Origin of the sequence: Arboricoccus pini, assembly GCF_900187945.1 — a bacterium.
In the GTDB taxonomy this organism is placed as follows: Bacteria; Pseudomonadota; Alphaproteobacteria; order Geminicoccales; family Geminicoccaceae; genus Arboricoccus; species Arboricoccus pini.
Window position 1 is genome coordinate 1 of the sequence record NZ_FYEH01000006.1, and the last position, 56,174, is coordinate 56,174.

A 56,174-nucleotide genomic window follows, 5' to 3' on the forward strand; every position below is an offset into this window, starting at 1 on the left:
AGGCGCGACCGCAGGCGCACGGCCCAGGCCATGGCGGCTGGACGTACCGCCCAGGAGATGGCGCTCGTCAATCGCGTCCCCGTCATGGAAGTCGAGAAGCTGCTGCGGGACGAGGAGTTCCAGGAGCTGCTTCGGCATTACAGCGCGGTGGCATCGCTCCCTTATGAGGAGCGCATCGCCCGGCTGGCGCCCCTGGCGCTCTCCATCCTGGAGATGGGGCTGGAGACGGGCGACATGCGGGTCGCCATGTTCGTCCTCCATGAGCAGCACCGGGGCCGCGATCCGGCCCGGAGCATGGCCGAGCGCTTCGTCGCCCGGGCCGAGGCCGCCGCGCGGGAGACGCAGCCCAGGCCCGAGCGTCGCGAGGCCGCACCGCCGGCCGAGCCGCGCCAGCCGCCGGGCGACTGGAGCCATTGCGCGGCGATACCCGAGCACCAGGAGGAAGCGGAAGCGCTGGCCCTGGCCGATCTGCGCCGGGTGGCGCGGGACAATCGGGCTGAGCTGAACCGGCTGGCGGACAAGCTGGCGTCCGAGGCCGAGCGGATGGGTACGGGCCTTGGGCCCAGCGCGCTGCCGGCGTTGCGCCTTGAGGCGGTGGCGCGAGGTGTGGCGCGGTACTGGCACGAACGGCCGGCCGAGAGCATGCAGGCGGCGATACGCTTGCAGGGTGCGAGGAAGATCGGCCGCTACGGGACCGGCCCGCCCTCGTGATGGTGGCCGGGTAAGACTCGATCCTGACCCGCGACCGACAATCCCGCCCCAACCCGGGTCCAGGGGGCGGTGCCCCCTGGCCGCCGGAGGCCCTAACAATCTCCCTTCTGATACGTCCGCGTCTCAGGGTCGTAGGTGCCGGTACTGCATGTGCCGCCTTCGGCGATGACGGAACGATCGATGGGGACGAGCCAGTCGGGGTTGATGGGGTGGCGTTTGCCTCGGGCGCGGATGGGGTTGGCCTTCTGGAAGGCGGCCCAGTCCTTGGCGACCTGGCTGCAATCCAGCGCGGGGCCGGTGCTGGATTCGCCGGGAGCGTAACTGGTCATGAAGACGTGGCCGCCGATGGCGGCGGTACGTTTAAGCTTGGCGAACCATGAGCATTTGGCGGGATCCATCAGGTGCGGATTGACGAAGAAGAGGGCGCCGTCGGTGGAATCCGGGGATGTGGGGCCCGCGCTGGCGACACCATTGGGGCCGAGGGCGACCAGACGGGCGATTTCGTCAAGCGCGGTGCGGTCGACGCCGAAATCGGCCAATGCCGAGGCCATGTCGGCCTTGGCCGGGTTCGCCAGCGCGTCGCGAAGGCGTTTGCTCATGGTGACGGGCTGAAATTCGCCGGGCGCCCTGACGACGTCGCAAGCGCTCTTGGCGAAGCGGGGATCGTCCATACGGTTGCGGATGACCTGGATAACGGCGCGTCGGCCGAGTTCACCCTCGCCGCCGGCTTCGGCGTATGTGACCATGGCGATGCATTTCTGATCGGCTGTCAGCGTTGTGCTAGGGCTGGGTTCGCCTGCCCGGCCTGGATGCGGCATCAGGAGGGAGGCGAGCAGGATCAGTGCCGCCAGTTTCAGGTATCTTGCTGATGCGGCGGGCCGGGTCGATGCCATGTGGACGGCGGGCGAAACGGGAGGGATCAACGCGCCGCGATCAGGCTGTTGCTCACGCGGGTATCGATGCGACCGCCAAGGACGACCGTCACGCGCCGGCGATCCTCGGGTTGGCGGCTGCGACCGATCCACCGGCCATCGCCGTCACGCAAGACCATGCCCACGCTCCGGGGCAGAGGCTGGCCGATGCCGTTGGCAGCCATTTTGCCGGTACCGGCGACGCTGCAATCGATGGCTGGATCGGCGTGTTTCTCATTGCTGGCATATTCGGTCATGAAGACGTGACCGCCGATCTCGGCCGTCTTCTTCAGGCCGGCGAACCAGGGGCATTTGTCGGCGTCCATGAAGAAGGGATTGACGAAGAAGAGGGCGCCGACGGTCGGATCCTTGACCTTGACGCCGGCCAGGGCGGCGCTGGCGGTCGTGACGGCGGCGCTCATACGGTCAGGATCGATGCTGCCGAAGGCGGCCGAGTAGGGATAAGCCTCGGGATCGGCCAGGACCTCGCGCAGGCTGGCGTTCTGGCTCACGGGCTGGAACTGGTTCGGCTGCAGGACGACCTTGCAGGCATCGGAAGGGAAGGAGGCGCTTTTCATCCGATTACGTATGACGCGCACGACGGCGTCCATGCCTTTGGTGCCGTCGATCGCCGCCTCGGCGTAGGCGACCAGCGCCATGCAGCGTACCTGTCGGCCGAGATCCGAACGCTCCGCGGCCGGCCCGTCGACAAAGGTGGCTGTGCGCGCCGTGACGCCCGCCAGGGCTGGCGGTGCCGCGATCTGCAGGGCGACCAGGGCCAGCGCCGTCCAGCAGGCATGCACCGCTCGGACCCATCCCCCAGTCCCGCTTTTGCTCCCGCTCTCGAGCCCCCTCAAGCCGTACCTCCATCCAAGCGACGATCTCGGCCTCGCCTCATCGGAAGTCCGCCTCGATCGGGTAATCTGAGCCAAAAATGGCGCGTCAAAATCTCTTTCTTTCTTTTTTTTGGCAAGCGCCTTTGCCCGCCCGGCTGACCGAGGACATCCTCTGCTATGCCACTTGGCGCCGAGGGCGGCACGCAAGGCTAGCTCTGAGCAACGCAGTTCTTGAACGCGACGCCGTCTTTGAGCGTGAGGTGCGCCTTGCTGCCATCGGCCTCCAGGTGGATCTCGGAGTCGGCGTGGCCATCTTGCAGATAGGTATCCTCGCCTGGTCCGGTGGCGCGCAGGCTGTAGCGATCATAGCCGGTATCGACGACGGCGCGATCGCCCACGAAGGTGATCCGCAGGGTCTTGTCCTCCTCGCAGCGATAATCGACCGCGTGGCCGGTAACACCGGCGGTCGGTGTGCCGGCATGGACGATTTGCGGCCCGGCACTGTCCTGGCCTCGGTGGCAGGCGGCCAGCAACAGAAGACCCAAGGGGGCGATACGGCGAAGCCAGCGGGTCATTTTTGGGTCTCCTCCGGTATGTCTCGTGGCTGCGTCAGGCGATCCCTCAAGCCGCGGTCGGCTCGAGGGGACGACAACATAGCGCATAATCGGCTGGGAAGAAGTCCGGAGGCCGCCTTGGGCATCGGGACCCCCTCGCTGCTCGGATGTTTCGGGGCGGACAAAACCGCTCTAGGGTTGCAGGGATGAGGGCGGCAGCAGGAACCAACGAATGAGCGATCGGGTAAGCGCGCAGGAGATGGACGAGACCGCCGCCCCCCCGGCGATGGCGCATGATCTGGAGCGGCACGAATGGCCGATACTCGAGAAGCTGAGCGACCGGCTCTACGCGCAGATCTATGACGAGATCGCGACCGGGGCCTTCCTGCCCGACACGCGCCTGCCCAGCGAGACCGCGCTGGCGCAGCGCTTTGCCGTCTCCCGGCCGGTGGTGCGCGAGGCTCTGGCGCGGCTGCGCGACCATGGCCTGATTAGTTCGCGCCAGGGCTCGGGATCCTGGGTGCGACGGCGCCCGAGCCAGGCCCTGCCGTGCTTCGCGCCCTTGAGCAATGTCGCGGACATCCAGCGCTCGTTCGAGTTCCGCATCGCCATTGAGGGCCAGGCGGCGGCCCTGGCGGCCGAGCGCCACGACGTGCGGACGCTCGCGCGCATCCGGGCGACGCACAACGCCATTCAGCCTCTGACCGAGGCGCAGACGGCCGGTGCGCCGGCGGATTTCGCCTTTCACATGGCGGTGGCGGAGGCGGCCCGCAATCGTTTCTTCGCCGCGGCCCTGGCCATGCTGGAATCGCATGTGCAGACTGGCATGGAGGTTTCGCACAATCTGAGCCTGGGGCAGCCAGGCTACCGGCCCTCGATCGTGCAGCAGGAGCACGAAGCCGTCCTCGCGGCCATCGAGCGGGGAGATGCCAAGGCCGCGCGGCGGTTGATGGAATCGCATATCGACAATGCCCGCCGGCGCATGTTCGACGGGTGACCCGGCTCGATGAGCGATCGCACATCGAGCCGGACTTCCAGGAAGGATCACATGGCAAAGGTCGAAATAGAGTGTGTGCTCGACATCAAGGCGAAGACGGGCGAAGGGGCCGTCTGGGACGTGCGCGATGCCGCCCTTTGGTGGTGCGACATCCCCAATGGCTGGCTCTATCGCTACGATCCGTCGTCCGGCCAGAATCGGCGCTTTGAGATCGGCGAGCCTTTGGGCTGTCTGGCGTTGCGCGAACAGGGCGGTCTCCTCCTGGCCCTACAGTCCGGCTTCTGGTTCTTTGACCCTCAGACGGGCGCGAAGACGAAGATCACGGATCCCGAGGCCGACAAGCCGCAAAATCGGTTCAATGACGGCACCACCGATCCAAAGGGTCGGTTTTGGGCGGGTACGATGAAGAACGCGGGCGCGCCGGAACCCAGCGGCTCGTTCTATCGCCTCGATCCGGACCTCGACGTGACCTTATGGAAGTCAGGCTTCTTCACGACCAACGGCCAGACATTCAGCCCCGATGGCCGCGTCTACTATTATTCCGACACCAACCGCGACGTGCGCACGATCTTTGCGGCCGATTACGACCTTGACACGGGCACGCCTTCGAACGAGCGAGTCTTCTTCGACACACGCGCGGTGGCCGGTCGCCCGGACGGCGCCACCGTCGATGCCGACGGCTGCTACTGGATGGCCGGTGTCGGCGGCTGGCAGGTCGTGCGGCTGACGCCAGGGGGCGAGGTCGACCGGATCGTCGAGCTGCCCGTCGAGCGGCCGAGCAAGCCGATGTTCGGCGGGGCAGGGCTGGACGAGCTCTACGTCACCACGATCGCCACGGCCGAGCCCGATCCGGCCCAGCCGCAGGCGGGCGGGCTATTCAAGATCTCGGGCCTGGGCGTCAAGGGGTTGCCACAGCGTCGCTTTGCCGGCTGAGCTCAGTCGAGCTTTTCGAGGGCGACGCCCAGATCGGCCAATGCCTGCCAGAAACCTGGATACGTCTTGCCCACGCAGGTGGGATCGAGGATGGCGATGCCCCCGACCAGCAGGCCGACCAGCGCCATGCTCATGGCGATCCGATGGTCGGCATAGGTCTCGATGCGGGCGGGATGCCTGCTGCCCGCCAGGGCGGGATCGCCCATGACGATCAGGTCGTCGCCCTCCTCACGGGCAAGGCCGGGCCGGACGCGCTGCAACTCGCTGGCCATGGCATGGACGCGGTCGCATTCCTTGACCCGCAGATTGGCGATGCCGGTGAAGCGGACCGGACCCTCGTTGAAGGCGGCCAGGGCCGCCAGGGTTGGGACAGCGTCCTGCATCTGCGAGCCCTCGATGACGGAGGGCAGGCGGGGAAAGGCCCGGATCAGGGCGTAGGCCCTGGCGTCGGGCTGGGTGAAAGTCTCGGGCGGCAGACCCAGATCGACGTCGCCGCCGGTAAGGGCGGCCGCTGCCCAGAGATAGGTCGCGGCCGAGGCATCGGGCTCGATCATGAGGTCGGCCGCATGGTAGCGCGTGGGCGCCACGCGCCAGGCGCCCGGACCGAGCGGCGTCACCTCGGCCCCGAACGCCGCCATCGCCGCCTGCGTCAGATCGACATAACCACGCGCGCCGATGGCCTGGCCCTTGAGCACAATCTCGACCGGCGCCTCGCCGAAGGCCGCCAGCATCAGGAGGGCCGAGACATATTGGCTGGAGAGGCCGGCGTCGATCTCCACCCGCCGGCCGGAAAAGCCGCCTTTGCCCTTGATGGTCACGGGCGGGCAGCCCGTCGGCGCGCTGGCCTCGATGCCGAGGCGCGCGAGCGCCTCGATCAGGGGAGCGATCGGTCGCTTGCGCATATGCGGGTCGCCATCGACGACGACCTCGCCCTCGACCAGGGAAGCGGCTGCGGTGAGAAAGCGCGTCGCCGTGCCTGCATTTCCCAGAAAAAGAGGCGCTGGCGGCGGCAGGAGCCGGCCCGTTCCGGCCACCACGAAGCTCGTGGCATCCGGCTCCTCGATCCGCACCCCCATGGCGACCAGCGCCTCGGCCATGCGCGCCGTGTCGTCGCTCTTGAGCGCTCCCTTGAGGTGGCTCCGGCCCTTCGCCAGGCCAGCCAGCAGCAGGGCACGGTTGGTGATCGACTTCGAGCCCGGCAGCACGACGCGCCCCCGGAGCGGCCGGGCCGGCGGCACGAGCAGCAAGGCGCGGGTGTCGAGATCGGCGAGTGCGAAAGACTGGTCCATGGGCGGACTACTCGGGTACCGATGAGGGGGGCTCTCCTCCTAGCCTGCCTCGCCGCCTTCTTCAAACCCACAGGCGGCCGCGCATGCTGTATCGATATCGTCGCAGCGGGCATATAAGGCTGGATATGGTGCATGCGGCACAAGCGATTGACCCTGACCGAACAGAGCGACGCACAAGCCCCGCCCCAGGCGGCCGTCGCGATGTGTCTGCGGCGTGCCACGGCAACGCGCCGTGCAAGGTCCGGGAGCCGGCCTTGGCCGCGACGCTTCCGATGATGTTCGCCGGCCGCGCACGAGTTTGCAGCCTTGAGCCCTGGGCATGACGCGAGACGAGATCCGCTCTCTTCCCACCTGCGGGGAGGCTGCAATGCTCGCAGCCGACCCCGCCACCGCCCTCGGTTCGCTCTATGTGCCCGAAGACTCGAGGCTAAACGGCCGTCTCATCGATCGGCATCTTCGCGCGACGGCGGCCGGGCTTCGCAAGGGACGCCTTGCCTATCTCACGAGAGCAGGCAAGGCGGGTCGCCGGGGGAATTTTTGCGCTGACCCCGACGATTTGATCGACACCGCAGCAAAAGCTGCGGTTTTGCAGGGAGCAGGCCGCACCTTCGACCTTTTACATGCCTGGCTGCGACCTGCCCTTGGGATCACCCCATGACACCTGAGGCCCCTCTGGATATCGAAGCGTGCGTCCGCGAACCGATCTACAATCCGGGCACCATTCAGCCCCACGGCACACTTCTTGTCCTGGACCCGTCTACCTTTCGTGTGGTTCAGCGCGCGCGCAACCAGGTCGAATTCCTCGGATGCGACGATCTCCTCGACCAGGAGCTCGACGGTTCGCCGGGACTGGGCAGCCTCCTGGTCGAGCGGCTCCGCGCCTGGCGAACCGCCGACGAGCCCGTCCTCCTCACCTCGATCCTGCACCAGCACCGCCGACTGCAGGTCGCCGCAAACCGGACGGCACAGGGCATTCTCGTTGAGATCGAAGCCTCCGAGGAGGGCCACCCGACAGAGGCGTTCTATTCAAGAATGGGCCACGTTCTCGACATCCTTGGGAGCGCATCCGATATCCCTGGCGCAGGCGCCATCGCGACCCGCGAGTTGCGTCACCTCACAGGATTCGATCGCGCCCTCCTCTACCGATTCGACAGAGCCTGGAACGGCACCGTCATCGCCGAAGACGGCAATGGCCGCCTGCCCTCCTACATGGGCTTGCGCTTCCCGGCCGGCGATTTCCCTCCTCAGGCACGCGCTCTCTATAAGAAGAGCAGGTTGAGGCTCATATCCGACAAGGACCACATTCCCGTCCCGATAGAACCCTTGCTCAGTCCCCTCGATGGCAAGCCGCTCGATCTTGGCGCCACCACGCTTCGCAGCGTCTCCCCTATCGATCTCGAATACATGCGCAACATGGGAACGGCGGCTTCCATGTCGACCGCCATCCTGCTCGATGGCGAACTCTGGGGCTTTCTTGTCTGCCACCATACCGAGCCGCGCCATCTTGGCACCTCGTTGCGCGCCGCCTGCGACTTACTCGGCCAGCTGATCGCGCAACGGATAGGCGCCATCGAACGCATGGCGCAGCGTGGCGATCGCCTGGCCCGCCAGAGGCTCAAAGGCGCGTTGCTGAAGGGCATCTCGCGCGAGGGCGGCTTCGAGACCGGGCTCGTGCGCCACGGCGATATCTGGCTGCGCCTGGCCAGGGCCGAGGGAGCCTCCCTGGTCACCCAGGAGAACGTCTATTCCGTCGGCCGCACGCCGCCTTCGAGCGTGACGCAACGGCTGGCCATCCTTTTGCAGCAGCGGGGGGTGAAAGACCTCCTGGCGACCGAGCAGCTTTCCAGCTTCGCGCCCGAGTTCGAGCCGCATGCCGACACCGCAGCCGGTATGCTAGCGCTGCCTATCTCGCAACTCCACGCGAGCTACCTCATCTGGTATCGACCCGAGGTGATCCAAACAGTTCGCTGGGCGCGCGCCGCCGCCAAACCCCGGACGGCTGGCGAGCGCCTGACGTCCCGCGCCTCATTCGCCCAATGGACAGAACTGGTCCGCCTGCGCTCGGAGGTCTGGAGCCAGGTCGACATCGAGGCGGTCGGCAGCCTGCGTTCCTCCATTGTCGACTTCGTCCTGAAGCGCGCCGAGGAACGGGCCGCGCTCACGAGCGAGCTCGAGCGCAGCAACCACGAACTGGAATCCTTTTCCTATTCGATCAGCCACGACCTGCGCGCGCCCTTTCGACACATCGTCAGCTATGCCGAACTCATGGGCGAACGGCTGCCAGAACTCGACGAGACATCACGACACTACCTCGACACCATCAGCGCGGCGGCCCTCGCGGCGGGTCGGCTCGTCGACGATCTGCTCCGTTTCTCCCAGCTCGGCCGCGCCAGCCTCTCGCTCCACCCGATCGACATGCAAAAGCTGCTGAACGAGGTGTTGCACGCTCTGGAACCCGATGCGGCCGGACGCCAGGTCGACTGGCGGGTCGGCGACCTGCCGCCCGCCTGGGGCGACACCCCGCTCGTGCGTCAGGCGGTTCACAACCTGATGGAGAATGCCCTCAAATATACACGCAAGCGGGATCTGGCCGTGATCAGCGTGGAGGGCCGCCAGAAAGACCAGACGACGGTCTATCGGATCACCGACAACGGCGTGGGCTTCGACATGCGCCATGTCGGTAAACTGTTCGGCGTCTTTCAGCGCCTGCACCGGGTGGAAGATTTCGAAGGCAGCGGCATCGGCCTTGCCATCACCAAGCGCGTCATCGATCGGCATGGCGGCTGGATCCGCGCGGAAGGTGAACTGGACAAGGGGGCCTCATTCACATTTGCGTTGCCGAGGCAGGAGCAGAAGGAAGTGCCCTCGCGATGATACCACAGCGCCCCGTCGTCCTGGTCGAGGATCATCTAAACGATGTCGAGCTGAGGTTAACCGCTCCTGGGAAAATCAATCTGGCAAATTCCATTATTGTTCTGCGTGATGGCGCCGAAGCGCTCAACGATCATCAGGCCCGGAGACCTTATCGGGATCGCGAGAGCGGGGATTCGGCCGTCATACTCGTGAACATCAAACTGCCGGCAATCGGGTGCCATGATCTGGAGCTCAGCGCCTTCGTCGTCGAACCCGTCGAGTTGACCGCCTTCCTCTCGACGATCGAGGAGTTCAGCCTCTTTCAGGGCGTCATGAACACGCTCCCACCACGAGGGCGTCATGCCGTCTAGGCCAAGCCCCGGCGAGGCAACCGCGCCGATCAACATCCTGCTCGTCGAGGACAGCGACATCGACACGGATCTGATCCAGATCCATCTGCGCTCGCTTTGCCTGCCCTTCAGGCTCAAGCGGGTCGACCAGCGGACCGCCTATCTCGAGGCCCTGGGCAGCCAGCGCTTCGACGTCATCCTGGCTGATTACTCCCTCCCCGACTTCGACGGGCTGTCGGCGCTGCATCTGGCCCGTCAGACCTACAAGGACATTCCCTTCATCTTCGTCTCAGGCGTGGTCGGCGAGGATTTCGCCACAGGTGCCCTCAGGGAGGGGGCCACCGACTATGTGCTCAAGCGGACGCTGCAGCGCCTGCCCCGCGCCGTCGAGCGCGCCGTCGCCGAGATGCGCGAGCGAGCATATCGCCAGCGTGTCGAGGGTGCCCTAAGGCGCAGCGAAGTCAGCGTAAGGCTGGCGGTCGAGGCAGCCCGGGTCGGTATGTGGGCTGTCTATCCGCAGACCGGCGAGGTCACCCTGGATAGCCGCTGCCGTGCCCTTTATGGGCTGTCGATCGAGGAGCCCGTAGCTTTCCAGGCTTTACTTGGCAGCATTCACCCGGCCGACCGGGCGCGCATCGCCAAGGCCATCGAGAGCGTGGTCACGGCAACCATGCCCATGGAGTTCGACCAAGAATATCGTGTCGTCCCGCGCCACGGCGGCGAGCGCTGGCTGCACACGCGCGGCCAGAGCTTCCTCGAGAACGGCAAGTGCACCCGCTTTCTCGGCGTGATGCAGGACGTGACCGAGCAAAAGCGCGCGGCCGACGCTCTTCTGCGCGCCAACGAGACGCTGGAAGCCACCGTCGAGGAACGAACACGCGAGCGCGATCGCGTCTGGCAGCTTTCGCGCGATCTCATGCTGGTCGGCTGGTTCGATCGACCGCCCCTGGAACTCAATCCCGCCTGGACCGCGACGCTTGGCTGGTCAGTCGAGGAACTGATGGCCGCGCCGGTCCTGGAACACGTGCACGCCGAGGACCGGGAGCGGACGCGGATCGAGATCACGCGGGCCGGTCAGGGGCAGCCGACACGTCCGTTCGAGATTCGTCTGCGTCACAAGGATGGCAGCTTTCGCGCCATTGCCTGGTCGGTCGTAGCTTCCGGGGACGTTCTCCACGCCGTCGGCCGGGACGTCACGCAGGAGCGGGCGGCACAGGAGCAGCTCCGTCAGGCACAGAAGATGGAGACGATCGGCCAGCTGACCGGCGGCGTGGCGCATGATTTCAATAATCTGCTTACCGTCATCGCCGGCAATCTCGAAACGGTTCAGCGGTTTGGCGCCGATCTGCCCGATCCCGAGGGCAGCCGCATCCGCAACGCCGCCGCCAATGCCGTCCACGGCGCCGAGCGGGCGGCAACACTCACCCAGCGCCTCCTCGCCTTCGCGCGCCGCCAGCCGCTCAATCCCAAGCCGGTCGATGTCAACCGACTGATTGAGGGGATGTCGGACCTCCTCCATCGTACGCTGGGCGAGCATATCGCCATCCACACCCTGCTCGGTCCCAGGCTCTGGCATAGTCATGTCGATCCGAACCAGCTGGAGGTCGCGGTCTTGAACCTGGCCGTCAATGCCAGGGATGCCATGGGCAATGGCGGCCAGCTCACCATCGAGACCGCGAACACGCGGCTGGACGTCAAGGCTGCGGCCCGTGCCGAACTGGCCGCTGGCGACTACGTCGTGGTCGCGGTCACCGATACCGGCACGGGCATGACCGAAGGCGTGCTCGGGCAGGCCTTCGAGCCCTTTTTCACGACCAAGGATATCGGTCATGGCACCGGCCTTGGCCTCAGCCAAGTCTATGGCTTCGTCAAGCAGACTGGTGGCCACGTGAAGATCCACACTCGACTGGGGCGCGGGACCACTGTCAAGCTCTATCTGCCGAGCTGTCGCAGCAGCCATGGCGACGAGGCGCCGGTCGCCCCGTCGGCCGCCCCGACCGGGCGGCACGGCGAGACCATCCTGGTCGTCGAGGATGATGAGGACGTGCGCAATTATTCGACCGAACTCCTGGGCGAACTCGGCTATCGTTGTCTCGTGGCGGCCAACAGCCAAGCAGCCCTGGCCATCCTGCGAAACGATGTCGAGGTCACGCTTCTCTTCACCGACATGGGCCTGCCAGGCGGTCTCAACGGCCGCGAGCTCGCCCAGGCCGCCCGGCGGCTCCGGCCCGGCCTCAAGGTCCTCTTCACAAGCGGCTATGCGACGCAAGCGATCGTCCATGGCGACAGGCTGGACCCGGGCGTTGAACTGATCAGCAAGCCCTTCACCTATCAGGCCCTGGCCGCGCACATACGGGGCGTGCTGGACCGACCCAGCCTGTCGCGGACCATCCTCATCATCGAGGACGAGGCGCTGATCCGGGCGCTCGTCGCCGAATTGCTGCAGGAAGAAGGGTTCGCCACGCTCGAGGCCGGCTCGGGCCGCGAGGCGATGACGATTGTCGAGAGCGGCGAGAGCAGCATCGATGCCGTCATCCTCGACCTTGGCCTGCCCGACATGACGGGCGACGAGGTGGCCAGGAATATTCGCAGCCGGCAGGGCTCCGCTCTACCGATCGTCATCGCGACCGGCCATGATTCCATCTCGATCCGCGAGCGATTTGCGGGTGACAATCGCCTCGACGTCATCCAGAAGCCCTATGCGCGCTCGGCCATGCTTGATGCCCTCGCCCGGCTGCGCATTTCACCCTGAAGGACGGATCTGTTGAGTTTCTGGCGCGACAAGCCGATGACGGCCATGACGGCCGCCGAATGGGAGCAGCTCTGCGATGGCTGTGGCCTTTGCTGCCAGATCCGTGTCGAGGACGAGGATACCGGCGAGATCGCGCTGACCGATGCCGCCTGTCGGCTTCTCGACCTTTGCACCCACCGCTGCAGCGACTACGCCAACCGCCAGCGCCGCGTGCAGGATTGCGTCAAGGTGACCCCGGAGAACGTCATCGGCCTCGACTGGCTGCCGCATAGCTGCGCCTATCGGCTGGTGGCTTTCGGCGAAGATCTGCCCGAGTGGCATCATCTGGTCTGCGGCGACCGTATGCGGGTGCATACCGATGGGCCCTCGATGCTGGGCGACCTCGTCTCGGAGGATGAGGTTGAATGGGACGCTTGAGGCCGAGCAGAAAGACCACGTCGATCAAGACCCGATGACACTGCGAATCCTGGCCCGGCCGGCTTTCAAGAATCGCGACAAGCTGCCCTATAATTATCTCCTCTACAGCCACCTTCGCGCGGCCGGCGCCAGGGTCGAGGAATATTCCTTTAGGCGCGCGCTCCTTGGCCGCTACGACATTTTCCACCTGCACTGGCCCGAGAGCCTGCTCGAGACTGCCAGCCTGTGGCGCTGCCTGTATTCGATGGCGGGTGCCATGCTGGTGATCGAGAGCCTGCGGCTGAAGGGGACGCGCATCGTCTGGACAGGCCACGATCCCGCACCACATGATCTCCTGTTTCCTCGCCTGGAGCGCTTCTTCTTCGCCTATGTGCTAAGGCGGCTCGACGGGTTGATCGCACTAACCGGCAATGGCTACGACCTGCTTTGCGCCCAGCATGCGAGCCTGCGCCGCCTGCCCTTTGCCGTCGTCCCGCATGGTCATTTCAAGAACGTCCTGCCCGACGACATCTCCCGCGCTGCCGCCCGCCAGGCCCTGGGTCTGGCGGAAGACGCTCAAGTCCTCCTCTTCTTCGGCCAGATCCGCCCCTATAAGGGACTGGAGCATCTGATCGCCGCCTTCAAGGCGCTGGACGATGGAGGCCAGATCAAGCTCGTCATCGCCGGGCGCCCCAACCGGCGCTCGTCGCATGCGGCCCTCGTGGCGAAACTTACCCAAGATGTCCCTGGCCTGCAGGCTCATCTCGAATTCATCCCGGTCGAGCGCATCCAGGTCTTCCTGCGCGCCGCCGACCTGGCCGTCCTTCCCTTCGCCCGCATCCTGAATTCCGGCTCGGTCATGCTGGCCCTCTCCTTCGGACTGCCCGTCCTGGCCCCGGCCCTGGGTGCTTTGCCCGAATTGCAGGCGGCCGTCGGCCCGGACTGGCTGCGGCTCTTCGAGGGCGATCTCACGCCCGACCTCCTGAAGACGGCACTCCGCCAGCCGAAGCCACCGGACCTCCCTCCGCTCGAGGCGTTCGACTGGCCGGCGATCGCTGACCAGACCCTGGCCGCCTTCGAACTCTTCCGGCGGCCTCGCCCATGAGCGTACCGATGAGCCCACCACATGCCCTGGACGAGTCTGGCTTGCGCCGTGCCCTGGATCATCTGGCGACGCAGGATCAAGACGTCCAACTGGCCCTTGCACGGCTGGGCTACCCCGCGCCCCGCATCCGCCCCGAGGGTTTCGCCACCCTTCTCCAGGCGATCGTCGCCCAGCAGCTCTCGACTCGGGCGGCGGCCGCGATCTGGGCGCGGGTCGAGGCGGCCTGCGGCCCGGACGGTGTCCGGCCTGAGGCGATCCTGGCCATGGACGAGCCGGCGCTTCGCGCCTGCGGCTTCTCCGGGCGCAAGATCGAGTACGCCCATGGTCTGGCCGAAAGCATTCTCACGGGCACGCTCGACACGGGGGCCCTGGCCAGGGCCGACGACGAGACGGCAATCCAGGCGATCGCCGCCCTTCGCGGCTTTGGCCGCTGGAGCGCTGAGATCTATCTTCTCTTCGCCCTTGGCCGGCCCGACGTCTTTCCTGCCGACGACCTTGCCCTGCAGATCGGCTTTCAACGCCTGAAGTGCCTGGAAGCTCGCCCCACCACCAAGGCGCTCCGCCTCCTGATCGAGCCCTGGGCACCCTGGCGGGGCGCCGGCGCCATCCTGCTCTGGCGGGTCTATGGCAGCGCCACGCTCGATGGAACGGCCACGCCGGCGGCCGGCTGAGCGCGACGGCGCCATGCTTGTGACAACAGGCCCGAACTGGTAATTACCAATACCCTTCCAGGTGGCCCGCCACGGGCGCCCCCAAACTTGTGAGATCGGTTTTCGGTGGCTAGCAACCTCACGCCGCGTCCCTTCGAGATCGTCCCGATCGAAGACGAAATGAGGCGCTCCTACCTCGATTACGCAATGAGCGTGATCGTCAGCCGTGCCCTTCCGGACGTACGCGACGGACTAAAGCCGGTGCAGCGGCGCATCCTCTATGCCATGCGCGAGGGCGGCTACGGATCCGACCGGCCCCACCGCAAGTCCGCCAAGATGGTGGGCGAGGTGATGGGCAACTTCCATCCGCACGGCGACTCGGCGATCTACGACGCCATGGTCCGCATGGCGCAGGACTTCACGATGCGCCTGCCGCTGATCGACGGCCAGGGCAATTTCGGCTCGATGGACGACGATCCGCCAGCGGCCATGCGCTATACCGAGGCCCGCCTCGCCAGGGCCGCCGACGCGCTCTTGCAGGATATTGACAAGGACACCGTCGATTTCCGCGCCAATTATGACGAGAGTACGGTCGAGCCCGTCGTGCTCCCGGCCCAGTATCCGAACCTCCTGGTGAATGGTGCCGGCGGCATCGCCGTCGGCATGGCGACCAACATTCCGCCGCACAATCTGGGCGAGCTCATCGACGCCTGCATAGCCCTTCTGCAAAACCCACAGATCGACACGAGCGAGCTTCTCGAGATCGTCAAAGGTCCCGATTTCCCGACCGGTGCCATCATTCTTGGCCGTGCCGGCATCCAACAAGCCTACACGACCGGCCGCGGTTCCGTCATCGTGCGCTCGCGCACGCATTTCGAGCAGGTGCGGGACCGTCAGGCGATCATCGTCACCGAGGTACCCTATCAGGTCAACAAGGCCCGCATGGTCGAGCGCATCGCCGAGGTGGTGCGCGAGAAGCGGGTCGAGGGGATCGCCGACCTCAGGGACGAGAGCGACCGGCACGGCGTGCGCGTCGTCATCGAGGTCAAGCGCGACGCCGACCCCGAGGTCGTCTTGAACCAGCTGTTCAAGTTCACCTCGCTCCAGACCAGCTGGGGTATCAACATGGTGGCGCTGGTGGGTGGCCGGCCCCAGATCGTCACCCTCAGGGACATCCTCGAGGCATTCCTCGAGTTCCGCGAGGAAGTCATTATCCGGCGGACCGCCTTCGACCTCGGCAAGGCGCGCGACCGTGCCCACGTCCTAGTCGGTTTGGCGGCCGCCGTAGCCGACATCGATGCCGTCATTAGCCTCGTCCGCGCCGCGCCCAATCCGCAGGCGGCGCGTGAGGAATTGATGGCCCGCGCCTGGCCCACCGAGCAGATCGCCCCGTTCCTGGAGCTGATCGAGCCCGAGGAGGGAACCGAACGCCAGGATGCCTCGACCTTCAGGCTGAGCGAGCGCCAGGCTCGTGCCATCCTTGATCTGCAGCTGCAGCGCCTGACCGGGCTCGAACGCGAGAAGATCACCGGCGAGCTTGGCGAGATCGCCTTGCGCATCCATGAGCTCCTCAAGATCCTGCGCTCGCGCGAGCGGCTGCTCGAAGTGACGACCCAGGAACTCCTGGACGTCAGGGAGCGCTTTGCCAACGAGCGCCGCACCGAGATCGATATCCATTCCGAACCGGACATGGATATCGAGGACTTGATCCAGCGCGAGGACATGGTCGTCACCGTCACGGTCAACGGCTACATCAAGCGCGTCCCGCTCACGACCTTCCGCGCCCAGCGGCGAGGCGGCAAGGGCCGGGCCGGCATGCGCACCCACGACGACGACATCGTGGGCAATCTCTTCGTCGCCAATACGCACACGCCCATGCTCTTCTTCTCGAGCCTGGGCCGGGTCTACAAGCTCAAGGTCTACAAGCTGCCGCTCGGCACGCCGCAAGCGCGTGGCAAAGCGATGATCAATCTCTTCGCCGCCCTTGAGAAAAATGAGTCGATCACGGCGGTCATGCCCCTGCCCGAGGACGAGACGAGCTGGGCCGAGATGAGCGTCTTCTTCGCCACCGCGCGCGGCAAGGTCCGGCGCAACGCGCTGGCCGATTTCGTTCGCGTGCCCTCGAACGGCAAGATCGCCATGGGCCTGGACGGCGACGACAAGCTGGTCGGTGCGGAAGTCTGCGACGACAGCCACGACATCCTCCTGGCCGCCGCCGGCGGCAAGGCCATCCGCTTCCCGGCAAGCTCCGTGCGCGTCTTCCGCTCGCGCAGCTCGGAGGGCGTCTGGGGCATGGACCTGGCCGATGGCGACCGCGTCATCTCCATGTCGATCCTCGACCATATCGAGCTCTCGACCGAGCAGCGCGACGAAGTGCTCCGCTGGGCCAACGCGCGTCGGCGCCAGCTCAATAATGGTCTCTCCAATGGCGAGGAGGGCGAGTCCGCCGAACCCGTCGAGACGGCCTTCGAGCCGCAATTCCTCTCGCGGGAGGAACTGGATGCCTATGTCGATCGCGAGCAGCTTGTGCTGACGGTGACGGCCAATGGCTTTGGCAAGCGCACTTCGGCTTTCGAATACCGGGTCACGCGCCGAGGTGGCCAGGGCATCATCAATATCGAGACCTCGGCAAGAAATGGCGGGGTCACAGCTGCCTTCCCCGTCGCCAATGGCGACCAGCTCATGCTCGTTACGGATCGCGGCAAGACGATCCGCATGCCGGTCAAGGACATCCGTATCGCCGGTCGCAACACGCAGGGCGTCAAGCTTTTCACGACCGATGGTGCTGAGCAGGTCGTCTCGGCAGCGCATCTCCCGGAGACGGAGGGCGAGAGCGTCGACGAAGTGGCCGACGAGGAAATCCTGGACGGAGAAGAGCCAACCACCTCCTCCGCCGACGACCCGGCCTGATCAGCCGGGCTGCTATCGCCGCCATAAAGGACCGCCATCCATGTCCGAGCCGCGCGTTGGCGTCTATCCGGGTACCTTCGACCCGATTCATAACGGGCATGTCGACATCATTCGTCGGGCGGCAGCCCTGGTCGACCGTCTGATCGTCGCCGTGGCGATCAATGCCGGCAAGGATCCCTGCTTCGACCTCGAGCACCGCACGATGATGGTCGAGCATGAAATCGCCGGCATCAGCGCCACCTTGCCACCAGGCCATGTGGTCGAAGTCCGCTCTTTTAAGAACCTCTTGATGCAATTTGCCGCTGAGGTACGGGCCACGATGGTCATTCGCGGCCTTCGGGCCGTCTCCGACTTTGAATACGAATTCCAGATGGCCGCAAACAATAAGAGGCTGCATCCGGAGATCGAAACCGCCTTCCTCATGGCATCGGAGCACCATCAGTTCCTGGGCTCGCGCTTCGTCAAGGAGATCAATGCCCTGGGCGGTGACGTCTCGTCGATGGTCTCGCCCTTCGTCCTAGCCGAACTCGACCGTAGGCAACGCTGAAGCCGTCTCAGCTTGCGACTTCAGCACCCGCTTCCACCGAGATCGGCAGCCGGGCCGCCGGCCCCCTGCCACTGCTCATCCGGATAAATAGCTGCTTCGGGGACCGGTTTTTGGACGTTTCGCTGTTCGATTTCGACCTGCCTTCAGACCTGATCGCACAGACGCCCGCCGTCAATCGCGACGCAGCACGGCTGCTGACGATCGGCGCAACGCTCGCGGACCGTGCGATCGTCGAATTGCCGGACCTGCTGCGCCCAGGCGACCTTCTGATCGTCAACGATACACGCGTGCTTCCCGTCCGCTTCGAAGGCCACCGCGCGGCCTCGGGTGAACGGCCGGCCCTGGTCTTCGCAGCGACGCTCGTCGAGCCCTCGGGCACCGATCACTGGTGGGCCCTTTGCCGCCCCGCCAAGCGGCTGCGGGCGGGCGATCCGGTCCGCCTGGGGCAGACGCTCCTGGCTCGCGTGGCGGGCAAGGATGACGAAGGCCGGGTTCTTTTGGCCTTCGAGCTGGAAGGCCAGGCGTTGCTTGCCGGCATCAAGGCCGAAGGCGCCATGCCGCTGCCACCTTATATCCACCGGCCGGCCGGTGCGACGGCGGCCGACCGGCTGCGCTACCAGACGGTCTTTGCAGCAAGGGACGGCGCGGTAGCGGCGCCGACGGCAGCGCTCCATTTCACCGAGGCCCTGCTGGCCAGGCTGGCAGCCGCCGGCATCGAGCGCGCCAGCCTCACCCTTCATGTGGGGATGGGAACGTTCCAGCCGGTCAAGGCCGAAGACACGGCCGGGCATATCATGCACGAGGAATGGTACGAGTTACCAGCCGCCACGGTCGCCGCCATCGAGCGGACGCGCGCCCAGGGCGGGCGCGTCGTGGCCGTCGGCACGACGGTTCTGCGCACCCTCGAGAGCGCGCTCGACGATCAGGGCCGGATCGTCGCCCGCAGCGGCCGGACGGGCATCTTCATCACGCCCGGCTGGCAGTTTCGCACGGCCGATCTTCTCCTTACCAACTTCCACCTGCCGCGCTCGACCCTCTTCATGCTGGTCTCGGCCTTCGGCGGCATGGACCGCCTGAAGGCCGCCTACGCGCATGCGATCAAAGAACGTTACCGCTTCTTCTCCTACGGCGATGCCTGCCTGATCGAACGGGCCGAGGCGAGCCTGCCCGGATAAGCGAGCGGCCCTCAGGCGCGAGTCGATGAGGGCTACCGGCGGCCTCAGGCCGCCGGCTCGACGATGCGGGCAGCCTCGGGGTCGATGACGAGGCGGCGCTCGTGGTAGCGAGCGACGCTCGGCTTGTGCGCGATGCTGACCAGCGTCGTCTGGGCAAGGCGCTCCTTCAAGAGGCCGTAGAGATAGGCTTCGGTCGGCTCGTCCAGGGCAGAGGTCGCCTCGTCGAGAAAGAGCCAGTCGGGATTGAAGAGCAAGGCGCGGGCGATGGCCAAGCGCTGCTGCTCGCCGGGCGAGAGATGAATCGACCAGTTCTCCTGCTCACCCAGCCGGTCCTTGAGATGCCCCAGCCGGCAAAGCTCCAGGACGCTTGCCATCTCGGCCTGCGTGTGCGCCTCGGGCTTGTCGGGATAGCAGAGCGTGGCCGCGAGCGTACCGATCGGCAGATAGGGCCGCTGGGGCAAGAAGAGATTGCGCGTGCCTAACGGCAGGGTGAGCTTGCCCTTGCCGAAGGGCCAAAGGCCGGCCAGGACGCGAAAGAGGGTGGACTTGCCGCTTCCCGAGGGACCCTGGAGGAGGACGGACTGCCCCTTCTCGATGGCAAAGCCCGTGCCCTTCAGGATGACGTGGCCGTCCGGCAGGGCGATGTCGGCATCGTCGAGGACGAGCCGGTCGCCACGCTGCACGACGTCGAAGCCCGGGTGCCTCGCCTGGTCGCGATGCGTCACCGACATCGCCTCGGCGAACTGGGTGAGACGATCGACGGTGGCCTTCCAGTCGGCCAGACCGGAGAAGCTGTCGACGAACCAGGACATCGCACCTTGCACCTGGCCGAAGGCCGAGGAGATCTGCATGACCTGGCCCAACTGGATGGCCCCCGCGAAATAGCGCGGTGCGGCCACAAGGAAGGGGAAGATGATGGCCGCCTGACCATAGAACGAGGTCAGCCAGGTCAGCCGCTTATTATAGACCATATAGTCGTAGAACGTATCGTAGACCCGGCCGAAGGCACCATTCAGGCGGCGGCGCTCATCCGGCTCGCCGCCATAGAGCGCTATGCTTTCCGCATTCTCGCGAATGCGGGTCATCTGATAGCGGAAATCGGCGTTGAAACGCTCGAGCATGAAATTGATGCGCACCAGCGGCCGGCCCACATAGTAGGTCAGCACCGAGCCGATCGCCGCGTAGACCAGCGCCACCCAGAACATATAGCCCGGTATCGTGATGCCGAGGAACTCGATCGGTCCGGAGAGCGCCCAAAGGATGAAGGAAAAGGTGATCAGCGAGACGATGTTGGAGAGCAGGCCCACCGAGATCGAGAGCGTCTGGGTGGTGAACAGCGCCACATCCTGCTCGATACGCTGCTCGGGATTGTCGGCACCGTGATTGGCCAGCTCCATGCGGTAATACGTCCGCTCCGAGAGCCAGTCGCGAAAATAGATATTCGTCACCCAGCGCCGCCAGCGGATGGTCAAGAGCTGCCTTAGCCAGAGCGTATAGACGCCGATCACGATGAAGACGAAGGCAAGGACGGCAAAGACGCCCATCTCCCACCAAAATGTCGCTTCGTCCTTGGCCTGGAGGGCATCATAGAAGCGGCCATACCAGTCATTGAACAGCTTGGAGAGCCAGACCTGGACGAAATTGAGCACGATGACGGCAAGAAGGAGGACGCGCGCCACGGAGCGTTCCTTCGCCTTGAACCGGACGAACCAGAACTGGACCTGGGTATCCTCGTCCGAAAACCAGTAGGGCTTGGCGAGCTGCCAGATCTTCGAGAGGAAGCCCCTCGTATCGGCGATGCGACGGACGAGATTGGTCGACATGATACTCCTGGCGTGGCGCCTTGACGCGCCTGGCTCGATGAAACCGGCGCTGGCCGCAATGTGGCCCAGCCGGAATTAACCCCAAAGTGAAAGTTCGACCAAGAAGCCGCCGGCAATTTTTGGCCGTCTATCGGCCTTCGGCCTGCTTCAGACGGGAGTCAGGGTCTATCGGCCTTCGGCCCTGCTTGAGACTGAGGCTATCCGGCCGAGCCTGGTGATACCGGAGGCGATCACTCGTGGCCGATCTCGTCATCGTGACCGCTCCGGCTGCTTTTGACGGCCAGCCCCATGAGGACGATCGCCAGAATGATCGAGAGCGACGTGCCCAGCGCCAGGGCGATCATCCCGTGCAGGCCGATCGGCAGATCCGCCGCCTGTGTCCACACCCACCAGGCGACCATGCCGGCCACGACGATCATGGCCAGGATCAGCAGGATCGAGAGCCACGTGCCACCACTCCAGCGTGTCATTGTTTTGTCCGGGACAAACGGATCGGCCGGTTGCGGGCCACGCGTTGCGCAGGTTTCATGCGCTAGAAGGTATCGCTCGGACACCCATTATGCCAGACCATCGCCCAACCTTACCAAGCCCCGCCCCAGGAAAGGCTGGATGAGCGAACGCGAGCGCTGGACGACCATGACCCTTCTTCAGGACCGCCTGGAGCTGCAGGATCGCTGCGTGCTCGACATTGGCTGTGGCGACAATGCCCTCGTCGCAACGCTCCAGGCGGCGGGTGCCCGGTCTTTGGGCCTGGACTTGCCCGGCCGGCCAAAGGCGGTATCGGGCACGCTGTTCGTCGCCGCCAGCGGCCTTGCACTTCCCTTCGCGGCAGCCAGCTTCGATCTCGTCCTCTTCCACAACAGCCTCCACCATCTCCCTCGGGGCCAGATGCAGGCGGGACTGGCGGCGGCCCTCCGCTGTCTTTGCCCGAAGGGCGATCTCATCGTCATCGAGCCCCGGCCGTCGGGCGAGCTTTTCGAGCTTTTCCGGCCGATCGATGACGAGACAGCGATCCGGGGCGAGGCGCAGACGCTGGCGATGGAGGGTCTGCCCGGCGCCCGGATCGTCGAGTGCCTGGAATATCTGAGCGAGCGGCGCATCGAGCACGCCGATGACCTGCTGCGGCGCGCGGTCGGCGTCGATCCATCACGAGGTGCGATCATCGAACGCGCCGCCCCGGCGATCCGGGAGGCTTTCGCGCGAGCGGGCAAGCCGCATCCGGAGGGCGGACGACTCTTCCTGCAACCAATGCTGTTCGTCCATATGCGCCGGGAGCGCCCCGTCGCTCTGCAACTCGAGGAGGCGACCGACCGGGCAGCGCGCGATGCCTGTCTGGCCCTCCGTCGCCACGTCTTCGTCGAGGAACAAGGCGTGCCTCTGGCCGAGGAATATGAGCCATTCGACAAGGAAGCGCCGATGCTCCTCGCCCGCATGGATGGCGAGCCTGCCGGAACGCTGCGCTGGCAGACGCTGCCCGACGGGCGGGTGAAAATTCAACGTGTGGCCGTGGCCAGGCATTGGCGTCGCCGGGGCATCGCCGCGCACATGCTGGAGGTCCTGCTTGAACGGCTTGACGCGGCCGGCATTCCGGAGACGATCCTTTCAGCACAGCTCGATGCCCAGCCACTCTACCGGCGTTTCGGCTATCAGGCTTTCGGCCCGGTCTTTCCTGATGGCGGCATTTCGCATATCAGCATGGCCCGCCCGCACCCAGCGCGGCAAAAGCGAAGATGATCACTCAAGCGCGCCTACCCAAAGCGCTGCCTTTTTGAATGTCCCACGATCCAAAACACGAACAGGAGCCCAAACCGATGCGGCTAGCCCTCAAGAGCCTTACCCTGGCGGCAGCCATCGTCGGCGGCACATGGTTGACGGCCGACGCTCAGGACGCATCCACGCCGCCGGTCCAGGCGGCACCCTTGCCGAGCCCGGACACGGTGGTCGCGGTCGTCAATGGCCAGAATATCCTTCTGGGCGACGTCGAAGCCGCTCAGACCATGCTGCCGGAGCAGTACCGCCAGGTACCCCTGCAGGCGATCTTCGATCCGCTGCTCGAGCGCCTCGTCGACGCACGTCTCCTGGCCGAACAGGCCGAGAAGGACAAGATTGAGGATCGCCCCGAGGTCAAGGAAGCGCTGGCCGAGGCCCGCCGCCAGGTCCTGCAGCAGCAGATCGTCGAGGCGGCCGTCAAGGCCGGCACGACGGATGACAAGCTCAAGGCCATCTATGAAAAGATGAAGGGCCAGCCGGACTTCGCGCAGGAAGAGGTGCATGCGCACCATATCCTCCTGCAGAGCGAAGCCGAGGCGCAGGACGTCATCAAGCAACTCGACAAGGGCGCCAAGTTCGACGAGTTGGCAAAGAAGCTCTCCAAGGATCCCTCGGCGGCGTCCAATGCCGGCGATCTCGGCTGGTTCACCCGCGGCACGATGGTCAAGGAGTTCGCCGACGCGGCCTTCACAATCAAACCCGGCACCGTCAGCCAGACCCCGGTCCAGAGCCAGTTCGGCTGGCACGTCATCCGGGTCGACGAGAAGCGCACCAAGATCCCGACCTTCGAGGAGAAGGAAGCCGAGATCCGCGACCAGACGGCGCGCGAGATTGTCACCGCCCTCGTAGCCGACGTTCGCAAGGATGCTAAGGTCCAGACCTTCCAGATCGACGGCTCGCCCAAGCCGGCCGAGAGCGCGCCGACGACCCCGGCGGCCCCCGCCAACCCATAGACCGCCATCGCGCGGCCAGGCTTCGCGCGCATCATGGCTTGACCGGCCAGCCAGGGATCGGCTTGAAGAGGCCGCGTCCTGGTCCGGCCGCAAGCGCGAGGAGCATCGTCATGGCGAAGATCACCGAGACATCGCCCCTGGCACCGCCCTCCTTTCCAGCCCTGCCGGCAGTGGCGGGGTTCCGCTTCGCCACGCTCGAAGCCGGCATCCGCTATAAGGGACGGCGCGATCTGACGCTGATCGAGGCTGCCCCGGGTACGAGCGTCGCCGCCGTCTTCACCAAATCCGCCACGGCCGGCCATCCCGTCCTCTGGGGCCGTCGCATCCTGCCGCATGGCAAGGCGCGTGCCGTCATCATCAACGCGGGCAACGCCAACGTCTTTCGCGGCGCCGAGGGCGATGCCGCGGTCAAGGCCGAAGCGGAGATGCTGGCGGCCGCCCTCGACTGCGCGCCCGAAGAGATCTACGTGGCCTCAACCGGGGTCATCGGCGAGCGCCTGCCGGTCGAGAAGATCATCGACGCGATTCCGGCTTTGATCCCGGCCCTGGCCGTGGACGGCATCGCCGCCGCCGCGTCCGCCATCATGACGACGGACACCTTCCCCAAGGGCGCGCTCGCCACGGCGGAGCTCGGCGGCAAGACGGTAACCATCGCCGGCATCGCCAAGGGCTCGGGCATGATCGCGCCTGACATGGCAACCATGCTGGCCTTCGTCGTCACCGACGCCGACCTGCCGCCCGCCATTCTCCAGCCCCTCCTCCTGGAGGGCTCGGACAAGAGCTTCAATGCCACGACCGTCGATGGAGATACCTCAACCTCGGACACGCTTCTCCTTCTGGCCAGCGGCAAGGCCGGCAACACGCCGGTAACCGGCATCGAGGATCCGGCATTGGCGGCCTTCAAGGCGGCCCTAGACCATGTCCTCCTCGATCTGGCCCTTCAGGTGGTGCGCGACGGCGAAGGGGCGCAAAAGCTGATCCAGATCTCCGTCAGCGGTGCCCTTGATGACCGGGCTGCCCGGCGGCTGGGCCTCGTCGTCGCCAACTCACCCTTGGTCAAGACCGCGATTGCCGGCGGCGATGCCAACTGGGGACGGATCATCATGGCCGTGGGCAGAGCCGGCGAGACGATCGAGCTCGCAAGGCTGGGCGTCGCCTTCGGCGGTACGCCCGTCGCCCGCAACGGCGGCGCCGTGCCGGATCTCGACGAGGCACCTGTCGCCGCTCATCTGGCAGGTCAGAAGATCGACATCGACATCGAGGTCGGCACCGGGCCGGGTAAAGCCACCGTCTGGACCTGCGATCTGACGCACGGCTACATCGATATCAACGCCGATTATCGCTCATGAGTGATGGAGCCGGCTGCGCGGCGGTGCCCGAGCCGAGCTCGACGGGCCGGCTGCTCCTGGTGGCTGCCTGCGCGCTTCTTGACGCCGACGGTCGCGTCCTCGTGACGGAGCGTCCAGCCGGCAAGGCGATGGCCGGCTTGTGGGAATTTCCGGGCGGCAAGCTGGAGCCGGGCGAGAGCCCCGAGGCCTGCCTCGTTCGCGAACTCTTCGAGGAATTGGGCGTGCGCACGAAGCCCGCCTGCCTGGCCCCCTTGACCTTCGCGAGCCACACCTACCCGGACTTCCACCTGCTGATGCCGCTCTATGTCTGCCGCGTCTTCGATGGTGCGCCGGCGGGCCGGGAAAACCAGGCCATCCGCTGGTGCCGGGTGCATGAGCTGCGTAATCTCGCCATGCCGCCGGCCGATCTGCCGCTCATCGCCCATCTGGAGGAGTTGCTGACCTGAGCGTCGTCCCGGGTCGCCATTCCTCGCTCGTTGTCCCTCCTGGAGGACACAAGCCCGATGCAGCCCATCGATTACGCCGACGCCTCGCCTGAGGTCAGGGCAGTCTATGACGACATCATGGCGAGCCGCGGTGTCACCGACGTCAATAATTTCTGGAAGTATCTGGCGAACGATCCCAAGGGATTGCGGCGCACCTGGACCAGCGTGAAGGAGATCATGGCGCCGGGCGCCCTCGACCCGCTCGTCAAGGAAATGCTCTATGTGGCGGTCAGCGCCAGCAATGGCTGCGACTACTGCATCGCCAGCCATACGGCTGCGGCAAGGAAGGCCGGCATGAGCGACGCCATGCTGGGCGAACTCCTGGCCGTCGTCGGCATGGCGAACGAGACCAACCGCCTGGCACAGGGCTATCGCATCCCGGTCGATGCCCAGTTTGGCGGCCCCAAAGACTAGAGGCTTTCTTGCGGCTATCGCGCGTCGCGCTGCTTGAGCCGGGGAATCTTGCGGCTATCGCAACTGCGGACGCTTCCCGGTCTCGGCTGGCTGTCGGCGCGGAGAGGAAGAGCTACCAGCGTCGATGCGGGCCGTCGAAGAGATCACCCAAGGCACGGCGCAGGCGGATCGTTATTGCCCGGCGGCGGCCATGCTCGGGACGATCGTGACGGAGATGGCAGCGCTGGCAGAGGGCGGCCAGATTCTCCTTGCGGGAATTGCCGGGATTATGGTCGAGATGCGCCGTGCTGAGCACGAAACGCCGCAAAACGACATGGGTGTACTCGACGAAATCGGGCCAGGGTGCTTCCTCACCCTTGTCGCCGCGCCAGCGCCGCTGTTCCTCGTCGAACCAGCGGCCATCGGGAAGCTGGCTCAAGGGAACGCGGTCGGGACGGCCGCACCACTCGCATCGTCCCTTGGCGCGATCGAAACGGATGCGACGGCTGATAAGAGGCCAGTCGATCGGATAATACCAACGGAGATCCGGATGGATCGGCATGCAGGGCTTCGCTCTCTCCTGCCGCATCGCTGATCGGGAAACGGGGCAAGGATGCGGCGGCTTCTTGGAACGACTATGAGGGCAAGGGTTGGCCGAAGGTCAAGAGCGCTGGCGGCACTGCCGCTCCTGGCTTGGCTGGCGGCCTGTGCAGGCGAGCCCAGCTTCAGGGGCGCCGAGCCGATCGGCGATGCCCGCCTGGCCCGCGCCCATCTGCGCGCCATGGTCGATAACGGGCCGGTGCCGGCTGAGCTCCGCCAGGTGCCCGAGAGCCTGGGCCCGGCCGATACGGTCAGGGCAGCCGCCAGCGGCATCCAGTTCTTGAAGCCGGTCTTCGACCCGGTCGTGGTGCCGCCCGGCCGCATCGAGGGAGCCCGGCTGGTTCTCTGGTTCGACGGTCCGCGCGTCGCCGCCGATGTCTGCGCCGGCCGCAATACGGTCCAGCCGATACCACGCCGGCAACCTGAATTGTCGGCGGCCTGGTGCGAGGGTCCGAACGCCGTGGCCGGCATTGTCGGCGTCGCGGCCGACTCCTCGCGGGCCGCCATGGAGCGCCTGGTCTGGCAGGCCAGCGGCCGGCTCTTCCCCGACACCTATGTCGACGATACCGGCCTCGATTTCTGGGGCATGAAGGTTCGTCCTGGTGGCAGCGTCGGCTTCTAGGCCCGGGCAGCCCGTCTCGGCCAGCGAACTCGTCATGCGCGACGCAATCGCCCTCTCGGCCCATGGAGGTTCACCATGGGGCGCCGGATCCTCGATCGGCCGGCGCCCTTGAAGACAGCGGCCATCCGAGCGCACCGCTAGCGCTCGGGCGGTGGCGGGCTTGCATCCTCGGTCGCACGCACGGGATCCTCGGCCTCGGGCAGGACGACCAAATTTTGCATCTGAGCTGCTGTCATGTCGGTTCGAAGCGCGCCGTCCGGCGCCCAGCGCACCGCGCGCCGTCCGAGCAGGAAGGCCGTTCCTCCCACACCCATAAAGCCGCCCGTCTTGACGACGAAGTGGGTGACCTCGCCGCTCTCAAGGTCAAGCTCCAGGTCGACGATCGTGCCAAGGCTCTTGCCATCGATGCCCAGCACCGGCTTGTTCAGCAATTGGCTGGCGCGGACCGCATCGACCGGCAGGATCGCCGCCGCCTGGGGTGGTGGACGCGCCGACGCCCCCTCGCTCGAGGCCGCCGGCGATCCGCCCGGAAAACGGCCCGTGGGCGAGCCGGGCAGACCTTCTTCCGCCAGGGCCGGCAAGCTCGCCAGCAGCAGGCACAGCAGGAGAGAAGGGCAGACACGCATGACGACCTCCTTTCCTTCATGTTTGGCCCTTTTGGGGCGAATGGTGGGCATATCAGATGTTCCCGGCCATTGTCTCCGCTTCGGGATCAGTCTGACTGCCCACAACCCAATAGTTGAATCGACCCGACGCGTCTAAATCCGCTACGAAGCGAGAGCTTAACGAGACTTCATGACCCGATCCGGAGACCCCCACATGTTACGCCTTGCCAAGGCTGCCCTTCTGACGATTTTCGTGGCCGTACCACTGGCCGCCCATGCCGAGCCCGTCGCCTACACGCTCGACAAGTCACATACCTCGATCACCTTCGACGTCGACCATTTCGGCTTTTCGACGGTCCATGGTCGCTTCCCAGACTTTGACGGCACGATCACCCTTGATCAGCAAAAGCCCGAGAACAGCAAGGTGGCGTTCACGGTCAAGGCTGCCAGCATCGACACGCAGTGGGACAAGCGTGACGAGCATCTTCGCTCCGACGCATTCTTCAATGTCGCGAAGTTTCCTGACATCACCTTCACGAGCACCAAGGTAGTCGTCGACAAGAAAGACAAGAACGCCGCGGAGGTTACTGGCAACCTGACGCTGATCGGCGTCACCAAGCCCGTCACCTTCCACGTCAAGCTACGCAAGCTTGAGAAGAGCCCGATCACCCAGAAGATGACGGCCGGCCTTGAGGTCGAGGGCAAGATCAAGCGCACCGATTTTGGCATGTCGGCCTATGCGCCGATGGTCGGTGACGAGATACCGCTGCGGATCGACACCGAAGCCTTCATCAACTGAGCATCCGATCTCCAGGAGGCCCGCGCATGCGCCGGTTCAAGACGATCTACCTGCTGTTGGCGGCTCTTTCGCTGGCGCCGGCGACGGCGCGTGCGGCCAACTGGCAGCTCGAGCCCGCTCAGTCCCGGCTTGCCGTCGACTTCAAGCAAGGCGGCGGCGAGATTAAGGCCGCGTTCGACCGCTTCGCGGGTACCATCGAGTTCGACCCCAATGATCTCGAACACGCCGCGATCACGATGACCATTGACCTCACGAGCTTTGCCAGCGGCGATGCCGGGCGCGACGGCCAGGCAAAGAGCGCGTCTTGGCTCGATGCCGACAAGACGCAGCAGGCGGTCTACAAGACCCTATCGATCGCAAGGCATGCAGGCGACGTCTACACCGTCCAGGCGGAACTGACACTCCGTGGCGTCACGCAGCATCTGACGCACGACGTGACGATCACCATCGACGGCGATCAGGCGCATGCCACCGGCAGCGTGTCGCTGCCGAGGCTCGATTATGGCGTCGGCAAGGAGGCGGACCCCAGCGGCGACACCGTAAGCCTCGATGTCGGCGTAAGCTTCGACGTCAGCGCCAAACGGAGCTGAACAGCATGGCGACGATGAACACCGCAAATGGATGGGGCTGGCCCGCCCGCCTGCTCCACTGGGGGATGGCACTCCTTATCGTCGCCATCTGGCTCCTCGGTCGTTACATGGTGAGCCTGCCCGACAGCGCCATGATGGCGAAGTTCGACGATTACCAGCTCCATAAGAGCCTGGGACTGACGGCCTTCGCGCTGGGCGTGGTGCGGCTGCTCTGGCGCACCTTGAACCCTGCACCCGCCATGCCGCCCCACATGCCGGGCTGGGAGCGGCTGGCCGCGCATGCGAGCCACGCTCTCCTCTATGTCCTGATCCTGGGAATTCCGCTCTCGGGCTATCTCATGGCCTCCAGCTCGACGCTGGGCATTCCCACCATCTACTTCAAGATCTGGCACGTGCCCCACCTTCTAGGTCCGAACGCCGCCGCCGAGACGACTTTCAAGTGGGTACACGATCAACTGGGCTGGCTCCTCGTCATCGTTCTTGGCTTGCATGTGGCTGCGGCCCTCAAGCATCAGGTCATCGACCGGGACGATATTCTAAAGCGGATGCTCAAAGGCTGACCACGCACGTCAGGTCGAGTTGTCGCACGGCTCGTCAAGGCCGCCTTTATAAGGCCCGGCTCGCAAGATGTGCTGGATCACGCCCGGCTGATCGCCTGAGCCGTCCTCTAGTTCGGCGGAGTCGATGGCTGGATGCCTGTCCTGGACGCTGGCGAAGACGCGCAGACCTGCGCGAGGGCGGCGGCGGCGATATCGACAACGTACTGGCATGGGCTGTGAGCATGGCTGGCTTCCGTTCCTGCATGGAAGCCTCAGCTAGCGTCGTTGCAGACCCTCCACCAGCAACGTCCAGCAGCCGCCAGACAGCCTGCTGTGATCAACGGTCGCAGCGGATATTCATCCATTCCGAGAGGTCGTTGCATCTCGGGCACGATCGATAAAAAGCCTTTTATCCTAGGCGGTTGGCCTGTGACTAAAAAGCTTCACAAAGGTTAACGCCGCCAACCGAGTCTGCAATGCTGCGTTGCAACACACCCGCTACCGCTCAACTCCGGCGAGGCGCATCTAACAGCACGAAGCAACCGCCAAGATGGACATCCCGAACATGGCACTCTTCGCAAAACTCTCATCGCTCATCGAGCGCCGCCGCCGCGAAAGCCAGACCGCCTACGAGCTCTCGCTCCTGAGCGACCGCGACCTCTCCGACCTCGGCATCTCGCGCATCGACATCAAGCGCCTTGCCCGTGAAAGCGCTGAGAATGGCGTGATCGACCTTTACGACTGGCGCGATCGTCGCGACGCCGTCGCCACCGGCCTTGCCGCCTGATCGGCGATGTCGCGCGCAAGCGCTGAAAGACGGTTCAAAGCAACCGTCGAGAGTTCGTCGACAGAACCGAGGCGAACGTCGCCGGGCATGATTGCCCCTCCTGAAACAAGGCGTGATCACCTTTAGTGATCGCGCCTTTTTCATGTTCAGTGCCATCTCCAACACGACCGATCCCGCGTCCGACAGATGTCGTTCGCTTAGCTGATGCGGCCGGACCCAAGGAATAAGGCGAGCATTCCCACCTAGGCTCGCTAATCGAATCTGACTGACGCGGTGCCGGCAAAGCGCAATCGACTTGGCCGCGGCCCGGATGTCGGCTTTTGCCCGCGTGCAGGTCGGGCAGATGATCAACCGACAATGCTAAAGACGCGGGCTAAAGACGCGGGCTAAAGACGCGGCCGCGTGCGCCCCGGATGGCGAGCAACCTCGCCACCACCCTTCCCGGATGCATGAGAGCGAACGGCCCAATGCGGGACCCTATTTCGTTTCACGACGAATAAGGGCATATCGGGCAGCCTTTCCCGTTCACCTGCCTTGCAAGACGATGCCCGAATTTCGCTTCGAACTCATGGCCGTGGATGGTGCCGCCCGGCGCGGTCGGCTGCACACAGCCTGGGGCGTCATCGACACCCCGACTTTCATGCCGGTCGGCACCGCTGCCACCGTCAAGGCCATGACCTTCGAGATGGTACGCCAGACCGGCGCGCAGATCGTGCTTGGCAATACCTATCACCTGATGCTGCGGCCCGGTGCCGAGCGGATCGCGCGGCTGGGCGGCCTGCGGCGTTTCATGGGCTGGGACGGCCCGATCCTCACCGATTCCGGCGGCTTCCAGGTTATGTCGCTGGCAGCCAGGCGCAAGCTGGATGAGAAAGGCGTCGTCTTCAGCTCGCATATCGACGGCTCGAGGCACGAACTCACGCCTGAGCGCTCGATCGAGATCCAGCACCTTCTCGATGCCACGATCACGATGCAGCTGGATGAATGCATACGCCTGCCGTCCGAGCGGCATGAAACCGAGCGGGCCATGGAACTGTCGCTACGCTGGGCGGAGCGCAGCAAGCAGGCATTCCAGCCGCGCCAGGGTTACGGGCTCTTCGGCATCGTCCAGGGCGGAACCGACCTCGAGCTTCGCGCCCGCTCGGCCAAGGGGCTGGCCGCTATCGGGTTCGATGGCTACGCCGTCGGCGGGCTTGCCGTCGGCGAGCCGCAGGCGTTGATGTTCGAGACCCTCGAAGGGACCTGCCCGCACCTGCCGACGACACATCCCCGCTATCTCATGGGCGTGGGCAAGCCCGCGGATATGGCCGGCGCGGTCCTGCGCGGCATCGACATGTTCGATTGTGTCATGCCGACGCGCTCTGGTCGCACGGCCCAGGCCTTCACGAAGCGCGGCCCGCTCAACATGCGCAATGCCCGCCACGCCGATGATCCACGACCGCTTGATCCCGAGGCGGACTGCCCGGCCACGCGCGACTATTCCCGCGCCTACCTGCATCATCTGGTCAAGTCCGAGGAGATCCTCGGGGCGACGCTCCTTTCTTGGAATAATGTCTGGTATTATCAGGAGGTCATGCGCGGCCTGCGTCAGGCGATCGAGGACGGTCGCTCGCAGCAATTCGTTGCCGACATGCTAGCCAGCGAGGCGGCAGGCGACATCCCGCCTCTGCCCATTCAAAAAGATGCTCGCTGATCGGCGATGCACCTCTCAGGACAACAGGCCTCCGCGACATGCCGTACGTCCACCGATAGGTCGGATCTTCCACCGCTCCCGCTCGATAGGAGCGGATGTCCGAGCATGCCGGGCGCCACGAGCTGCGACGAGGCGAGAAAGGTCGGCCTCCTGGGCGTGGCGCAGCGGCCCAGACGATCGGCCGCATAGGCGATAGTGCCGACCCGGCCGATCGCAGCCCAATCAAGAGCTGCCGATCAACACCGACCGCATCATCATCCGCCGTACCGATGCTAGACCTCGCATTCGACCATGTAGCTGGTAGCAGACGATCGTTGCCATGCGGCGCTTAATCGGGCGCCCCCTGACGCTAGGCTGCCCCCGTGCCACAGCGCAGACGGCCTTGCCCTGCCTTGAATGGACCCGCCGGCTTGCGCCCGCCGCGCCGACAATGGTGACCTAACGCCACCGGAGCAAGCGCAGCGCGTTCAAGGTGACAAGGACCGTCGCTCCCGTATCTGCCAGGATCGCCGGCCAGAGTCCGGTCAGGCCAACGAGCGTGGTGATCAAAAAGACGAGCTTTAGACCGAGCGCCACGGCCACGTTCTGGTGGATGTTGGCAAGCGTGGCGCGCGAGAGGCGGATGAGAGCCGGCACGTCCTGCACCTTGGCCTTCAAGAGCGCTATGTCGGCTGTTTCCAGCGCGACGTCCGTCCCGCCACCCATGGCGATTCCGACCGACGCCGCCGCCAGGGCCGGCGCGTCGTTGATCCCGTCGCCCACCATGGCGACGGGACCACCCTGGCGCAGGCGACCGATCTCGGTCAGCTTCTGGTCGGGGAGGAGTTCGCTCATGACCTCGACGCCCAAGGTCGCCCCAATCGCCGCCGCCGCACGCCGGTTATCGCCTGTGAGCATATTTGACGTGATCCCTAGGCGTCGGAGCTCGGCGATGGCAGCAGCCGCGTCCTCGCGAGGCTCGTCACGCAGGGCGATTACGCCAAGGGGGCGGCCCGACGCTATGACGACCACGACCGTCTTGCCCGCCGATTCCAGCTCGGCCACGCGCCGGCCATCCGCCTCCGCCAAGTTCGCATGACGGGGTGCCAGCACCGCCACGCGAGCGCCTTCCACGTCCGCCTCGACGCCGCGACCAGCCTCGGCCTTCGCATTGCTGGTATTGGGCAAGACGATCTGCCGCGCCGTTGCCGCCTGGAGGATGGCACGCGCCAAGGGATGGCTCGAACCGCCCTCGACGGCGGCGGCCAGACGAAGGATCTCCAAGTCGTCGCCTTCACCCAGTGGCTCGATGTCGGTGACCGCCGGCTCGCCTCGGGTCAGCGTCCCCGTCTTGTCGAAGGCGATCGACTTGACCTTGCCGATCGCTTCCAGGGCCGCACCACTCTTGACGAGCAGGCCACGTCGCGTGCCGGCCGCCAGCCCCGAGGTGATGGCGGCCGGGGTGGAGAGGACCAGGGCGCAAGGACAGCCGATCAGGAGGAGCGCCAGGCCGCGATAGATCCAGGTATCCCAGGGAGCACCGAACAGCAGGGGCGGCAGGAGTACGGTGAGCAGTGCCACGCCAACCACGGCTGGTGTGTAATAGGTGCTGAACCGCTCGATGAAGCGGGCGGTCGGCGAACGCGCCGCTTCCGCCTCCTCAACCATCTGGATGATGCGCGCGATCGTGTTGTCCGACGCGGCCCGCTCTGTCTCCACGGTGAGCGCCGCGCTGCCATTGACGCTACCGGCCAGGACCTGCTCGCCCACCCCCTTGGGGACGGGCACGGATTCGCCGGTAACCGGGCTCTCGTCAAGCTCGGAGAGGCCCTCCAGAATCCGACCGTCGACAGGGACACGATCACCCGGCCGCACCAGCACATGCTGGCCGATCGCCACCTCCTCCGCCGGCACCGTGCGCGTCTGCCCGGCTTCGACCAAAAGGGCAGTACGCGGCACAAGAGCGCCTAGCGCCTGGATGCCCGCCCGGGCACGCCCTGCCGCCAGGCCTTCCATGACCTCACCCAGGGTGAAGAGGAAGACGACGACGGCGGCCTCGGTCGGCGCACCGATCAAGAGCGCACCGATCGTGGCGACGGTCATCAGCATCTCGATGCTGAAAGGTGACCCGGCACGGGCCAGCGCGAACGCCCGCCGGCCGGCCCAATAGAGTCCAACAAGGGCGGCCGGCAACTCGGCCCAGCCTTGGGTCACCGGCAGCAGGAGACCCGCTAGATAGCCCGCGACGAGTAATACGCCGATCGCCGCGAGCCAACGGAAACGCCTGGCCTGCCACCAGGCCCCTTTCTCTGGCGTCCCATGATCATGGGCATGCGCAGCCGAAGCGGCTTGCGCCTTTCCCTGCCCATGCGCGTGATCGTGCCCATCCTCGTGGTCATGGTCATGGTCATGGTGATCATGACCGTGGTCGTCATCGTGATCATGACTGTCGCCAAGGTCGTGGCCACAGCATGAGTCGCTTGCCGGTTCCGGCGCGCGTGCGGCCTCATCCTGCAGGAGACGTGCGTCATAGCCCAGGCTGCGGATCTGCGCCTCGATCGAGGCCCGGGGAGTCTGGCCTTCGTCGAGAGCGAAGGCCAGCGTCTGACGCTGAAAACTCACGGCGACGTCGGACACGCCGGGCTTGCGCCTGACAGCAGTCTCGATCTTGCCCGCACAGCTGGCGCAATCCATGCCGCCAATGCGATAGCGCAATGGCTGGCGGGCAGGAAGGACGGTGGTGTCGGCGACCATGACGGGCCTCTTGCAATTGATGCACGCCTGACAATATCGGACCTGTAGTAGCTATAGGTTCAAGAGGTTTTCGCACGCATGGACGCCGCCTTCTCGATTGGCGATCTCGCGGCCCGGACCGGCACCAAAGTTGAAACGATCCGTTATTACGAAAAATCCGGGCTGATGCCGCCCGTGGCACGCACAGCCGGCGGCCACCGGGCCTACAACAAGGGCCATCTCGATCGCCTGGCCTTCATCCGCCATAGCCGGGAGCTTGGCTTTCCCCTGGAGAGCGTCCGCACGCTTCTGGCGCTAAGCGATCGGCCGGATCAGTCCTGCGCCGAAGTTGACAAGGTGGCGCACAATCACCTCCGCGCGGTCCGCGATCGCATCGCTCGCCTCAGATCGCTCGAGACCGAGCTCGTGCGGATGATCGAGGACGGCAGGCACGGCCAGGTCGGCGACTGCCGAGTCATCGAGGTCCTGGCGGACCAGAGCCACGCGCATTGCCTGCACGATCATCACGACGGAAAGGATCTCTGAGGCCAGGGCCTAGAGCGGAAGCGGTTCGAGCTTACGCAGACGGAGACCGACGGCCACGGCCAGGAGGAGCAGCCCGCCGGTGACTGTAGTTACGCCGGCCCATCCGTGGCTGGACCAAGCAAGGCCGGTCGAAGTGCCGACGATGCTCGATCCCATATAATAGGCCAAAAGGTAGAGCGAGGATGCCTGCGCGCGGTCGACACGTGCCCGCCGACCAACCCAGGAACTGGCGATCGAGTGAGCCGCGAAAAAGCCGGCGGTCAACAGCGCCACGCCCAGGAAAATGAATGCCAGCGAAGAGAGCGCTGTCAGGAGCAGGCCTAACAGCATCACCATCATGAAGACCCAAAGGACCCGGCGTCGGCCCAAGCGGTCGGCCACCTTGCCCGCCCAGGCCGAACTCAAGATGCCCAGAGAATAGACGATGAAGACAACGCCGACGGCCGTCTGGCTGAGATTGTAGGGAGGTGTCGTCAGCCGAAAGCCAAGATAATTATAGACGCTCACGAAACTGCCCATCAGCAGGAAGCCCGTCGCAAAAAGCAACCGCAGTCCTGGATCGGCAAAATGGTGGAGCAACGAGCGCATGAGGGCCGGCGGGTCGAAGCTGCGCGCTGTGAAATGGCGCGACTCCGGCAGCACGTTCCAAAAGGCGATACCGATCACGAGGCTGAGAGCGCCGAGCGAGCCAAGGGCGACGCGCCAGGAGGCATAGTCGGCCAGTATTGAGGTTATCAGGCGTCCGCCCAGGCCGCCGATCGCATTGCCGCCGATATAAATGCCCATGGCCGCGCCCAGATGGGTCGGCTCGACCTCCTCCGCCAAATACGCCATGCCGACCGCGGGAAGGCCGCTCAACGCGATTCCTTCAAGCGCGCGAAACAACAGGAGAAGGCCAAAGGTCGGCGAGAAGGCCGCCAGCAGGTCGAAGCAGGCTGCCAGGATGATCGAAACGGTCATGATCCCCTTGCGGCCGACCACCTCGGAAAGCGAGCTCGCAAAGACCAACCCAATGCCCACCGTGCCCGTGGTCACGGAAAGCGCCAGGCTGGCCGAGGCGGCGCCCAGCCCGAAATATTCGGTGAACATCGGAAAGAGCGGCTGCGTGTTGTAGAGCAAGGCGAAGGTGGCAAAGCCGCCCAAAAACAGCCCGAACGCGGCCCGGCGGTACTCGATCGTGCCAACGCGAATCAATGTCGGCCGCGATGCCCCATCGTCCAAAGGAGCGACCTTGCTCATGCCACGTCCCTGCTCTTGCCAACGACGCTCATTTATATGACGTGCGCTCAAGAATCAGCCCCTTGCGGCACATGGCTTCCAAGCCCGCAGAGCGGAACTGACCCTTGAAGCATGCAGCCGCGCGGACCGTCCGGCCGGCCTATGGCGGCAGGCGTAAGCTTGGTCGAGCTAGCGCTTCATGATCGAACCCAATACACCGCGCACGATCTGCCGTCCCACTTGGCTGCCAACCGACCTGGCCAGCGATTTGACCAATGCCTCGCCAGCACTCTGGCGCCGACCACCGCCGCCGCCCAGAATGTCGTCAAGAATGGAGCCTCCCTGGACCGGGGGAGGTGCCGCCGCCGTTCGTCGAGCTGCCGGGGCGGGAGCCGATGCCTGGGCGGGAGCGGATGCCGTCGGCTGGGAGCGGCGAAAAGCGCCGCCCCAGGGATCGTTGCTCCGCGTTGGCGCGCTTGGCACCTCGCGTGGGCTCGGTTCCTCGACGCTGGTCGTCCGCGCGTTCAGCCGCTCGAAGGCAGAGTCCCGGTCGACCGGCTGGTCATATTTGTCCTTGAGCGGGCTGCGCTCGATAAGAGCCTTGCGCTCCTCCGCCGTAATGGCGCCCATGCGTGAGCGCGGCGGCAGAATCTTCGCCCGGTCGACGATGGCGGGCACGCCACCTGGCTGCAGCATGGAGACGAGTGCCTCACCAACGCCCATCTCGCCGATCACGTCCGCAGTCTTGAAGGCAGGGTTCGGACGGAATGTCTCAGCTGCCACGCGAACAGCTTTTTGATCGGTGGGCGTGAAGGCACGCAACGCGTGCTGGACGCGATTACCCAGTTGTCCCAGAACCGACGAGGGCAGGTCTTGTGGGCTCTGCGTAACGAAATAAACCCCAACGCCCTTGGAGCGGACCAGCCGGACCACCTGCTCGATCTTATCGATCAAGGCCTTGGGGGCGTCATTGAAGAGGAGATGCGCCTCGTCGAAGAAAAAGACGAGCTTGGGCTTGGCCAGATCGCCGACCTCCGGCAACTGCTCGAACAACTCCGAGAGCAGCCAGAGAAGGAAGGTCGCGTAAAGACGCGGGCTGCGAACCAGTTCATCGGCCGCCAGGATGCTGACCGCGCCGCGTCCGTCCGGAGCCAGCAGCATGAGATCCCCGAGTTCGAGGGCCGGCTCCCCGAAAAATGGCTCACCGCCCTGCTGCTCGATTCCCAAGAGACGTCGCTGGATCGTCCCGATCGTCGCCTTGCTGACATGGCCGTAACGGCTGGAGAGATCATCAGCGCGCTCGGCCACATACGCCAGGATGGCCTGCAAGTCCTTGAAGTCGAGAAGAAGAAGCCCCTCGTCGTCGGCAAGCTTGAAGGCGATATTCAAGACACCTTCCTGCACCTCGTTCAACTCGAGGAGGCGCGCCAGGAGCAAAGGGCCCATCTCGGCCACCGTGGCCCGGACCGGATGGCCTTGTCGACCGAAGAGATCAAGCAGGATGACAGGCGTGGCCTCGTAGGCGAAATCGGTCTCGCCCAACTCGGCCGCCCTGCTCTCCACCTTGGGATTGGGACTGCCCGTCTGCGAGAGGCCGGCCAGATCACCCTTGATGTCGGCGCAAAAGACCGGCACGCCCGCCCGGCTGAAACCTTCGGCCATCACCTGCAGCGTGATCGTCTTGCCCGTGCCCGTGGCACCGGCGATCAGCCCGTGCCTGTTGCCCAGCGCCAGTTGTAGATACTGCGCCTCCTGCCCTCGTCCGAGCAGCACGGCCTCCGTCGCCATTTCGCTTTCTCCACGATGCCCCACGGCATCGATCATAAGGAGGCACGACAATATTCGGCAACTGCGCGGCCTGTCTTACAATCATGGACACGGGTCTAAAGTTGCCTTACGAAAGCTTTAATAACGAGTACAACATAGGTCCATCAGGGAGAGACCATGCTCGCCAAAGCCGCGCCTTTCTTGGCACGACGCGCCCTTATCGGCGTCCTCACCGCAGGCCTGCTTGCCGGTAGTGCGCTCGCCTCGACCGCTGGCGCTGAGACCCTTACGGTCTGGTGGAACAAAGGTTTCTATCCGGCCGAAGACGAGGCTTTCGACCAAGTGGTCGCAGAATGGGAGAAGGCCACCGGCAACAAGGTCAATCTCTCCTATTATTCAACGGGCGACATTCCGGCCAAGATCATTTCGGCGATCACCACGGGCCAGGTGCCTGACATCGCCTATGCCGATCTGAACGATTTCGCCATCGTACCGCAGCAGGCCTGGAAGGGCGCGCTCGAGGACGTCTCGGACGTCGTCAAGCCGGTAGAGAACAAGTTTACCCCGACAGCACTCAAGGGAGCCAATCTCTATAACGACCAGGAAAAGAAGCGCTCTTATTACGCCGTCCCGCTCAAGCAACAGGCTCTCCACAACTTCATCTGGAAGCCGATGATCGAGGAGGCCGGCTATAGCGAAAAGGATATCCCGCTCGACAACTGGGATAAATACTGGGCCTTTTTCGGCGACGCACAGAAAAAGCTGCGCGCCAAGCGGCAGCGCGTCTTCGCGCTGGGCTTTCCGATGTCAACGGTCGATTCGGACAATTACTATACATTCAACCAGTTGGCCCTGGCCTATGGAGCCCGCTTCGTCAAACCGGACGGCACGCTCAATCTGGACGATCCGAAGGCGAAGGAGGGGGCGATCAAAGCCATCACCTTCCTGACGCAGGCCTACGCCGACGGCTTGGTGCCGCAGGGTGCGATCAACTGGGGTGATCCCGACAACAACGCCGCCTTCTTCAGCAAACAGATCATCATGACGTCGAATGCGTCCGTGTCGATCCCGGTATCGAAGTCGGATGACGAGAAGACCTACCACGAGATCATCACACAGCCACAACCGACGGGTCCCGACGGCCAGCCGGTAAGCAGCCTGGTCGCCGTCAAGATCGCCGTGATCCCCAAAGGCGCGCCGCAGGTCAAGCTCGCCAAGGATTTTTTGAGCTTCTTGATCGAGCCGGAGCGCCTCGACAGCTATTTGAGGGCGGCGCGTGGCCGCTGGCTGCCGGTCATGCCTGAATTGATCAAGAGCGATCCCTTCTGGACCGACCCCACCAATCCGCACATCCCGGTCGCCGTCAAGCAGGAGCTGGAGGGCCCGACCGAGCCCTGGCCGTTCGTCTACAATCCCGCCTACAGCCAGGTGAATGCCGAGCAGGTGTGGGGCAAGGCGATCGGCGACGTCATCACCAACGGGCTGACGCCAGAGAAGGCAACTGAGAAGGCGTTCGCGCGGATCAGGGAAATCTTCGCACAGTACCAGATCGCTCAGAACTGAGGCAGCATGGCGAAAGCAACCTCGGAGCGGGCGCCGCCGCTGACGCGCAGCGATACCGGCCGGCAGCCACGCAAGCTGGCACCGGAGCATCTCTGGGGGGTCGTCTTCGTCCTCCCCTATATCGCCATCTTCCTGCTTTTCGTGGTCTACCCGGTGGGCTACGGGCTCTGGCTCGGCGCCGATTGGACGAAGCTGCAAGCGCTCTTTGCCGACCCGCTCTACTATCGAACGGCAGTCAACACGCTCATTCTTCTTCTGGTGGGCGTGAACCTCAAGATGTTCATAGCATTACTGCTCTCAGGCTATCTGCTCCAGCCTTATAAGTGGATGCCGTTCGTCTTCATGCTCATTGTCCTGCCCTGGGCAATGCCGGCCATCCCGACCTTCATCTCGGTGCGCTGGATGCTGAACGGTCAATGGGGCCTGATCAACAACTTTATCTGGACGTTTTGGGAGATCGAGGGGCCCGGCTGGCTCACCAGTCCCAGCCTCGCCATGGGCTCGGTCGTCACCTTTTATCTCTGGAAGTGGGTGCCGTTCTGGACGGTCATCTTCGTCGCCGGCCGGACCGCGATTCCCAAGGAGCTCTACGAGGCCGCAGCCATCGACGGCGCTCGCGGGCTGCAGATGTTCCGCTTCGTGACCTTCCCGATGATGGCCAGCCTCTATCTTATCTGCACCGTGCTTTCGATGATCTGGACGCTGGGCGACTATAACACGGTCCGCTTCATCACGGGCGGCGGCCCCGTCCTCTCGACGCATGTGCTGGCCACACTGGGCATACGCGACGCCTTTGAAGTGGGCGATCCCGGTCTCGGGATGGCAGCGGTGATCTCGGCCTTGCCGCTGCTGGTGCCACTCGTCGCTTTTCTGGTGTGGAAAATGAACAAGGAGCACGTCCAGCTATGAGCGCGGCTGAAACCGCCCCCGCGCACGCGGTGGGCAAAGGCGGCATCGGCGCCCACCTCGCTGCGCTCCTGATCGCCCTCCTCCTCCTCTTCTGGACGCTCTTGCCGATCTACAACATGATCCTGGTCGCGCTCGAACCCGGCGACTCCGTCTTCTCGGGTGCGCTCTGGCCCGAGACTTTCAGCCTCGAAAATTTCCGCATCGTCTTCACCCAGGACCACTGGTACCTGAAGCATTTCTGGTTGCAGATGCTCAACAGCCTGATCGTCGGGCTGGCGGCCGCTTTCTTCACGGTGCTGATCGGCTCGATGGCGAGCTTCTCCATCCAGCGGCTCAGGCTGCGCTACGGCACGCTGCTATCGAACACGGCTCTGCTCAGCTACGCCATCCCGCTCTCGTTCCTGGCAATCCCGTTTTACAATATTCTCCATAATTACGGGCTCCTGGACAATCTCTGGGCCTTGATCATCGTGGCCGTCACCTTTGCCACGCCCTATGCGATCTTCATCTTCTCACAATACAGCGCCAGCATCCCGATCGAGCTCGACGAGGCAGCACGAATCGACGGTGCCAGTGTACCGCAGATCTATTTCAAGCTTTATATGCCACTCATGCGGCCGGCCCTGGTGGCTGTCGGCACCTACGCCCTCCTGCTCGCCTGGAACGAATATCTCTATGCGTTCCTGCTGCTTTCCTCGGAGACGACGGTCACGGTGCCGGTAGCACTTGGCTATTTCCTTTCCAGCGACGACAGTCCCTGGAACATCCTGATGGCAGCGGCGCTGATCTACTCCATCCCGCCGCTCGTCATCTATTATGCGATGCGCAGGCACATGACGACCGGCTTGACGGTAGGCTCCGTCAAAGGATGATCCCACAAGCTGCCGCGAGGGCCGCTTGTGACCCTTGCCCACGGGCATTCGTCCCCTTATGTTCCGCCGCGCCGGCGGACCCCTAGCTCAATGGTAGAGCATTCGACTTTTAATCGACCGGTTCCGGGTTCGAGTCCCGGGGGGTCCACCACCGGCCTACTAACGTGTTGAAACGCCGTCGAAATCCAGTAATATCAAGACTTTGAGGCGCCCAAGAGGTACACACAGCAGGTACACACGGGCTTCAAAGCGATGGTTGCGATGGCCTCACCTTGGCGACATCCGAGCACCGGCGTCTATCACCTAAGGCGGCGCATTCCGCTGGACCTTCGAGCGGCTTTTCACGGCCGTGACATCGTAAAGCGCTCACTGAGGACCAAAGACCCAGCCGAGGCCAAACGGCTCTTTGTTGCCGCCAATGCTGAGCTGGAGGCGGAGTTTGAGGCGGCCCGAAAGCGGCACCCGGCCAGCAATGCCCTCTCGCCGCTTCCTGCCCAACGAGAGATCACCAGCGAAGACGTGAACCGCATAGGCCACAACTTCCTTGTGCAACTCCTAGAGGAAGACGAAGGGGCGCGCTCCGAAGGCTTGGACGACAGGTATTTTCGGAAGCTCACGGACACCTCTGAGTGGGTTCAAGAGATCGCCCGCATCAGCTTGGCCCGAGGCGATCTCTCACTCAACGATGACAACATTTCGGAGGCGCTAGCTGCTGAGGGCTTGAGTGCTGAAAAAGACTCGCCCGCGTATCGAGCCGTGGGAATGGCGATCCTTAAGGCGTTCGTTACAGCCGGTGAGTTGGAGAGCCGCCGCAATCAAGGCGAGGTGGTTAACACGCCAGATCGCATTGAACCGCCCGGCGTGACACCCAGCGGCCCAACCTTGAGCCAACTCTGTGAGCGCTGGGCAGCCGCGACGAACCCAACGGGACGCACGGCAAAAGAGTGGGCCATGTCCGCCCGCCGTTTCGATGAAATCACCAAGAGCACTCCTATTGAGGCACTCACGGTCGAGCAGATCGAGGCTTACCGCGATAGCCTTCTGGCGTCAGGGAAGCACCCCGCCACGGCTAAGAAGCTTGTGGGGGCAGTCCGCACCCTCCTGAACTTCGCCACCGAGAAACGCCTCATCCCAGCCAATCCGGCTGCATCCGTGCGCGTCAAGGTGACCAAGGCGCCGTTGAAGCGACGGCTTCCGTTCGACGCTGACGACCTCAGGACGATCTTCAAGGGCTTCCCGGTGTTCACCCAGCGGGAAAGGCCGAAGGCTGGCGGCGGTGAGGCGGCCTACTGGCTTCCGCTTTTGGCGCTCTATACGGGGGCCAGATTGGAGGAACTGGGGCAGGCTCTCCTGTCGGACGTGAGGACAAGCCCTGATGGCATTCCTTATCTAGACATCAACGACGATGACCCTGGCAAGAGCCTGAAGACCATCAGCAGCCGCAGGCGCATTCCGCTGCATCCTCGCCTCATCGAACTCGGCTTTGGCACCTATGCCGATGACCTCCGGTCCAAAGGGCAGGTCAGGCTATTCCCTGAGCTTCAGCCCGACGTGTTCGGCAAATGGACCGGCAACTGGTCCAAGTGGTGGGGACGCTACAGCAGGCAGCACGGCATGACCGATCCGCGAAAAGTCTTTCATAGCTTCCGGCATGCGTTCAAGGATGCTTGCCGAGACGCGGATATACCGCGAGAGGTCCATGACGCACTTACGGGCCACTCAGAGGGCCGCAATGAGGGCGAAGGGTATGGCACCGGGTTCAGCCTTAAGAGGCTCCATGAGGCGATCTGCAAGCTCAGCTATAAGCCGTAGCGCCCTCTCGTTGCTCTTTCTAACCTCGGCATGCACGCAACCTGAGCAGGCCGGTGGGGCGGACGCCAATGCAACATACCACGTGGCCGATACGGCGGACGGCTTCACGCTCTCGCTAGATTATTCCCGCTACCAGTTCATCCCCGAGACGGATGCGCTGATTGCCTCTTGCAAATCGGCTTTGCTCAGTCGCGCCTATGAGGTTGCAGAGGAGCGCGGACGGGAGTTGGAGCCGATCAACGAGCAGCGCATAAAAGTGTCTACTGGTCGCAACGGCGTGACCGGCATAACCTCGTGCGCAGCCAGCGTGCCTGCAAGTTACCGCAGAGGGTCCTGAAGAGATGCTCGTGGAAGCAATTTGTCCAATCTGGGATGTTCCGGCCGAGCGCGATCCTATCGTTGGAAATGCCGTCACCTACCGTTCTCCGCGAACGGACGGCGCATATACCTTAATCCGCGCCGCCCTGCCGATGCTCCAGAATCTCGATGAGGCTGCTAAGGCACGCCTAACTTCATGGGTGGTCGAGCAGCACCGCGCCGGCGATGAGTCTCCGAGGATCACATCAGACACCCTGTCCTTGATTGAAAACAAGCACTCTATGCCACTGAACCGCAGGTTCGATCAGCTACTACTGTTCTTCGCCACCCGAGAGCGCATACTCGGCTATAGGCTCGATCTCGGGAACCAGCACACAAACCAGTTTTCAGATGATGGGGCGGCGGCTGCGGCATGGACCGAGTGCAGAACGATCCAAGAGTTAGCCAATCTTTGTCGTCTTCTTATGGGGCGTCGCCTTGTCCAATTTAACGGCGGCGAACTTTCACTGACTGTGAATGGGTATGAGCGGCTTGAGGTCCTGCAGACGCAACCCACTGTCTCTCTCCAAGGCTTCGTTGCGATGTGGTTCGATACCACGATGGACGACGTCTACCAGCGAGGCATTGCACCTGCCATCGAAGACTGCCGCTACACTCCAATGAGGATCGACCGCAAGGAGCACATCAATAAGATTGACGATGAGATCATAGCCGAGATCAGAAGGTCACGCTTCATGATCGCTGATTTTACCTGCGGCACCATCTCAGATGGTGAGCGCAAAGAAGCAATTGCCCGCGGTGGTGTTTATTACGAGGCGGGGTTTGCTCGGGGTCTGAACATACCCGTCTTCTGGACTTGCCGCAAAGACATGATCGAACACGTCCACTTCGACACGAGACAATACGCGCACATCTTGTGGGAAGACCCCGATGAACTCAGGAAGAAGCTAAAGAACTGTATCGAGGCGGTGCTCGGCACGCGGTATATTAGCGCCCCTTGACCAAGTGGCCCTCGGCCGCCGCCAGCACGACTTTCATTCGTTGCGGCGATCCACCATAGCGGCCTCGGGGCTGAGTACGGGTCGCCTCACTTCTTGCACTCCGGGCTGCCCGCATAGACACCCGCCTTATCGAACTTTGCCCACCGGCATGCATGACCCGCGTCTATCATGAGACGGCCTAGGTCTTGTCCACCAGTCTGACAGAAGCCCACTTTTCTAGCGTGATTCCATCGGTTGCACGCTTGCTCGCAGGTCACGTCACTGAGCGCATCGAGTGGAAAAGCATATGACCCTAGGTGGGCCTACCACGCCCAAGCCACGGAGAAACAATCCCGAGACCAAGTCCGACCGCTACAACTCTATCGCCGATCGTCTGGCGGCCACCGATAGTCCGCACCAGATGCTCCTCCTAGAGGCCATCGCCGCGCTACGCCAAGCGGCACAGGATGCGAAGCGGATGAGTGGCACCAAGAAGGGCACCAAATGACCCGCGTTGATCGAGACACGTTTCGTCGGTTCATTGAGGAATATCCGGGCGTCCTGACCCCCGAGTGGAACAGCGAGGGTGACCCGCCGATCCGCGACTGGCGGGACGCGCAGGGCATTCTACGCGCCAGCCATCAGCTTCCCGCCGAGGAAGGGGATACGCAGGACGAGTGGTTCGAGGTGGACGCATGAAGCATCTAGCCGTCCTGCTATCTCTGCTAGCCGCTGCCCCGGCCGTGGCCGCGACACCTCGCGTTGTCGATGGCGACACGCTGGTCCTCGATGGCACGCGGTGGAGGCTGTGCGGTATTGATGCGCCCGAGCACGATGCGCCTGGCGGCTCAGAGGCTACGGCATACTTACACAAGCTCGTAGACGGCCGAGACGTAACGTGCAGCCTCGCCTGCAACCGAACAGACCGATACGGACGCAGCGTGGGGTTCTGTAGCGTCGCAGGTAAGGACCTTGGCCGCCTCATGATCGACGCCGGGCATGCCTGCCGCTGGGCGCGCTATGATAACGGCGTCTATCGAGGTGCCGAAGAGTGCAAGAGGCGCTGAAAAGGCAGCCGCCCGCCAACGTGGTGCAGTCACCGCCCACGCCTTCAAGCAGTGGTTCCACAAGACGCTCATACCTGAGGTCGAGCGCCGGATGGCCCCCACGGAGAAGGTTCGCTTCGGCTTTATTGACGAGGCCAAGCCCGAAGAGAAAGCCCCAGCCGCCCCCGTCAATGACCGCCTCGCGCACCTCGTGGGCGGCACCGAACTCGTCACCGCGCGTGACGGCAAGGTGTTCACCACGAGCCTTCAGGTGGCGAAGGTCTTTGGGAAGCGCCACGACAACATCCTAAGCCTGATCGACAGCATCTCGTATCAGGCGGGGAGCACTGCACTTGATTTTAAGTTCAGTAGCTACACAGACGTCACGGGGCGCAAGCTGCGGATGTTCGAGATGGGCCGAGACGGGTTCACGCTCCTCGCCATGGGTTTCACTGGGGCCAAGGACCCGATCGAGCAGGCGGGGGCAGTCTGCTCAATTTTAAGCAGACCCCCACATAGAGCCTCAAGGCGGCCACATAGGACTTCAGCTCAAAATTGAGCAGAAGTGCGTCAGCCTGATAACTAGCATCCTAATGGACGCCGCAGTGTGCAGCATGGCGCTTCCAATGGCCTCAGCCACCTCCCAGAAAACACGCTAAAGTAACGTAACGCTAACGCCGGCAGGTATCACCCTACATGCCAACCCCGTATCGCGCGTTCTTGCCCACCCCCGCCTGACGCTACGGGCATGTTTGAGAGCCTTGGGCGGACTTGATGACGGCCTCAGGTTCCAAGCGGGAGGCTTAGGCGAACATCTCGTACCGCCCGGAACCATATCGCGTCTCATGGCGAGCCTGTAGAGCACCCGCTGGTTAACTATAGGCGCTCCCATGGTGAACTCTAGGAGTATCACCTGTATCTATTATCTATGGAGTCTCTAAGGAAGTCCTATAGATTATCTTTTCATACCATACTTTTACAGATGAAGTCAAGGTCGAAAACACAGATGAGCGCGCTATTGGGCCAGTTTAGATAGATATACTAGGTGAACTGCATTCACGGCACAGCACCGTCTGAGCCTGCCCCCGCCACCGCGATATTCTGTGCAAAAATCTCAGCCCCTTACATAGAGCAAAGTCACGGCCCTTCCCCCATGGCCCCCTCGGAGTCCACCGAAAGGTTGGCCTAGGGCAGCCTCTTGCCGTGCTACACCCGTACTACGCCACATGCATTCCCATTGGTCAGTCCAAAGGTGAGGCACTGGGTCCTAATGTGCCACAGGCTGACCACAGGTCCACGCTAAGTCGTTGATATTGCTCAGTGTGCAACGGATACGCAATCCGTTCAAATATTGTCATAAAGGGTATTATTAATCACAATTGTTTGGTGTCCTTCGGCGGTCCTCGGGATTGTTCCACGGAGGCACAGAGCGGGGGCATCTGTCGCTGTTTGGGTTCACCTGGAGCTGCGCTATACGGGTATCCCGCAGAAAAAGCTAAGGGTCGAGTTTAGCATACCTACAGGTCAAACCCTGTGGAGCGCGGTGAAGCGGGCGTCCTCGCGGGGCGCTGCGGCTCACTGCTGGCCTAGTTCGTCTTACTGGTCTTTGTGGTTGATGGTCACCGATTGATGGACGAGCTGCTGGCCTGAGTGGTCGGTGGTTCGTCTATCTTCTTTAATTCATTCCGGAGGACTTCGGGCCTGACCATTAGAAGACCTGCGCAACGACAGACGAAAGGCAAACTGCGAATGACCGACCACAATGAAGACCGCTGGAAACCCAGAAATGACGATCACGACTACCTTCTCTTTTGGCGACGGCCATCCGCCTGCCCAGATTGAAGTCGAACGCAGCGAGCAGCCTACGCGCCGCAGCCTTCACGCCCTTGCCACGATCTTCCCGAAGATGTCGCAGGAGGCCTTTGATGACCTCGTGGCTGACATCAAGGAACACGGCCAGAGGGAGCCAATAACCGTCCACGGGGTCACCGGTGAAGTGATCGACGGGCGTCACCGCTACGAGGCGTGCCTGAAGCTCGGCCTAGAGCCGGTACTCAGGGTCTTCGGAGGTAAAGACGAGGAGCTTCCCGCCCTTGTCATGTCCTTGAACAGCCACCGGAGGATGTTGACGACGGAGCAGCGGTCCATGGTTGCCGCAAAGATGGCAACACTGGCTGTCGGGAGGCCCGCACAGGAAATGGGGCCAGCTGGCCCTATTAATTCTGACAGCGAGGAAGAGGCCCCAGTTGATCTATCTGCTGCCGTGTCGATCCCCGACGCTGCACAGGCCATGAATGTGTCCCCGAGGTCCGTGAAGCGTGCCAAGCGTATCCTCGCATCGGGAAACCAAGAGATCATCGCCAAAGTGGAGGCCGGAGAGATGCGGTTGAATACGGCAATCAATACAATCGATCCGCCCAAGCCCTATGAGCATAAGCGCAGTGAAGCCGATAGGCGCACCCAGCTCGCCCTCTTGGTTGGCGCATACTACGGACGTGTTTGCTCCCGGCCCTCTTTCCCGAAGAACGCAACTGAGGTGGGCATAGCAGCGAAGAACCTTGGCTTTAGTATCCATGACGCAGACGCCTTGGCCCGGCTCCTCGGTGCGTACGTGCAGGATGTGACGGACTTCTAGGTCCACTATCCAACAACATCAGGGTGCATCCTCGCCTCTCCTCTCCTTTGATTGACCATCATGGGGGGGATGGGTGAGGTGTGCCCATGTAAGAAGGCCAGCATGGACGAACCAGCAGCATTACTCATAGTAGACACCGGGGAGGGGCACAGAGGGGTAAATACTACCACTTGTTGGACCCGAGAGCAGCTAGAGCGGTCCTCCCGCCTTGAATTGACCCGGCAACCTGCCACCCCAGCCGGTCATGCTCTGATCAGGACCATAGCCAGCCGCATAGTGGACCACGAGCAATCCCGAGGCAGGCGCAAGAGGGGCCAAGCCGAGATCGATGTCCTTTATCGTGGCCTAGGCTGCGTCGTCGGTGGCGTGCTTGCGCAGTGGGCTGAGACGCGGCTCCCAGTGTACCGCTCCACCTCTAACATATCCGCCTTCACCGGCCTTCCCGTGTCGTTCCGACAGTTCCTCTACCTGATGGACACCCTGGAGACACTTGGGCTTCTCAATAAGAAGCGCTCGTGTTTCACCGATTACGGCTTTGGGCGCACCTACAAGGCGGCTCAGTATTGGCCCTCCGAAGCGCTCCTAGCGTTCGCGTCTTCACACGGCATCGACCCGATCCGTGACTACCCAGCCGTATCCTATGGCTCCCCGAGCAAGCTTCCGCCGCAAGGGCCGATTGTTGTCGAAGAGCACGCCACGAAGCAGGCCCTCGGCAATGGCAAGTCCGTCAAGGTCAAGGGCAAGTCGATTGCCTACGACCCGCTGGACCCGCTGGCTATCGAGTATGCCGAGTTCATTGCTCGCCTCAATCAGCGAGTGGCCGAGGCCGACATCAAGGGCGTATCCACGCCAGCCTTCTTCATCAAGTGCAGCGGCAGCCTCAACCTTCACAGCCGCATCTACAACGGAGATTGCGAAGTGAATTATCAGAATATCCCGAAAGAGCGCCGCAGAGCTGAGGTGATCATTGATGGCGAGCCCACCGCTGAGATCGATTATCACGCCTCGTGGCTCTCCCTTCTATATGCAGCCTCCGGGACTGCGCTCCCAAAGGGGGACCTCTACACCATCCCCGAGTTGGACCGAGCTTGCGTCAAGGCGTTCGTCACGGCCACCATTGGCAATGGCAAGCCGCTGAAGAGTTGGCCTTCCCGAGCAAAGGCAGCGGCCAAGGGCCGGCCACCGTTCAAGGTGGTTGCAGCCAAGGTGCTAGCCAAGCATCCAGTTCTGCATCACCCGGCCGTTCTAGTGGGTGTTCACCCCGAATACTGCGCCAAGGCGCTGATGCACATCGAAGCGGGCCTTCTTCGCGCCGCCATCGACTTCTTTGCGCCAGGCGTAGCGCTCCCCCTGCATGACGCTCTGATCGTTCCCAAAGGGATGGCGCAGCGGGCCAAGGAAGCAATGCTTCGTGCTGCCGCCCTCGTCGACGCCGAGATGCGGGTGACCATCACCGGCTGACCGGCACAAGCAAACCCAACTCCTTGAAAAGTAACCCAAAATGACCCACGCAGGTTCTACCTTTTCGCGCCGACCGATCCAAGTAAAGACGGTCACAAGGCAAATCCAACCGCATATCACCGCGTCTGATGAGGCCGTCATGGCTGACCTCAAGGAGCGCTTCCGGCACGCCTACGGAAAGCCGCCGTCAACCTCTATGCTGGTCAGCATTGCCCTCCAGCACCTTGGGCAGGACGTGCTAGTCCTCAATAGGCCCTTCCCCAGCCTCCATCTGGTGGACGCCTGATATGCTCCAGCGCCTCCAGTTCCCCTGCATCCTGTGCCTTCGCCTGCTGAGCGTCGCAGTCTCAGTGCTCCTCCTCGGGGCCATCCCCAACCCGTGGATCAGCGTGCCCTTGGTCGTTGCAGCGACCCTCCATGCCCTCTGTGAAATCCACAAGGTCGAGGCCGATGGACGCCAGTAGCACCACCCGTGCCCTCTTCAAGCTCGACCACCTCGCATCACTGTTGACCGTCTGCTGTGAGACGTGCCGAGAACGGCGCCCCCTTTCGTCCCACATCAGCGCCCGCAGATTGCTCTCAGTCGAGGACGGCTGTGCCCGCACCCGCCTCCGCTACACCTGCCAGCGGTGCCTCTTCGAGGGGCGTCGAACGCCTCGTCATGATGATGAGATGGATCTGGTGTTCGCTCGCGCTCGCGCAGCCAAAGAGGCAAAGTCGAGAGTCCATCAGGCGATACTTGCCAAGTACCCCGGAGCCGAGGCGGTGGAAGGCTTGATGCTCACGCTGGTCCCCCATGGGGAGCACCGAGACCCGTACAATCCGTTCCAGCGCGGCCCCTCGATCAACCCGCGTAAGGTTGCAGCCAGACGGCGAGCCAAGCTCAGACGCCAAGCCCGCCCCAAGGAGCAACCGCGGTGATTATCGGCATCAACCTTTCCCGCCCCATCTCGCCACCTCCTCCACCGCCGCAAGCCTGAGCTGAGGACATCTCAGCCATAGTACCCGCCACAAGCCGGAGACTGAAGCCATGCGCCCAATTCGATCAGATACACGAGACCATGACCCAACAACTCATCGACATCACCCTGTCTGCCCAGAGGTTTCACTCAAGGCGTGATCCTTCCCAGGCGGTCTACACCAAGGACGGCCGTTTCCTCCTTGAGGGCAGTACACCACTAGCCAGCGTCTCGCGCTTGTTTTTGGCACAGTCCGCCGACCCCCAGGCGCGCCTTCGCGTGACCTACCCCGATGGCCGCGTGTCGGTCACACCCGGGACTATCCAGAGCCTCGCACAGTGGGCCTACGAGGGTGGCGATAAGCAGCCGCTCCACCGCGTTCCGTATCAGGCATATGACGCCGCTGCCCTAGAGCGCGCGGCCTAAGCTCGCACCAAACAGCCGAACGTGCCTCCACAGGATGCTCCGCCACAACGCGAAGCCCGAGCACGTCTCGTCGCCCTTCGCAGCCTCGTCGCTGCTTCTCACCGTAATCCCTAGGACATCATCATCATGACCAAAACAAAGCCGACCGCTCCTAAGGCGCCCGCAGATTGCTCGCTGTCGAGGACGGCTGCGCCCGCAGTTCCGCCTAGAGCACCAGCAGCGAAGACGACCCCTCAAGCAACGCCGCTAGTGCAGCTGCAAGACTCAGTCCGAGTTCAGCCCCCGGCACCGAAGCCCACCGTCAGCACGCACGAGAAGAACGGAATTACCTTCACGCGCATCGACGCTGGGGTCCCCGAAGCCCTGCGCCAAGTCCCGTATGAGCAAGATGGCAGCAACAAAGGCTCCTACCTCGGGCACGCTCCGCCCCTCAAAGGTACGTTCGTCGCCGGAGAGGGCTGCTTCGTCACGGACATCGATCGCATCGGTGGGAAGTTCGTCGAAGTACGGCGTCCTGCCGCCACATGCACGCGCACCGACAATTGACCCCCGCCCCTTCACCCGCACCAACATCATCGAAAGACAGTGACACCATGACCACGGACAACACCAATCCCGATGCAGCCCTCTCGGCCATCTACGCCCCTGAGGCAGTCAAACGGGAACTCCGCGCACAGCAGGATGCCGCAGCGGCAGCAGCACGCAGCGCCCAGCGCCAAGCCAGCGGTGGCCCCAGTGACGCACAGCTCCGCGCCGCAGGCATCGCCACAAGTCAGGCAGACACCCAGCGCATGCTCCTAGAAAGAGCCGCAGCAGAGCGCGCCGCAATGATCGCCAAGCTGCGCGCCCAGAGCGCCGTCACTCAGGCCCAGACTGACGCCATCAAGGCTCGGTGGGCGGCCGCCGCTCCCCCGATGACCATCGAGACGGCCGCTGAACGAGAATATAAGGCCAAAGGCCAAGTCCACCGCTTCAGGTCCTCCACCGGCGATATCCTAACGCACCGCATGGCTCGCCAGGGTGACCGCTATGTTACCCCAGACGGCATGGAGATGGCCGTGGAAATGGCCCGTGCCCAAGGCCACCTCACGCGCAACCCGGATGGCACCTATAGCGAGGCCAACCCGTCTTTTCCAAAGCGGTGAGCGGCCCGCAAGACAAGAAGCCCGCTACTCCCACACCCGCCCTGTCCTCCAATCAGCGGGAACCCGATGTCCAACCAGAGGGGACCCCTAAGGATGACACCGGGATCACCGATGGCTCCGAAGCTTTCGGCGAAGACCGACTTGCCGTCGTCAATGAAGTCGCTGCGCAGATCGCCCCTGAACACCAGACGGCCCTAGTCCAGAGCTTCATTGAAGGCGACGGTGAGGTCAGTGGCTCGTTGATCAAGGCGGTTGCCATGACGACCGGCGTAGAAGCCTCGAAGATCGAAGCTGCGGTCAATGCCGCTGTGGACGGATACCGAGCATCCGCAACGGCCACTCTTGATGACCTCGCTGGTTCCTGCGGCCTTCACCTGCCCGAGGGATACTCGGTCAACCTAGATGGTGTTGTGGAGCACGTCCTGTCGCTGCCGGACGGCAAGGACATCATCAAGAAAGCCCAGATTGACTATCTGCGCACCCGCTCACCTGCCGTTCTCTACGACCTTCTCGACAAGGCAGTGACCGTTGCCGTGAGGGCGGATCGAGCCGCAGCAGCAGCTAAGGCGAAGTAGTCGTCCAAGCACTCGCCACAAGTGACACGCAGAGGGCCGCCTAGGAGCGGCTCTTTGCTTTTCTACAGGACAACCACATGGACGAATATACGCCAGAGCAGCGGGCTACCCTCGCTGCCCTCATCGCCCGATCCCGGGATCTCGAGGCTGACACTCGTTACTACCGGGCGCTCTTCGATGAACAGATACAAGCCTCAAAGCCCAAACGAACGCCGCTAGAGCGCCTGATGGAACACGCCGATCCGACCACGGGTGTCCTCTGGGTCAACGAGCACAACCAAGCCCGAAGGACGGGCGAAGACGTCTCGCGGCTCTTCTTTGAGGCGACCGGAATGAGTCCCAACGAATGCCGTGATGGTGGAGGCGTAGTCTTCGAGCCAACGCTTACCCAAACACGCGAAGCAGCCCGACAGGGCCGCTCAACTCCCTACCTCTCAAGAATGCACGCCATTTACTACCGCGTCCGCATCGAGCCGAAGGAAGTCAGCCAATGACCACCAACTATCAAATTCTAAAGCTCCAAGAGGAAATCAGCGCGCTCCTTGAGCGTGACCTTGAAGGATTGGCTGCGCGTCTGACGCTGCATTTCGGCGTCCCGCATACCCCGGAAATGGCCCGACCATTTGCACGGCGGCTCGTCGAGGTCGCCCCGCTCTACGCGTTTCTCGACAACACCCCCCCTAAGAACTGAACATGGCCGACACAAACGATACCATCCTCTCGCGCTCGGTCCGTTCAGGCGGCCAGCGCCCTGTCCCCTCTAGGGACAACCCCCTGCGTTCACTTGCAGGCCAAGGCCGCGATGTTTCCACCACGGGAAACTTCATGGTGGCAGGAGCTAGGCCCAACGGCTCGGACACCGAGCAGGCCATGGCGCTAGCGCGATCCCTCAAGGACTTCGCTCCAGACCTCGGTAACTTCTTCGGCACCCTTGAGGACAGCCGCAAGCAGGCAATGGAGCAGGCATACGAGAGCAAGCTCGGTGGGCTGACCTTGGATGAGGTCAAAGCCAAAGTTGCCGAAGGGCGGATCGATAACTACGACGACCCTTACTTTCAGGCAGCACTCCACAAAGGCATCGGCATCAAGCAGGCGCAGGCGGACATCTTGGACCTCCAGTCCCGCATGGCCGGCCAGAAGACCGACAACGGGGACCCCATCGATCCCACCGACCCTGATGCCATAGACCACGCCAAGTCCGCCCTGTATCAGCAACGCATGGGGCAATATGAGGGAAACGAGTATTTCACCTCAGGCTATCTCCCGCTCCTCGATCAGGTGGGCTCACAGCTAACAACGGCAGCGGCAGAGGGGCGCAACAGCAAGCTCAAGACGGCGGCTATTGACACGGCTGGGGCAGCCATCGAACAGACGCTTAGCAACGGCAAGGCTAGCGGGGCCGACATCAACACGACCTTGGCCGGCATCAATAGCAGCCGAGCCGGACTGATGAAGGTCTATAATTTCGCGCCTCAGGACTGGGATAACATCCTCCTGGCGACCGCTGACAAATATGCTGACCGTGGGGATGCCACCACGGCTTCGGCAATCCTAGATTACCGCAATGAGGCCGGCGGTTCCCTTTCGGGGAAACTCTCCTTGTCCCCCAAGGTGTCTGCGATCAGGGAGAAGGCCCTCGCTCAGCAGTCAAAGACCAACAGCGAGGCCTTCATCAATGCCCGCGTGCAGGCCCGCCAGATGGCCTCTAATGGAGAGGACCCGTCAGATTACATCGCCAGTGTTGAGGGGAAGGCCCCCGGCACCTTCTCAGCGAGTGAACGCGTTGCCCTGAGTGACCAAGCGTTGGACCGGCAGCGAACCCTTCGTGCCCAGCAAGAGGAGGCCACCGCTAGGTTCGCCATTGATCAGCAGAACGCCAACGCCAAGAACGCCATCCTTGCCCACAATATGGCTGGTAGTGAGCCTCCCCGTGGTTCCGATATGATCCCGGCCGGTCTCACCCTGACGGATGTGCAGGTGCCGAAGTACTCCTATGGCAAGTCCGAGCCGGAGATGATCACGTATACGGCAGAGCAGCAGAGGAACGATCTAGCACAGCGCTATTTCAATCAGCCTGATCGGCCCGGCGAGACACCATCTCAGCGGTTTGAGCGAGAAAGCCTTTGGGCAGAGGCTAATGGGATAACTGACGGCGCAAGCTGGATGTCTATCGCTAAGAGTGCCCCCGCCGCACTCTCTGTGGCTGGGGCCACGGGAAACATTCAGTCCACCAATATGAAAAGCCTTCAGACTGGCTATGCAACGTACAATGCCCTCCGCACCCGTGGTTCTGATAACTACCTTGCCCGCCTTCTACCGCAGGACACGCGGGACACTTATGAAGGTATCCGGTTCCTGACCACGGAAGGCGGCCAGACCTTCGAAGACGCCGCAAGGACGGTCGCAAAGTCCCGCTTTGATGAGAGCAAGCTCACTGTTGAGGACAAAACTATACGCGCGTCCAAGCTGGAGGACGCCGTTTCTGGCATTACCAGTTCACTCCGTGATGGCTGGTTTAGCGGCCCATCTGGAGGCGGCCAAGGTCTGGCTATATCCAACCCCGGAGACATCCAAGCCCGCATCAGGGACCTTGCCCAGCGCCTCGTGGTCAACGGCCTTCCTCAGGACGTAGCTGTGGCTCAGGCTGCCAAGCGGGTGCAGGACACCACGGTCAACATCAACGGCTACGCTACGTCATCCCTCGGCCTCCCTGACGGTATTGCTCCCGCAGCCGAGCAGTACGCCCAACAGTGGATCAAGGATCATCCTGAAGACGAGCTTGAGGCAAAGGACCTGAAGTTCGTTCCCCTTAACGACACCGGGGGCGGCTTTGCCATGGTGGATGCGCGGGGCGGCCTCGGTCGCAGCATCATCCCCTATGTGTCTCCGCAGGCCATCATGAAGTCCTACCAAGACCTTAAGCTGGGCCAGCTACAGGACGCACGTGCTGCTGAAGCTGCCCGCCGTGAAAACAATGCGAGGAACGCAAAGGACCGCCTGTCCACCGGCAGTGCACCTCAGGCATCCTCGGCTGCTACCTCTGGGCAGGGTCCGGTCAATGTCAGCGGGTTCGTCAAAGGCGTCGCTGATGAGAACCTGCAAGCCCAGACGGAGGCGTCTGAGGCAGGCGCAAACGGACAGTATGTCCCCATTGAGCCAGCACCGGGTATCCCGCCGCAGTCCATCACGGACCTTATCGGCAAGCTGACGGGCCTCGGTGTGGACACTGCGCCGGGCAGTAAGGGCCAGCACT

General features: G+C 63.7%; 56 protein-coding genes and 1 tRNA gene (1 of these 57 running past the window's edge). 45 read left to right on the top strand and 12 right to left on the bottom strand.

The genetic code is table 11. From position 1 onward, the window contains the following. On the top strand, positions 1-711 hold a 711-nt coding region (locus CFB17_RS19160), incomplete at its 5' end, for a hypothetical protein (protein ID WP_165769523.1). A 92-nt stretch (positions 712-803) separates the two neighbouring features. On the opposite strand, the gene CFB17_RS09535 is transcribed toward CFB17_RS19160, so the two are convergent. The 3 genes from CFB17_RS09535 to CFB17_RS09545 all read right to left on the bottom strand — a co-directional run bounded on the left by CFB17_RS09535 (position 804) and on the right by CFB17_RS09545 (position 3,033). Continuing rightward, the gene (locus CFB17_RS09535; protein WP_088561321.1) at positions 804-1,634 is read right to left on the bottom strand and encodes a cell wall hydrolase; all 831 of its coding nucleotides are present in this window, start codon (positions 1,632-1,634) and stop codon (positions 804-806) included. Then, positions 1,631-2,479, bottom strand: a complete 849-nt coding sequence (locus CFB17_RS09540) for a cell wall hydrolase (protein WP_133063882.1) — start codon at positions 2,477-2,479, stop codon at positions 1,631-1,633. The genes CFB17_RS09535 and CFB17_RS09540 overlap by 4 nt, the downstream gene beginning before the upstream one ends. Positions 2,480-2,667: 188 nt before the next feature. Next, entirely contained in the window at positions 2,668-3,033 is a 366-nt protein-coding gene (locus tag CFB17_RS09545) for a hypothetical protein (protein ID WP_088561323.1), read from the bottom strand. 211 nt (positions 3,034-3,244) lie between these two features. Between CFB17_RS09545 and CFB17_RS09550 the strand changes: the two genes are divergently transcribed. Both CFB17_RS09550 and CFB17_RS09555 read left to right on the top strand, forming a co-directional pair. Beyond that, positions 3,245-4,009, top strand: a complete 765-nt coding sequence (locus CFB17_RS09550; RefSeq protein WP_088561324.1) for a FadR/GntR family transcriptional regulator — start codon at positions 3,245-3,247, stop codon at positions 4,007-4,009. A gap of 51 nt (positions 4,010-4,060) precedes the next feature. After that, complete coding sequence (locus CFB17_RS09555; protein ID WP_165769525.1) at positions 4,061-4,942, top strand: SMP-30/gluconolactonase/LRE family protein; 882 nt, start codon at positions 4,061-4,063, stop codon at positions 4,940-4,942. Positions 4,943-4,944: 2 nt separating this feature from the next. Here the strand turns inward: CFB17_RS09555 and CFB17_RS09560 are convergent, their stop codons facing one another. Then, entirely contained in the window at positions 4,945-6,231 is a 1,287-nt protein-coding gene (locus CFB17_RS09560) for a 3-phosphoshikimate 1-carboxyvinyltransferase (RefSeq protein ID WP_088561326.1), read from the bottom strand. Positions 6,232-6,598: 367 nt separating this feature from the next. On the opposite strand from CFB17_RS09560, the gene CFB17_RS09565 reads away from it, so the two are divergent. From CFB17_RS09565 to queA, 10 genes are all read left to right on the top strand, one after another. Next, the gene (locus tag CFB17_RS09565) at positions 6,599-6,889 is read left to right on the top strand and encodes a heme oxygenase-like domain-containing protein (RefSeq protein ID WP_088561327.1); all 291 of its coding nucleotides are present in this window, start codon (positions 6,599-6,601) and stop codon (positions 6,887-6,889) included. After that, entirely contained in the window at positions 6,886-9,105 is a 2,220-nt protein-coding gene (locus tag CFB17_RS09570; protein ID WP_088561328.1) for an ATP-binding protein, read from the top strand. Before CFB17_RS09565 ends, CFB17_RS09570 begins: the two co-directional genes overlap by 4 nt. Then, a complete protein-coding gene (locus tag CFB17_RS09575) occupies positions 9,102-9,455 on the top strand; it encodes a response regulator (RefSeq protein WP_088561329.1) in 354 nt (117 codons plus the stop codon). The genes CFB17_RS09570 and CFB17_RS09575 overlap by 4 nt, the downstream gene beginning before the upstream one ends. Beyond that, the gene (locus CFB17_RS09580; protein ID WP_088561330.1) at positions 9,445-12,186 is read left to right on the top strand and encodes a response regulator; all 2,742 of its coding nucleotides are present in this window, start codon (positions 9,445-9,447) and stop codon (positions 12,184-12,186) included. Before CFB17_RS09575 ends, CFB17_RS09580 begins: the two co-directional genes overlap by 11 nt. Positions 12,187-12,198: 12 nt before the next feature. Further along, positions 12,199-12,603 carry a YcgN family cysteine cluster protein gene (locus tag CFB17_RS09585; RefSeq protein ID WP_243389838.1) on the top strand — a complete coding sequence of 135 codons (405 nt, stop codon included), beginning with the start codon at positions 12,199-12,201 and terminating at the stop codon, positions 12,601-12,603. Then, the gene (locus CFB17_RS09590; RefSeq protein WP_165769526.1) at positions 12,587-13,687 is read left to right on the top strand and encodes a glycosyltransferase family 4 protein; all 1,101 of its coding nucleotides are present in this window, start codon (positions 12,587-12,589) and stop codon (positions 13,685-13,687) included. Before CFB17_RS09585 ends, CFB17_RS09590 begins: the two co-directional genes overlap by 17 nt. An 8-nt stretch (positions 13,688-13,695) precedes the next feature. Continuing rightward, the gene (locus CFB17_RS09595; RefSeq protein ID WP_088561332.1) at positions 13,696-14,358 is read left to right on the top strand and encodes a DNA-3-methyladenine glycosylase family protein; all 663 of its coding nucleotides are present in this window, start codon (positions 13,696-13,698) and stop codon (positions 14,356-14,358) included. A gap of 105 nt (positions 14,359-14,463) precedes the next feature. Beyond that, positions 14,464-17,247, top strand: a complete 2,784-nt coding sequence (gene gyrA / locus CFB17_RS09600) for a DNA gyrase subunit A (protein ID WP_279311739.1) — start codon at positions 14,464-14,466, stop codon at positions 17,245-17,247. 40 nt (positions 17,248-17,287) lie between these two features. Further along, on the top strand, positions 17,288-17,794 hold the full coding sequence (gene coaD, locus CFB17_RS09605) for a pantetheine-phosphate adenylyltransferase (protein WP_088561333.1): 507 nt from the start codon (positions 17,288-17,290) through the stop codon (positions 17,792-17,794). A 110-nt stretch (positions 17,795-17,904) separates the two neighbouring features. Next, positions 17,905-18,969: a tRNA preQ1(34) S-adenosylmethionine ribosyltransferase-isomerase QueA gene (gene queA / locus CFB17_RS09610; protein ID WP_088561334.1), complete on the top strand. Its 1,065-nt coding sequence runs from the start codon at positions 17,905-17,907 to the stop codon at positions 18,967-18,969. A gap of 44 nt (positions 18,970-19,013) precedes the next feature. Here queA and CFB17_RS09615 read toward each other — a convergent pair whose 3' ends face one another. Together CFB17_RS09615 and CFB17_RS19165 are read right to left on the bottom strand one after the other, a co-directional pair. Then, a complete protein-coding gene (locus CFB17_RS09615; protein ID WP_088561335.1) occupies positions 19,014-20,792 on the bottom strand; it encodes an ABC transporter ATP-binding protein/permease in 1,779 nt (592 codons plus the stop codon). A gap of 230 nt (positions 20,793-21,022) precedes the next feature. Then, positions 21,023-21,262, bottom strand: a complete 240-nt coding sequence (locus CFB17_RS19165; protein WP_165769527.1) for a hypothetical protein — start codon at positions 21,260-21,262, stop codon at positions 21,023-21,025. A gap of 139 nt (positions 21,263-21,401) precedes the next feature. On the opposite strand from CFB17_RS19165, the gene CFB17_RS09620 reads away from it, so the two are divergent. The 5 genes from CFB17_RS09620 (at position 21,402) to CFB17_RS09640 (ending at position 25,763) form a co-directional block, all read left to right on the top strand. After that, positions 21,402-22,526 carry a bifunctional class I SAM-dependent methyltransferase/GNAT family N-acetyltransferase gene (locus CFB17_RS09620; protein WP_165769528.1) on the top strand — a complete coding sequence of 375 codons (1,125 nt, stop codon included), beginning with the start codon at positions 21,402-21,404 and terminating at the stop codon, positions 22,524-22,526. A gap of 77 nt (positions 22,527-22,603) precedes the next feature. Next, positions 22,604-23,515 carry a peptidylprolyl isomerase gene (locus CFB17_RS09625; protein WP_165769529.1) on the top strand — a complete coding sequence of 304 codons (912 nt, stop codon included), beginning with the start codon at positions 22,604-22,606 and terminating at the stop codon, positions 23,513-23,515. A 110-nt stretch (positions 23,516-23,625) separates the two neighbouring features. Beyond that, entirely contained in the window at positions 23,626-24,864 is a 1,239-nt protein-coding gene (gene argJ / locus CFB17_RS09630; RefSeq protein ID WP_088561338.1) for a bifunctional glutamate N-acetyltransferase/amino-acid acetyltransferase ArgJ, read from the top strand. Further along, positions 24,861-25,310, top strand: a complete 450-nt coding sequence (locus tag CFB17_RS09635; protein ID WP_088561339.1) for a (deoxy)nucleoside triphosphate pyrophosphohydrolase — start codon at positions 24,861-24,863, stop codon at positions 25,308-25,310. Before argJ ends, CFB17_RS09635 begins: the two co-directional genes overlap by 4 nt. A 57-nt stretch (positions 25,311-25,367) precedes the next feature. Beyond that, entirely contained in the window at positions 25,368-25,763 is a 396-nt protein-coding gene (locus CFB17_RS09640) for a carboxymuconolactone decarboxylase family protein (RefSeq protein ID WP_088561340.1), read from the top strand. Positions 25,764-25,875: 112 nt separating this feature from the next. Here CFB17_RS09640 and CFB17_RS19640 read toward each other — a convergent pair whose 3' ends face one another. Further along, positions 25,876-26,304: a hypothetical protein gene (locus CFB17_RS19640; RefSeq protein WP_088561341.1), complete on the bottom strand. Its 429-nt coding sequence runs from the start codon at positions 26,302-26,304 to the stop codon at positions 25,876-25,878. Between the two features lie 75 nt (positions 26,305-26,379). On the opposite strand from CFB17_RS19640, the gene CFB17_RS09650 reads away from it, so the two are divergent. Beyond that, positions 26,380-26,964: a hypothetical protein gene (locus tag CFB17_RS09650; protein ID WP_088561342.1), complete on the top strand. Its 585-nt coding sequence runs from the start codon at positions 26,380-26,382 to the stop codon at positions 26,962-26,964. Between the two features lie 137 nt (positions 26,965-27,101). Here the strand turns inward: CFB17_RS09650 and CFB17_RS09655 are convergent, their stop codons facing one another. Continuing rightward, positions 27,102-27,590: a PRC-barrel domain-containing protein gene (locus CFB17_RS09655; RefSeq protein ID WP_165769530.1), complete on the bottom strand. Its 489-nt coding sequence runs from the start codon at positions 27,588-27,590 to the stop codon at positions 27,102-27,104. Between the two features lie 193 nt (positions 27,591-27,783). Between CFB17_RS09655 and CFB17_RS09660 the strand changes: the two genes are divergently transcribed. The 5 genes from CFB17_RS09660 (at position 27,784) to tgt (ending at position 31,977) form a co-directional block, all read left to right on the top strand. Next, a complete protein-coding gene (locus tag CFB17_RS09660; RefSeq protein ID WP_165769531.1) occupies positions 27,784-28,368 on the top strand; it encodes a YceI family protein in 585 nt (194 codons plus the stop codon). A 26-nt stretch (positions 28,369-28,394) separates the two neighbouring features. Beyond that, positions 28,395-28,958: a YceI family protein gene (locus CFB17_RS09665; RefSeq protein WP_088561345.1), complete on the top strand. Its 564-nt coding sequence runs from the start codon at positions 28,395-28,397 to the stop codon at positions 28,956-28,958. A gap of 5 nt (positions 28,959-28,963) precedes the next feature. Further along, complete coding sequence (locus CFB17_RS09670; protein WP_207762002.1) at positions 28,964-29,518, top strand: cytochrome b; 555 nt, start codon at positions 28,964-28,966, stop codon at positions 29,516-29,518. A gap of 544 nt (positions 29,519-30,062) precedes the next feature. Beyond that, entirely contained in the window at positions 30,063-30,284 is a 222-nt protein-coding gene (locus CFB17_RS09675; protein ID WP_106408567.1) for a DUF1127 domain-containing protein, read from the top strand. Positions 30,285-30,828: 544 nt separating this feature from the next. Continuing rightward, on the top strand, positions 30,829-31,977 hold the full coding sequence (gene tgt / locus CFB17_RS09680) for a tRNA guanosine(34) transglycosylase Tgt (RefSeq protein WP_088561555.1): 1,149 nt from the start codon (positions 30,829-30,831) through the stop codon (positions 31,975-31,977). A 438-nt stretch (positions 31,978-32,415) separates the two neighbouring features. On the opposite strand, the gene CFB17_RS09685 is transcribed toward tgt, so the two are convergent. Further along, entirely contained in the window at positions 32,416-34,710 is a 2,295-nt protein-coding gene (locus tag CFB17_RS09685; RefSeq protein WP_243389839.1) for a heavy metal translocating P-type ATPase, read from the bottom strand. Between the two features lie 78 nt (positions 34,711-34,788). Between CFB17_RS09685 and CFB17_RS09690 the strand changes: the two genes are divergently transcribed. Further along, positions 34,789-35,235, top strand: coding sequence for a MerR family transcriptional regulator (locus tag CFB17_RS09690; RefSeq protein WP_088561347.1), 447 nt, complete (start codon positions 34,789-34,791; stop codon positions 35,233-35,235). Positions 35,236-35,244: 9 nt separating this feature from the next. On the opposite strand, the gene CFB17_RS09695 is transcribed toward CFB17_RS09690, so the two are convergent. Together CFB17_RS09695 and CFB17_RS09700 are read right to left on the bottom strand one after the other, a co-directional pair. Further along, on the bottom strand, positions 35,245-36,474 hold the full coding sequence (locus CFB17_RS09695) for an MFS transporter (protein ID WP_088561348.1): 1,230 nt from the start codon (positions 36,472-36,474) through the stop codon (positions 35,245-35,247). 168 nt (positions 36,475-36,642) lie between these two features. Next, positions 36,643-38,241 carry a helicase HerA-like domain-containing protein gene (locus CFB17_RS09700; protein ID WP_088561349.1) on the bottom strand — a complete coding sequence of 533 codons (1,599 nt, stop codon included), beginning with the start codon at positions 38,239-38,241 and terminating at the stop codon, positions 36,643-36,645. A gap of 156 nt (positions 38,242-38,397) precedes the next feature. Between CFB17_RS09700 and CFB17_RS09705 the strand changes: the two genes are divergently transcribed. The 13 genes from CFB17_RS09705 to CFB17_RS19170 all read left to right on the top strand — a co-directional run bounded on the left by CFB17_RS09705 (position 38,398) and on the right by CFB17_RS19170 (position 50,280). Continuing rightward, a complete protein-coding gene (locus CFB17_RS09705; protein ID WP_088561350.1) occupies positions 38,398-39,783 on the top strand; it encodes an ABC transporter substrate-binding protein in 1,386 nt (461 codons plus the stop codon). A 6-nt stretch (positions 39,784-39,789) separates the two neighbouring features. Beyond that, complete coding sequence (locus CFB17_RS09710; protein ID WP_088561351.1) at positions 39,790-40,692, top strand: carbohydrate ABC transporter permease; 903 nt, start codon at positions 39,790-39,792, stop codon at positions 40,690-40,692. Then, positions 40,689-41,564, top strand: coding sequence for a carbohydrate ABC transporter permease (locus CFB17_RS09715; RefSeq protein ID WP_088561352.1), 876 nt, complete (start codon positions 40,689-40,691; stop codon positions 41,562-41,564). Before CFB17_RS09710 ends, CFB17_RS09715 begins: the two co-directional genes overlap by 4 nt. A 76-nt stretch (positions 41,565-41,640) precedes the next feature. Continuing rightward, positions 41,641-41,715 (top strand) — tRNA-Lys (locus CFB17_RS09720). Between the two features lie 110 nt (positions 41,716-41,825). Then, positions 41,826-43,376: a site-specific integrase gene (locus CFB17_RS09725; RefSeq protein ID WP_088561353.1), complete on the top strand. Its 1,551-nt coding sequence runs from the start codon at positions 41,826-41,828 to the stop codon at positions 43,374-43,376. 341 nt (positions 43,377-43,717) lie between these two features. Then, positions 43,718-44,695 (top strand): hypothetical protein, encoded by a 978-nt coding sequence (locus CFB17_RS09735; protein ID WP_088561355.1) that lies wholly within the window; start codon positions 43,718-43,720, stop codon positions 44,693-44,695. A gap of 286 nt (positions 44,696-44,981) precedes the next feature. Continuing rightward, positions 44,982-45,182 (top strand): hypothetical protein, encoded by a 201-nt coding sequence (locus CFB17_RS09740; RefSeq protein WP_088561356.1) that lies wholly within the window; start codon positions 44,982-44,984, stop codon positions 45,180-45,182. Further along, entirely contained in the window at positions 45,179-45,373 is a 195-nt protein-coding gene (locus CFB17_RS09745; RefSeq protein WP_088561357.1) for a hypothetical protein, read from the top strand. Before CFB17_RS09740 ends, CFB17_RS09745 begins: the two co-directional genes overlap by 4 nt. Further along, entirely contained in the window at positions 45,370-45,741 is a 372-nt protein-coding gene (locus CFB17_RS20070) for a thermonuclease family protein (protein WP_088561358.1), read from the top strand. The genes CFB17_RS09745 and CFB17_RS20070 overlap by 4 nt, the downstream gene beginning before the upstream one ends. Beyond that, positions 45,674-46,279 carry a Rha family transcriptional regulator gene (locus tag CFB17_RS09755; RefSeq protein ID WP_088561359.1) on the top strand — a complete coding sequence of 202 codons (606 nt, stop codon included), beginning with the start codon at positions 45,674-45,676 and terminating at the stop codon, positions 46,277-46,279. Before CFB17_RS20070 ends, CFB17_RS09755 begins: the two co-directional genes overlap by 68 nt. A 1,227-nt stretch (positions 46,280-47,506) precedes the next feature. After that, complete coding sequence (locus CFB17_RS09760; protein ID WP_165769533.1) at positions 47,507-48,355, top strand: ParB/RepB/Spo0J family partition protein; 849 nt, start codon at positions 47,507-47,509, stop codon at positions 48,353-48,355. 471 nt (positions 48,356-48,826) lie between these two features. Continuing rightward, on the top strand, positions 48,827-49,816 hold the full coding sequence (locus CFB17_RS09765; RefSeq protein ID WP_165769534.1) for a hypothetical protein: 990 nt from the start codon (positions 48,827-48,829) through the stop codon (positions 49,814-49,816). 287 nt (positions 49,817-50,103) lie between these two features. Continuing rightward, positions 50,104-50,280 (top strand): hypothetical protein, encoded by a 177-nt coding sequence (locus tag CFB17_RS19170; RefSeq protein WP_165769535.1) that lies wholly within the window; start codon positions 50,104-50,106, stop codon positions 50,278-50,280. A gap of 115 nt (positions 50,281-50,395) precedes the next feature. Here the strand turns inward: CFB17_RS19170 and CFB17_RS09770 are convergent, their stop codons facing one another. Beyond that, the gene (locus CFB17_RS09770; protein WP_165769536.1) at positions 50,396-50,545 is read right to left on the bottom strand and encodes a hypothetical protein; all 150 of its coding nucleotides are present in this window, start codon (positions 50,543-50,545) and stop codon (positions 50,396-50,398) included. A gap of 332 nt (positions 50,546-50,877) precedes the next feature. Here CFB17_RS09770 and CFB17_RS09775 point away from each other — a divergent pair, with 332 nt between their 5' ends. The 7 genes from CFB17_RS09775 to CFB17_RS09805 all read left to right on the top strand — a co-directional run. After that, positions 50,878-51,201, top strand: a complete 324-nt coding sequence (locus CFB17_RS09775) for a hypothetical protein (RefSeq protein WP_088561363.1) — start codon at positions 50,878-50,880, stop codon at positions 51,199-51,201. 249 nt (positions 51,202-51,450) lie between these two features. Continuing rightward, positions 51,451-51,747: a hypothetical protein gene (locus tag CFB17_RS19005; RefSeq protein WP_133063885.1), complete on the top strand. Its 297-nt coding sequence runs from the start codon at positions 51,451-51,453 to the stop codon at positions 51,745-51,747. 47 nt (positions 51,748-51,794) lie between these two features. Next, on the top strand, positions 51,795-52,346 hold the full coding sequence (locus CFB17_RS09785) for a hypothetical protein (RefSeq protein ID WP_088561365.1): 552 nt from the start codon (positions 51,795-51,797) through the stop codon (positions 52,344-52,346). Continuing rightward, positions 52,343-52,921, top strand: coding sequence for a hypothetical protein (locus tag CFB17_RS09790; RefSeq protein ID WP_088561366.1), 579 nt, complete (start codon positions 52,343-52,345; stop codon positions 52,919-52,921). The genes CFB17_RS09785 and CFB17_RS09790 overlap by 4 nt, the downstream gene beginning before the upstream one ends. Before the next feature lie 77 nt (positions 52,922-52,998). Beyond that, positions 52,999-53,415: a hypothetical protein gene (locus tag CFB17_RS09795; RefSeq protein ID WP_088561367.1), complete on the top strand. Its 417-nt coding sequence runs from the start codon at positions 52,999-53,001 to the stop codon at positions 53,413-53,415. Further along, entirely contained in the window at positions 53,412-53,612 is a 201-nt protein-coding gene (locus CFB17_RS09800) for a hypothetical protein (protein ID WP_088561368.1), read from the top strand. The genes CFB17_RS09795 and CFB17_RS09800 overlap by 4 nt, the downstream gene beginning before the upstream one ends. A 2-nt stretch (positions 53,613-53,614) precedes the next feature. Further along, positions 53,615-56,174, top strand: partial view of a hypothetical protein gene (locus tag CFB17_RS09805; RefSeq protein ID WP_088561369.1) — the 5' portion only. 2 nt of this gene lie beyond the right edge of the window; only the first 2,560 of its 2,562 coding nucleotides appear in the window; the start codon lies at positions 53,615-53,617; only part of the stop codon is in view: it crosses the right edge, with 1 base visible at position 56,174.

What these genes read in the sequence shown, in the direction of transcription:
- CFB17_RS09580 (WP_088561330.1), top strand. Translation starts at nt 9,445, where the DNA reads ATGCCGTCTAGGCCAAGCCCCGGCGAGGCAACCGCGCCGATCAACATC.
- CFB17_RS09755 (WP_088561359.1), top strand. Translation starts at nt 45,674, where the DNA reads ATGCCTGCCGCTGGGCGCGCTATGATAACGGCGTCTATCGAGGTGCCG.
- CFB17_RS09635 (WP_088561339.1), top strand. Translation starts at nt 24,861, where the DNA reads ATGAGTGATGGAGCCGGCTGCGCGGCGGTGCCCGAGCCGAGCTCGACG.
- CFB17_RS09775 (WP_088561363.1), top strand. Translation starts at nt 50,878, where the DNA reads ATGACCCAACAACTCATCGACATCACCCTGTCTGCCCAGAGGTTTCAC.
- CFB17_RS19165 (WP_165769527.1), bottom strand. Translation starts at nt 21,262, where the DNA reads ATGACACGCTGGAGTGGTGGCACGTGGCTCTCGATCCTGCTGATCCTG.
- CFB17_RS09745 (WP_088561357.1), top strand. Translation starts at nt 45,179, where the DNA reads ATGACCCGCGTTGATCGAGACACGTTTCGTCGGTTCATTGAGGAATAT.
- CFB17_RS09725 (WP_088561353.1), top strand. Translation starts at nt 41,826, where the DNA reads ATGGCCTCACCTTGGCGACATCCGAGCACCGGCGTCTATCACCTAAGG.
- CFB17_RS09565 (WP_088561327.1), top strand. Translation starts at nt 6,599, where the DNA reads ATGCTCGCAGCCGACCCCGCCACCGCCCTCGGTTCGCTCTATGTGCCC.
- CFB17_RS09575 (WP_088561329.1), top strand. Translation starts at nt 9,102, where the DNA reads ATGATACCACAGCGCCCCGTCGTCCTGGTCGAGGATCATCTAAACGAT.
- CFB17_RS20070 (WP_088561358.1), top strand. Translation starts at nt 45,370, where the DNA reads ATGAAGCATCTAGCCGTCCTGCTATCTCTGCTAGCCGCTGCCCCGGCC.
- CFB17_RS09795 (WP_088561367.1), top strand. Translation starts at nt 52,999, where the DNA reads ATGGACGAATATACGCCAGAGCAGCGGGCTACCCTCGCTGCCCTCATC.
- CFB17_RS09740 (WP_088561356.1), top strand. Translation starts at nt 44,982, where the DNA reads ATGACCCTAGGTGGGCCTACCACGCCCAAGCCACGGAGAAACAATCCC.
- tgt (WP_088561555.1), top strand. Translation starts at nt 30,829, where the DNA reads ATGCCCGAATTTCGCTTCGAACTCATGGCCGTGGATGGTGCCGCCCGG.
- CFB17_RS09690 (WP_088561347.1), top strand. Translation starts at nt 34,789, where the DNA reads ATGGACGCCGCCTTCTCGATTGGCGATCTCGCGGCCCGGACCGGCACC.
- CFB17_RS09555 (WP_165769525.1), top strand. Translation starts at nt 4,061, where the DNA reads ATGGCAAAGGTCGAAATAGAGTGTGTGCTCGACATCAAGGCGAAGACG.
- CFB17_RS09710 (WP_088561351.1), top strand. Translation starts at nt 39,790, where the DNA reads ATGGCGAAAGCAACCTCGGAGCGGGCGCCGCCGCTGACGCGCAGCGAT.
- CFB17_RS09550 (WP_088561324.1), top strand. Translation starts at nt 3,245, where the DNA reads ATGAGCGATCGGGTAAGCGCGCAGGAGATGGACGAGACCGCCGCCCCC.
- CFB17_RS09625 (WP_165769529.1), top strand. Translation starts at nt 22,604, where the DNA reads ATGCGGCTAGCCCTCAAGAGCCTTACCCTGGCGGCAGCCATCGTCGGC.
- CFB17_RS09785 (WP_088561365.1), top strand. Translation starts at nt 51,795, where the DNA reads ATGACCACGGACAACACCAATCCCGATGCAGCCCTCTCGGCCATCTAC.
- CFB17_RS09545 (WP_088561323.1), bottom strand. Translation starts at nt 3,033, where the DNA reads ATGACCCGCTGGCTTCGCCGTATCGCCCCCTTGGGTCTTCTGTTGCTG.
- CFB17_RS19640 (WP_088561341.1), bottom strand. Translation starts at nt 26,304, where the DNA reads ATGCCGATCCATCCGGATCTCCGTTGGTATTATCCGATCGACTGGCCT.
- argJ (WP_088561338.1), top strand. Translation starts at nt 23,626, where the DNA reads ATGGCGAAGATCACCGAGACATCGCCCCTGGCACCGCCCTCCTTTCCA.
- CFB17_RS09770 (WP_165769536.1), bottom strand. Translation starts at nt 50,545, where the DNA reads ATGGACTCTCGACTTTGCCTCTTTGGCTGCGCGAGCGCGAGCGAACAC.
- CFB17_RS09660 (WP_165769531.1), top strand. Translation starts at nt 27,784, where the DNA reads ATGTTACGCCTTGCCAAGGCTGCCCTTCTGACGATTTTCGTGGCCGTA.
- CFB17_RS09705 (WP_088561350.1), top strand. Translation starts at nt 38,398, where the DNA reads ATGCTCGCCAAAGCCGCGCCTTTCTTGGCACGACGCGCCCTTATCGGC.
- CFB17_RS09700 (WP_088561349.1), bottom strand. Translation starts at nt 38,241, where the DNA reads ATGGCGACGGAGGCCGTGCTGCTCGGACGAGGGCAGGAGGCGCAGTAT.
- CFB17_RS09670 (WP_207762002.1), top strand. Translation starts at nt 28,964, where the DNA reads ATGGCGACGATGAACACCGCAAATGGATGGGGCTGGCCCGCCCGCCTG.
- CFB17_RS09570 (WP_088561328.1), top strand. Translation starts at nt 6,886, where the DNA reads ATGACACCTGAGGCCCCTCTGGATATCGAAGCGTGCGTCCGCGAACCG.
- CFB17_RS09735 (WP_088561355.1), top strand. Translation starts at nt 43,718, where the DNA reads ATGCTCGTGGAAGCAATTTGTCCAATCTGGGATGTTCCGGCCGAGCGC.
- coaD (WP_088561333.1), top strand. Translation starts at nt 17,288, where the DNA reads ATGTCCGAGCCGCGCGTTGGCGTCTATCCGGGTACCTTCGACCCGATT.
- CFB17_RS09640 (WP_088561340.1), top strand. Translation starts at nt 25,368, where the DNA reads ATGCAGCCCATCGATTACGCCGACGCCTCGCCTGAGGTCAGGGCAGTC.
- CFB17_RS09715 (WP_088561352.1), top strand. Translation starts at nt 40,689, where the DNA reads ATGAGCGCGGCTGAAACCGCCCCCGCGCACGCGGTGGGCAAAGGCGGC.
- CFB17_RS09800 (WP_088561368.1), top strand. Translation starts at nt 53,412, where the DNA reads ATGACCACCAACTATCAAATTCTAAAGCTCCAAGAGGAAATCAGCGCG.
- CFB17_RS09765 (WP_165769534.1), top strand. Translation starts at nt 48,827, where the DNA reads ATGGACACCCTGGAGACACTTGGGCTTCTCAATAAGAAGCGCTCGTGT.
- CFB17_RS09615 (WP_088561335.1), bottom strand. Translation starts at nt 20,792, where the DNA reads ATGTCGACCAATCTCGTCCGTCGCATCGCCGATACGAGGGGCTTCCTC.
- CFB17_RS09595 (WP_088561332.1), top strand. Translation starts at nt 13,696, where the DNA reads ATGAGCCCACCACATGCCCTGGACGAGTCTGGCTTGCGCCGTGCCCTG.
- CFB17_RS09650 (WP_088561342.1), top strand. Translation starts at nt 26,380, where the DNA reads ATGAGGGCAAGGGTTGGCCGAAGGTCAAGAGCGCTGGCGGCACTGCCG.
- CFB17_RS09655 (WP_165769530.1), bottom strand. Translation starts at nt 27,590, where the DNA reads ATGCGTGTCTGCCCTTCTCTCCTGCTGTGCCTGCTGCTGGCGAGCTTG.
- CFB17_RS09760 (WP_165769533.1), top strand. Translation starts at nt 47,507, where the DNA reads ATGACGATCACGACTACCTTCTCTTTTGGCGACGGCCATCCGCCTGCC.
- CFB17_RS09665 (WP_088561345.1), top strand. Translation starts at nt 28,395, where the DNA reads ATGCGCCGGTTCAAGACGATCTACCTGCTGTTGGCGGCTCTTTCGCTG.
- CFB17_RS09695 (WP_088561348.1), bottom strand. Translation starts at nt 36,474, where the DNA reads ATGAGCAAGGTCGCTCCTTTGGACGATGGGGCATCGCGGCCGACATTG.
- CFB17_RS09620 (WP_165769528.1), top strand. Translation starts at nt 21,402, where the DNA reads ATGAGCGAACGCGAGCGCTGGACGACCATGACCCTTCTTCAGGACCGC.
- CFB17_RS09560 (WP_088561326.1), bottom strand. Translation starts at nt 6,231, where the DNA reads ATGGACCAGTCTTTCGCACTCGCCGATCTCGACACCCGCGCCTTGCTG.
- CFB17_RS09675 (WP_106408567.1), top strand. Translation starts at nt 30,063, where the DNA reads ATGGCACTCTTCGCAAAACTCTCATCGCTCATCGAGCGCCGCCGCCGC.
- CFB17_RS09685 (WP_243389839.1), bottom strand. Translation starts at nt 34,710, where the DNA reads ATGGTCGCCGACACCACCGTCCTTCCTGCCCGCCAGCCATTGCGCTAT.
- CFB17_RS19170 (WP_165769535.1), top strand. Translation starts at nt 50,104, where the DNA reads ATGCTCCAGCGCCTCCAGTTCCCCTGCATCCTGTGCCTTCGCCTGCTG.